The sequence below is a fragment of the Kribbella sp. NPDC002412 genome, assembly GCF_053592935.1.
On record NZ_JBSFBL010000028.1, the window covers coordinates 1 to 55,487 of the forward strand.

The following is a 55,487-nucleotide window of genomic DNA, read 5'->3' on the forward strand; positions in this document are numbered from 1 at the left end:
TCGAGGCCGCGTTCAACGGCATCTCGGTCCCGGCCGGCGCTGCCGCCTGCGGCGGCACCGGCAACCTGCTGGCCCGGAACCTGCACATCCCGCTCGACCTGGACGACGCGCTGGAGCGGATCCTGGAAGGCCGGGACCGGCGGATCGACCTGGTCAAGGTGCACGGTGACGAGCTGGACACCGACCGTTTCGCGGTGATGGCCGGCCTCGGGCTGGACGCGGCGATCATCTCCGACGCGCCGCCGCACCTGAAGCGGCAGATCGGCTGGACGGCGTACCTGGTGTCGGCGGCGAAGAACATCAACCACCCGTCGGTCCGGGTCCGGATCGAGCTCGACGAGGACCTGGTGCTGGAGCGCCGGGTGCGGACCGTCGTGGTCGGCAACGTCGGCATGCTGCAGGCGAACATCCCGCTGCTGCCGGACGCGCGGCCGGACGACGGGCTGCTCGACGTGGTGGTGATCGCGCCGCGGCGGGTGACCCAGTGGCCGATCGTCGTCTGGCGGCTGATGACCCGGACGAACCGGACCGACATGTACCTGGAGCGGTTCACTGGGCGGAAGGTGGAGATCACCGCGGCGGTCGACGTCCAGCGGCAGCTCGACGGCGACCCGATCGGGCCCGGGCGCTCACTGACCGCCGAGATCGAGGCCGGCGCGCTGGTCACGCGGGTGCCGAAGCGCCGGTGACGCGGGGGCCTGGGCGGCTCAGCCTTCGACGGTCGGGCCGGCTTCCTTGCGGAGGGTCTCGATCGCCTCGTCCTCTTCGGGGGACAGCTTCGCCTCGCTGGTGAACGCCTTGACCTCCTTGGCGTACGTGCGGGCGTCCGTGCGGCTGTTGATGGACGTCAGCACGACCCCGTCGCCGTTGTCGTCCAGCAGCGCCATCGACCACGACAGCTTGCCGCCGGTGTCACCGAAAGCGTCGTACCGGACCACTGCCAGGTGCTGCAGCGTCTCGCGCAGCTCCCCGCGGGTCACCTCGATGTCCTTGCCCAGCTTCCGGAGCTCGGACCGGACCGTGCCCGGCTTGGCTTCGGGCTGCTGGGGTTGCTGCTCGGGTTCGGGGGTTGGGGTCGCGGGCAGCTTGGCCGTTTTGGCTGCCGCGGCCTGAGCCCGCAACGCCTGAATGGCGAACACCAGGGCGAGGACCGCCACGAACAAAGCGGCGATCCCGAACGCACCGGCCAACGACGAAGACACGCAGGAAGCCTAAAGCATTCCTCGTCATACTTGAGTATTCAGGCGATTGCGGAGAGTGGTCACAGGGTGATGCTGGGTGGACCACACGACGAGGTGGTGTCAGCAGCAACGTAGATTCACGACGTGACACATTTGCCTGATCCAGGTCCACAGCCGGGCGTCCACGACCTCGGATACGCGCGGCTCGACACCGACCGGCTGGAGCGCACCGGCGATGCCGAGGTGGTCTACGGCGCCGGCAAGACACCCGTCCAGGTGGTGGAACTGCTGCGCACGCTGCACGCCACCCATCCGACGCACGCCGTACTGGCCACCCGCCTGACCGTGGAGGCGCAGGAGGCCGTTGCCGCCGCTCTGCCGACCGCCGTGATCGATCCGGTCGGCCGTACGGCGGTGCTTGGTGAGCCGCCCGTCCTGCGCGGGACGGTCGCCGTGGTGGCGGCCGGGACGTCGGACGCGCCGGTCGCCGCGGAGGCCGCGACTACCGCTCGGGTCTTCGGGGCCGAGGTGGACGTGATCAACGACGTGGGCGTGGCGGGGCTGCACCGGGTGATGGGGGTCCGGGAGCGGCTGGACGCCGCGGACTGCTTGATCGTGGTCGCGGGCATGGAGGGTGCGCTGCCGAGCGTCATCGGCGGACTCGTCGGTGTGCCGCTGGTCGCCGTACCGACGTCGGTCGGGTACGGCGCTTCGTTCGGCGGGGTCGCGGCGTTGCTCGGAATGCTCAACTCGTGCGCGCCCGGTGTGACCGTGGTGAACATCGACAACGGCTTCGGGGCCGGCGTCTTCGCGGCCCGCGTGGCGCGACGCTCGGCGCCGCGCGAGACCAAGGAGAACCCGTGAGGATCGCCTGGATCGACTGCGCCGCCGGCGCCTCCGGCGACATGCTCCTAGGCGCCCTCCTGGACGCCGGCGCCGACGTGACCTTCGTGAACACGGCCGTCGCCGCCGTAGACCCGTCGCTGTCGGTCACCGTCGAGCCAACCGCCCGCCACCAGATCGCCGCCACCAAGGCCACGGTCAGAGTCGAGGGCACACCACACCCGGAAACCATCACGCAAGCCGGGCATGGTCACGGGCACGGGCATGAGTCTGCGGACCATGAATCTGCTGGGCATGGGCATGGACATGGGCACGGGCATGGGCCGACTCGGGCCTGGGCGGATGTGCGGGAGTTGCTTGAGGGGGCTGAGCTGCCTGAGGCGGTTCGGACCAGGGCGTTGGACACCTTTGCTCGGTTGGCTCGAGCTGAGGGGGCGGCGCACGGGGTTGAGCCGGACGCGGTGCACTTTCATGAAGTGGGTGCGCTGGACGCGATCGCGGACATCGTGGGGGTTGCGGCGGCCTCGGTGTCGCTCGGGTTGGAGCGGGTGGTGGTGTCGACGATCGCGCTCGGTGGCGGGCGGCAGGTGCGCGGACAGCACGGCGGCATCCCGGTGCCCGGTCCCGCCGTACTGCATCTGCTGTCCGAGGCCGGCGCACCGGTCGTCGGCGGCACCGCGCCGTACGAGATGACCACGCCGACCGGGGCCGCGCTGCTCACCACGCTGGCCGACGAGTTCGGGATGATCCCGCCGATGCGGATCACCCGGACCGGCGTCGGCGCCGGTGGCCGCGACCCGGTCGAGGTGCCGAACGTCGTCCGCGTCGTCATCGGCGAGACCACCGACCGCCCGGCCACCGAGCTCGTCTACGAGACCAACGTCGACGATCTCGACCCGCGCCTGTGGCCGCAGACGCTCGCTCGCCTGCTCGAGGCCGGCGCGGCCGACGCCTGGCTGACCCCGATCCTGATGAAGAAGGGCCGCCCGGCCCACACCCTCTCGGTCCTGGTCGGCAGCACGAACGCCGACGCGGTCCGCCGGGTGATCCTCACCGAGACCACGGCGATCGGCCTGCGCGAGTTCCCGATCAGCAAGCACGCCGCCGACCGCGAGTTCACCACGGTCGAGGTCGACGGCCAGCCGATCAGCGTGAAGATCGCCCGGTACGACGGCCAGGTCGTCAACGTGCAGCCCGAGTACGACGACGTGGTGGCAGCCGCGGCGGAGCTCAAGCAACCGGTCAAGGCCGTCCTCGCCCGAGCCGTCGCCGCCGCGGAACCGCTCTGGCGCTGAGCCCGCGCTATCCCCGACCGGTGTAGGGAGGAGCGAAGAACACCAGTAGCGCCAGGTCCTCGGTGATGTCGGTGAACCGATGCTCCTCCCCGGCCGGGACGAACAGCACGTCGCCCGGCTCGACCGGCGTGTTCTTCCCGGGCGTCACCAACGTCGCCCGGCCGGTCGTGACGACGTAGATCTCGTCCTCGCGATGTGGCAGCTGGTCGTCCACACCACCGGCCGGAATCGAGTAGGTCCCCACGGTCATCGACTCGTTCCGCAGGTGTTCCACGTAGTCGTTCGGCTCGCTGCGCACGAAGGCGCCGGCCCCCACCAGTTTCTGCATCCGGTGAGACTAGTGCGCTTCGGCCTTCTCCGGCACGGCTTTCTGCCTGCGGCGCGGCCAGTCGTACGGCCACCACTGGGCGCCGCCGCGACGGGCCCAGACGATGAGGGCGATCAGCACCGCCAACTCGATCGCCGGGCAGATCGTGTCGCGCAGGCGGGCGCTGAACCACTCCAGCGAGTCGGACAGGCTGGCCGCCACCTGGCGCGCGTTCGGATCTCGGCCGGGGACGTAGGCGATCGCGAGCATGGTGGTGCGGACGACCATCAGCGCGTCCACCTTCGACGCCGCGACCGCTGCCAGCGCGACCCAGGCGATCAGGTCGTACCAGGGCAGCGAGTACATCGCGGTCAGGATCCAGGCGATCGCGTAGATCGCGGTGTACCGGATCGCGGCCGGGGTCGGGTCGTCCGGGTGCGTCTGCGGCACCAGCGACTTCGGGAACACCTGGGACAGCAGGATCGCGACCACGATCAGACCGGCCCACGCGAGGATCGCCAGAACGGTCCGCACCAACCCGTTCGGCAGGAACAACGTGAAGAAGCTCAGCAGCACCTTGTGCGGCGTGCCGGTCGAGATGAACGACGTCTGCGACCGGGCCTGCTGGAACGCCTGCAGACCGACGACCGCGTACAGGCCGCCCATCGCCAGCGCACCGCCGCCGCAGAAGATCGCGGCCTTCCGCCGGTCGTGGTGCAGCGCCCAGAGCATGGCTACGCCGACCAGGCCGATCGAGAGCTTGGTGCAGCCCGCGATGCCGATCAGGATGCCCGCCCAGAACACGTGCCGCCGGAACAGCCACAGCGCGATCACCGCGAACATCACGGCGATCGCGTCGTTGTGCGCACCGGCCAGGACCGTCCACAGGATCAACGGGTTGGCCAACCCGAGCATCGCCACCCGCCGACGGTTCGGCAGGTTGTTCCCCACCAGCTTCAGCAGCACCAGCCCGGTGACGATCAGGCTGATCGCGACGGACAGCTGCAGCATCCAGACCGTCAGCTGCGCCGAGTCGCCGCCGATCAGCGACGAGAGCCACTGCACCCAGGTCGCGATCGGGCCGTAGACGCTCTTCGCGCCTTGCCACGGCCGCTCGGTCGCCGAGATCACCGAGTCGTAGCCGAGCCGGATCGTGTCCGCCGGGGACATCGTGTACGGGTCCCCGCCGAGCGACATGATCCGGCCGTACGCCGCGTAGATCAGCACGTCGCCGGACGCCATCGGCGGGACCAGCGTGATGGCCAGCGTCGTACCGATGCCTAGGGCAACCAAGCGGTCGATCCGCGGCGCCCAGCCGTGCTTGAGCGCCTTGGTCGCGAGGTAGACGCCGTACCCACCGAGCACGATGGCGACGTAGATCATCATCGTGACGAGCCAGTCGTTCGGCTTGGAGTCGAACCAGTACGACGGCAGCCACGAGTGCCGGTTGGTCAGCGTCAGCACGACCACCGACGGTCCGAGGAGGCCGACGGCCACGATGAGCGCCGTACAGGCCAGGTAGAGGGCGACCGCGCGGCGACCGTACCGATCGGCCAGTCGGGGGTCGGCGCTGACGTCAGTGGTGCCGGTGCTCATCGGGCAGGCTTCCGCGGGATCAGACTGCGCAGCGACGGACCTCCGGTCTCCGGCAGGGCGCTGCGCGCGGCGAGGGCACGGCGGACGTGCAGGAACTGCCGGCCGCGGTGCAGCTGGCCGCGCAGGTCCGTGCCGGTCGCGCGGTGCCTGACGTCGATCGGCACCTCGAGGATCCGGAAGCCCTTGCGGCCGAGGTCGATGCTCAGCGCGGTCTCCACACCGAAGCCCGCGGCGAGCGGTACGGCGGCGTCGAAGGCGACCCGGGTCAGGCAGCGCTGACCGGACAGCGGCTGCTCCGGCGCCCAGCCGGTCGCCTCCTCGATCCCGGCCCGCGCGAGCTTGACGACGAACCCGTGACCACCGGCCTTGGAACCGTCCGCCCGCAGCTGCGCCGGCAGGGTGCCGATCGTCATGTCCGCCTTGCCGGTCTGCACCGGCTCGATCAGCGGCGCGGCCGCGGTGGCGGAGTCGGTCAGGTCGGCGTCGAGGAACAGCAGGTGCCGCGCTCGCGCGCCGTCCCGCTCCGCGACCGCCGCCGCTCCGGTCTCCATCGCCGCCGCCTTCCCCCGGTTCCGCTCGTGCCGGACCACCACCGCGCCGGCGCGCTCAGCGGCCTCCGCCGTACCGTCCGCGGAGCCGTCGTCGACGACCACGACCAGGTCCACCCCGATGATCTTGTGCACCGCGTCCACCGTGGCCGCGATCCGCTCCGCTTCGTCCTTCGCCGGGATCACACAGGCGACGGCTCGCTCGAAGGGCTCGGAAGGCAGGTCATGACCGGACACAGCACCGCAGCCTAGTTCCTCCGCAGCCGATCGACCTCGTCAGTTCCGGGCGACTGTGGATATCTCGTTCTTTCGTACGACCTGTGGAAAACCCGGGAGCCCCAGCGCCGATCAGGGCATCTTCTCTGCCGAGAGTCCGCAGCCGGGCCGGCCGGAGTTTGGCCATCCGAGCATATTGTCGGACAATCAGACAGATTGGAGCGGCATCCGGCGCGGAGGACGCGGCTGCCGTAGCGTGGTTGGGACGACCGGAGAAGGGACAGGCGGATGACCGAGACCCAGGAAGTCGGCAAGGCGTACGGCGTCGACAGTGAGGTCGGGCCGCTGCGGACAGTGATGCTGCACCGGCCGGGCAACGAGCTCCGCCGGCTCACCCCGCGGAACAACGACAAGCTGCTCTTCGACGGCATCCCCTGGGTCGGCCGGGCGCAGGATGAGCACGACGCGTTCGCCCAGGCGCTGCGTGACCGCGACGTCGAGGTGCTGTACCTCGGCGAGCTGCTCACGGAGGCGCTGAGCGACCCTGAGGCGCGCTCGCTCGCGGTCACCGGCACGACCGAGGACCTCCGGCTCGGCGACACCCTGCGCGACTACCTCCGCAGGGCCTTGAGCGACCTCGATCCGGCGCAACTGGCCGAGGCGCTGATGGCCGGCGTCCGGAACGACGAGGTGCGCGCAGGCGGTCTGGTGACGTCGCTGCTGGAGCACGAGGACTTCCTCATCGACCCGCTGCCCAACCTGCTGTTCACCCGGGACTCGAGTGTGTGGATCCGGGACTCGGTCGCGGTCACCTCGCTCGCGATGCCGGCCCGGGTCCGCGAGACCCAGCTGACCGAGCTGATCTACCGCTTCCATCCACGGTTCGCGGGCGCGGACAAGGTCTACGACCACCACCTCGAGCACGTCGAGGGCGGGGACGTCCTGGCGCTCGGTCCGGGCGTGCTGGCCGTTGGCGTTGGCGAGCGAACCACACCGGCGGGGGTGGAGCGGTTGGCGCGGCGGGTGTTCGAGAAGGGGCTGGCGCACACGGTGCTCGCCGTACCGATTGCTCAGCAGCGCGCGACCATGCATCTCGACACCGTCTGCACGATGGTCGACGTCGACGCCGTGCTGATGTATCCCAACATGGCGGAGGCGATGCGCGCGCACGCGGTCACCTCGGACGGGGATGAGTTGCACGTCGCGGAGCCCGAGCCGTTCCTGGTCGCGGCGGCCAAGGCGCTCGGCATCGACACGCTCCGGCGGATCGACACCGGTCTAGACCCCGTCACTGCCGAACGCGAGCAGTGGGACGACGGGAACAACACGCTCGCGCTCGCGCCGCGGGTGTGTATCGCGTACGAGCGGACGGTCGAGACGAACGCGCGGCTGGAGGAGTCTGGGATCGATGTCATCCGCATCTCCGGCTCGGAGCTGGGCTCCGGTCGGGGTGGTCCGCGGTGCATGTCGTGCCCGGTTCTGCGTGCCCCACTCGCGGCGGTCTGAGGGTGGCCGGACGGTAACTGGACTGACCCGGTAAGCCCAACGACACGCGGAGTGAAATCGGGGCTTGTGGCGGAAGACCAATCTGAGTACTCTTCATGCCTAGGCCCAGGCCCTGTTGCTCCCCCGTCAGCAGGACTTGGGCCGTCCACGTTTCTCCACCCCGGTAGCAGGCGCCCCCGCCTCCCGTCCCCACAGGCCCGCCATCGGCCTAGACCACAACCGTTGCCCACCGCCCCTAAAGGCCCACGACACAAACCAGCACCCCGATCGCGCACTACGCGACCGGGGTGCTGTTTTGCTTCCTTGCTCCGTCGCCGGCCCGGCAGGTGTCCGCCGCCGGGCCATCTCCCGGTACGCCCGGGCAACTCCCGGTACGCCCGGGCAGCTGCCGGCGCCGTGCGGGGGTTAGCGGATGGTTAGTTGGCGGCTGGAGAGGCCGGCTCGGGCGGCTCGTTGTTCGGTGGTCAGTGGGGTGTCGGTGGCCAGGGCCTTCTCGAGGGCTGCGGCGAAGTCGGCGGCGGGCTTCTCGACGTCGGCGGCTTCGGTGTCGGCGGGGAGCTCCCAGACCGGGGCGAGTACGCCGAGGGCGCGGAAGGAGCCGATCAGGCGGCTGCCCTCGGTCAGGGCGGACGCGCCGGCGGCGTGCAGGCGGGCGAGGGCGTCGAGCAGGGTGTCCTCGCTGTGCGGCATCACCCAGCGGAGGTAGCGGCGGTCGCCGATCTGCGTCCAGTACGCCGCCTCCACCGACTCGAGACGGACGGTCGGGGCCGCGGCGGCGTTCGCCCGCTCCAGGCCGGCCGCGACCTCGCCGGTCGGGTCCTCGACGTTCTCGCCGACCCAGAAGTCGAAGCCCTCGTGCACCTTCACCTCGATCGGCTTCGAGGTGTCGATCAGGTCCTGCAACCGCGGGCCGTCCTTCAGCAGGTCGCCCAGTTGGATCGGGTTGCCCGGCACGGTCGTCAGCGCCGCGGTGATCGCGTGCCCGAGGTCGCGGCTCGGGTCGCCGGACGACGCGTGCGTCTGCAGGCCGATCCAGATCGAGTCGTCGTCGCGCACCAGGCCCGGCATCGCCATCGGCAGCAGGGTGACCAGGTTGACCACCTTGCCCGCATGCTCGCCGGTCAGCACGACCTCCGCCGTACCGGCCGGGACGATCTCCCGGAAAGCGATCAGGTCACACTCGGCCGGCAGGCCCTCGAACGGCCGCACCACGAACGTGTCCGCCGCCTGCGCCCGCTCCCGGCCGTGGCACTGCTTGAACCGCTTCCCCGACCCGCACGGGCAGGGCTCCCGCGGCCCGACATCGACCAGGTCGGCCGGATCCAGCGTGACGGTCGTGGTGTTCTTCGCGCGCTGCCGCGACTTCTTTCCCATACCCCGCAGTCTTGCAGCCCCGCACCCCCGACAGCCAACCCGCCGACCTGCGCCTGCCGACGCACCGGAGCGGCAGCAGGTCGAGGACCAGAGTCACGCCGTAGGGAAGCGGGGTCAGCTCGGGATGACGGCGTGCACGGTGCGGTGGCTCGTGGTGGTGCGGACGCCCCAGCTGGAGGTGAGGACGTCGACGATCGCCAGGCCGCGGCCGCCGATCGACTCCGGGTGGGCGTCGCTGATCCGCTGCGGCTCGGTGTCACCGCAGCCGTCGGTCACCTCGACGTGGATACCGGCCTTGTCGATCCACCAGGCGGCACGGACCTCACCGGCCGGCAGCGGCGGTGCGTAGCGGATCGCGTTCGAGAGGAGTTCGGACAGGACGAGTTGCGCGTCGTCACGCGCGGTTTCGGCGACCCGGAGGCGCTTGAGGTAGGCGGCCAGACGGCGACGGGCATCCGCTACCGCGGACACTTCATGCGGCAGTACGACGTCCATGACGCTCACGTCGGCAGGCAAGGTCGCAGAGGACAAGCAGGGTCTCCTCATCATCGGAACAGCCATATGCACATCTGCCCACGTTCCAGCCCGGGAAAACACCAACGGGTATTCCGTTACAAACCGCCGCGGAAGATCACACGTTTAGCCAAGAAACCGAGACGAAATCGACGGAATTGAACGTTGCAATAACACCCCGCATTCATCCCGCTACCCAGGCGCACCACCCCACTTCTCACCCCGAGTGACCCACCCCACAGGCCATGCATGACACCGCGACCGCAAAACAAGCAGCGAGTGTCACATACCGCAACCGGAGGCAAGGCGCCCTTCCTCGCGAAAAGCCTGTCGGAACGGTCTCGTAACGTGACAGGCTGTGCGCCGGATGTAGACCGCAGGAGGAGTGCCCCCTTTCTGTTCCGAGGAGCGTCGAGTGCCACGTCGAGTGCCGCGTCGAGTTCCGGCCCGGCCGGTGAACGGTGGTGACGCCCGGCGGACCGCGTGGTTCGGGGTGCTGACCAGCAAGGCGTGGTTCTACGGCGTGCTCGGCGTCGCCGCCACGCTGGCGTTCGTCGTCTTCCTGATCGCCGGCTACGGCCTGTTCAGCAGTACGTCGGTCAACCTCGACAGATCGGGTCCGGCGTCGGAGTGGGCGGGCGCGCTCTTCACCGCGTTGAGCACGCTGGTGCTCGCCTACCAGCTCCGCATCATCGGCCTGGCGGCCGAGCGCCGGCGGGCGCAGAACCTCGACCTCGTGCAACCGGTCGGGCGGCTGTCCGCCTGGGCCCGTAACTCCTCCCAGCCGGGCTGGCTCCTGACAGTAGCCGTGCGCAACGAAAGTGAGGTGCACCTGCTGGAACCCGTCGTACGACTTGCCTGGAAGGGCCGGGCGTTGGACCGAAGCTGGTTGATCGGCGCACCCGATGAGCAGGAAGATGTCAGCAACGGCGATGCGGACCTGCGCGTCCAAGTCAGCAGTGTCAAGATCAGCAGCGTGGACCAGCCGGTTCTGTTGATTCATGTGCCTGAGGAAGCGTGCGCGGAGATGGACGAGATCCCAGCGGGACTCACGGTCACTCTCCAGTGGGCGGAGCTCAGCCAGCCGGTCAGCGTTCCGCTGACATCAGCCCGATCGGGGTCGAGGAGCAGATGAGGTTGAGCCGTGGGGACGTGACCCTCGTCCTGCTCGCCGGTGGCTACAACAAGCGGTTGCGGCGCGACGAGCATTCGCTGCCCAAGAGCCTGGTGCCGCTGTCCGACGTCCCACCAGTGATGATCATGCTCGCCGACCAGTTCCTCGACCACGGCGCCAAGGTGCTGGTGATCTGTGACGCGCCGGCAGCCGCGGCGTTCCGGCTGCTGTATCCCCGGTTCGACAAGTCGGTGCGGGTGGTCGAGGACGAGTTCGCCGGGACGGGCCAGGCGCTGCGGATGGCGGTCGAGGCCGCCCGTACGCGTTGGGTGCTGTGCGCGAACGCCGACACCATCGTGCCGGTCGACCTGAGCTCCTGGTACCAGTCGGTCGACCTCGTCGCGCCCGTTCACCAGTTGCTGGTGCCCAGCAGCGTGCAGAACTCGGGTCTGATCGGTGTCGACGCACACTCCGGCGACGTCACGCACTGGGGCGAGACGATCGGCCGGGCTCCGGCGAGCTCGCTGCGGCATGCCTCGTCGACCGGCGTGTACCTTCTGCACCGGAACAGCTGGCTCAGCTGGCCGTACAGCAGCGGGGAGAGCCTGGAGCGGGAGATCCTGCCGCAAGCCGTCGAGCAACGACTCCTGCACGGAACGATCGCCGACAGCCCGTGGCCGGTCTTCGACTACGGAACGATCGACCGGTTGCGGGAGCTCCAGTCCGACGACTGGCTGCGCCACAGCCTGCTGGCAGCTGCCTGCCTGACTCCGAAAGGACCTCGGTGCACTCCGCCCAGCATCATCTCCGGACCCAGGGCTACTACCGACGACCGGCCGCGGTTGGCCGTGAGCGGTGCCGCGACCTGACGCAGGCCTTGGCGACTGCCGCCGGTCCCGTCGCGGCCGACGAGTCCGTCAGGCTGGAGGATCCGGCCGGCGAGGTGATCGCCGCCGTACTCGAGGAGGACGGCCTGCGCGGTCTCGTGACGGAACTCCTGGGGCCGAGCTGGGTCCTGGTGACCAACCGGCACAACCATGCCGTGATCGACCACGGCGGAGGGTCGCGAGGCACGCGCATGCATCGCGACCTTCTGCACTGGAGCCGCAGCCCGATCACGCTGCTCCTGATGCTCGACTGCGCGCCCGATGATCCGCGGGCGTGGCCGTCTCTGATTCCGGGATCGCATCTGTGGCCGACGTCCGGACCGAGCAACGGCGGCGGTTACTGGCTGGACGAGGCGCCGGAGAGCGAGCTCGCCGGCCAGGCCGTCAAGGTTCCGATGAGTCCGGGCGACGTGCTGGTGATGGACGGGATGACCTTCCACTCCGCCGGGGTCGGGTCGCCCGACCGGGCCCGGGTGATGGTGACGTTGTGCCTTCGCACGCCCGACGAGCTGACCGGTCAGGAAGGTCCGAACGAGCAGCTGGTCGCCGGTTCGGTCCGGTACGAAGGCCAGCCGCGGTGGAGGCGCAATGGTTGAGGCATGGTGGAAGTTCCAGGGCGACGAGGACGACACGCCGCCGATCGTCGAGCTGCGGGACGCGCAGTGGGACTTCTACGAGGACAGCGTGGTGCCGCGGCTGTTCCGCCTGCTCGACCACGAGCTGAGTGAGACCGTCGGCAGCCAGCTCAAGCAGCGGCTGCGCTACAGCGCGCGATTCCGTCCCTCGCAGCTGCTCTACGCCTTCAGCCAGGACTGGGACATCCCGACGGAGTCGGTGGTCTGGGCATCCGCCAGCCTCGAGCTGCTGTACCTGGGCCGGGTGATCCTCGACGACGTCGCGGACCAGCACGACCAGCGCTGGGGTCTTCCTTCGGTACGGCGGGTGTTCGACGACGCGTCCGCCGTACAGATCGCCAACCTGTTGCAGCACACCGCGGTCCTGTGTGCGACCAACATCGACTCGCCGGCCACCGTCCGCCCCGAGATTCCCGCCGCCGGGGTGATCGCCGAGTACGGGCGGCAGATCAACGCCGCGATGCTGGAAGAACTGCAGTGGGTCAAGCAGACGATCCCGGAGTCGACGTACCGGTCGATCGCGCTGCGCAAGGGGTCGTCGGGGCAGCTGACCACCGACCTGCTCCGGTTGATCGCCCCGGCCGAGTACGGCGATCAGCTCCACCAGCTCCGGGTGGCGATCCAGAGCCTCGACTACGCGGCCATGATCACGAACGACGTGACCGAGGCGAACCTGCGCCGGGGACTGGAGGAGGTCCGGTTCCTCAGCGGTGAGGTGCGCGGCGAGATGTCCGAGATCCAGCTGAACCGGCCGACCATCTTCAGCGTCCTGCTCGCCACCGACGAGTTCCTGCTGCGCAACCCCGACGTCGGCCGCACGCTGCCCGACTTCACCACGATGGGTCTGCCGGAGATCTTCACCTACCTCGAGGAGACCGGGGCGATCCGCGACGCCGAGCGGCAGATCGCCGAGCTCGAGCAGGACGCGATGCGGGCCATTCCGGAGAACACCAAGGTGTACACGCTGCTGGCCCGGGCACGCGCCACCAACCTCACCGACGAGCCACCACAGGTCGAGCCGCAGTCGTAGTCAGGGGCGGCGGCGGTTCCGGAGGAAGCTGCAAAGACGGAAGGGGTGGGGTTGGGCAGGTCGAGCCGCAGTAGTCAGGGGCGGCGGCGTTTGGGTGGGAAGGTGTAGGAGGGGAGCGGCGGGGTGGGGGGTTCGGCGAGGGTTCTGAGGGCGGCTTCGGGGCGGTCGGTGATGATGGCGTCGACGCCGATGTCCCGGCAGTGGCGGACATCGGCGTCGTCGTTGACGGTCCAGACGTGGACCTGGTGGCCGTGCTTCTGGGCGCGGTCGACGTACTCCGGGTGCGCGCTGACGATCTCCAGGCTCGGGCCGGCGTAGGAGACGCCTGTGGGCAGCGAGCCGTCGCGGAAGCGGAGGGGCACGCGGTCCATCAGCAGCACGGTGCGCAGGCCGGGCGCCATCGTGCGCAGGCGGCGCAGCGACAGCCAGGAGAAGCTCATCACCCGGGCCGGCGACTCGGTGCCGACCTTGGGGTGCGCCCAGCCGTACCGGTCGAGGGCCTCGATCAGGCGGCGCTCGACCAGGCCGGCGTACCGGGTCGGGTGCTTGGTCTCGATCGCCAGCTCGAGCGGGCGGCCGGCGTCGCGGACCGTGGACAGCAGCTCGTCGAGCGTGAGCACCTTCCGCATGTCCGGACTCGGCAGCTCGGCCTCGTCGTCGAGATCGGCCCACGGGTTCTTCCAGGAACCCCAGTCGAAGGCCTCGAGCTCCTCCAGGCTCATCGTGGACAGCACGCCACGGCCGTTGGAGGTGCGCTCGATCCGGCGGTCGTGAACGCAGACCAGGTGACCGTCGGAGGTTAGCCGGACGTCACACTCGAGCCCGTCCGCCCCCGCCTCGACCGCCCGGCGGTACGCCGCCAGCGTGTGCTCCGGACTGGTGTCACTCGCGCCGCGATGGGCCACCACACGTGGGCCCACGCTGGACATGGTCTGCCCCATGTGACCAACTCTGTCACGGGCCCAAGTCACCAGGTCACGCAGGCACGCCGATGGTGGAAAACGATTGCTGACTGCTGCTTGACGCGCTGGCGAGGATGGGCGCATGGAGATGCGGGCGGTGGTGCTGGACGGACCGGGCGAGCCGGAGGACCTGCGGGTACGGCGGGTCCCGGTGCCCGAGCCTGGACCCGGCTGGGTGCGGATCAAGGTGGAGGCGTTCGGGCTGAACCGGTCGGAGTACCACCTCCGCGCCGGCCTGGCGACCAACGCCCGCTTCCCGGTCATCCCCGGCATCGAGGCGACCGGCACTGTCGACGCGGCGCCGGGCGGCGAGTTCGAACCCGGTCAGCAGGTGGTCGCGATGATGGGCGGGATGGGCCGCGAGTACGACGGCGGGTACGCCGAGTACACCGTCGTACCGGCGTCGTCGGTGATCCCGGTCGACACCGACCTGGACTGGGCCACGCTCGGCGCACTCCCCGAGATGCTGCAGACTGCCCACGGCTCGCTGCACACCGGCCTCGCGATCGAGCCCGGTCAGACCCTGCTCATCCGCGGCGGAACGTCGTCCGTCGGGGTGGCAGCGGCTGCCATCGCGAAGGACCGCGGGCTGACGGTGTTCTCGACGACCCGCAATCCGCAGCGCACCGAAGTGCTCCGCGAGCTCGGCGTCGACCACCCGATCGTTGACGACGGCAACGTGGCCGCGCAGGTCCGGGAGATCGTGCCGGAGGGCGTCAACGCGGCTCTGGAGCTGATCGGCACCAACGTCCTGCCGGACACGCTCAAGGCGACCGCGGTCCACGGCACCGTGTGCTTCACCGGCATGCTCAGTGACAACTGGACGGTCCCGGACTTCTACCCGATCGGCTACCTGCCCAACGGCGTCCGGTTGACGGCGTACGGCGGGGAGAGCAGCGACCTGCCCGCGGAGGCGTTCCAGCGGTACGTCGACCTGGTGGCCAACGGCAAGCTTCCGATCCGGATCGACCGGGTGTTCACGATGGAGGAGATCGGCGTGGCGCACCGCGTCATGCAGGACGGTGCCGCGGTCGGGAAGCTGGTGGTCCGGGTCGGCCCTGCCACCTGACAGGGCCGACCCGGCGCATCAGGCGGTTGCCTCCTGCAACGAGGCGGTGCCGCGCCCGGCGGGGCGGGGGAGACCGTAGTGCTCCCGCAACGTCGTCCCGGTGTACTCGGTCCGGAACAGCCCGCGCTGCTGCAGGATCGGGACGACCTCGTCCACGAAGGCGGTCAGGCCGGACGGCAGTACGGCGGGCATGATGTTGAACCCGTCGGCCGCGTCCGCCTCGAACCAGTCCTGGATCGCGTCCGCGACCTGTTCCGGCGTACCGCTGAAGGTTCGGTGCCCGCGGCCACCCCCCAGCCGGCCGATCAGCTCGCGCACGGTCAGCTTCTCCCGCCGCGCCAGCGTGACGATCAGCGTGTAGCGGCTCTTCGCGCCCTCGATCTCGTCCTCGTCCGGCAGGTCGGCCGGCAGCTGCTGGTCGAACGGGAGGTCTTCCGGCTTGACCCGCAACGTGCGGGCCAGCTGCAGCCGCGCGTACTCGGGCCGGATCAGCTCGTCCAGCTCACGTTCGAGGCGCAACGCCTCCTCGACCGTCCCGCCGATCACCGGCACGATCCCCGGCAGGATCTTGATCGTGTCCGGGTCGCGCCCGAGCGCGGCCGTCCGCGCCTTCAGGTCGCGGTAGAAGTCCTGCGCGTCCTCCAGCGTCTGCTGGGCGGTGAAGACCGCCTCGGCGTACCGGGCGGCCAGCCCCTTCCCGTCCTCCGAGGAGCCGGCCTGGACGATCAGCGGATGGCCCTGCGGCGACCGCGGCAGGTTGAGCGGCCCGCGGACCTGGAAGTGCCGGCCGACGTGGTCGATCGGCACCACGCGGTCGTTCAGCGCCCAGACACCGGCCTTCTTGTCGGCGATCGGAGCGTCGTCCTGCCACGAGTCCCACAGCTTGTAGGCGACCTCGAGGAACTCCGCGGCCCGGTCGTACCGCTCGGCGTGCGCCGGCTGGTCGGCCAGGTTGAAGTTCTTCGCCGCCTCCGGACCCGCGGTGGTGACCACGTTCCAGCCCGCGCGCCCGCCGCTCACGTGGTCCACGCTCGCGAACCGCCGGGCCAGGTTGAACGGCTCGTTGTACGTCGTCGACGCGGTGGCGATCAGCCCGATCCGCGAGGTGACGGCGGCGATCGCGGTGAGCAGCACGGTCGGCTCCAGCGAGCCGGCCGGACGCCGGCCGACGTCCCCGAACAGCACCGGGGAGTCGGCGAAGAAGATCGAGTCGAGCTTCCCGCGCTCGGCGATCCGCGCCAGCTGCTGGTAGTGCGCCACCGACGTGTTCGCGAACGGGTTGCTCTCCGGCAGCCGCCAGGACGCCTCGTGGTGCCCGGTGCTCATCAGGAACGCGTTCAGGTGCAAGTGCTTGCTCACAACGAAACCCCCAATGCATCCAGCAGCCGGCTGCGCACTGCGGAGAACCCCGGATCGGCGGGACTCCGCGGTGCGGTCAGCTCGATCCGCTCCTCCGCGACCAACTTTCCTTCGTCGAGCACGATCACCCGGTCGGCCAGCACGATCGCCTCGTCGACGTCGTGCGTGACCAGCAGTACGGCGGGCTGGTGCGCAGCGCACAGCTTCCGCAGCAGGACGTGCATCTTCAACCGGGTCAGCGCGTCGAGCGCCCCGAACGGCTCGTCCGCGAGCAGCAGCTCCGGCTCACGCACCAGCGACCGCGCCAACGCGACCCGCTGCTGCTCACCGCCGGACAACTCGTTCGGCCACGCCTTCTCTCGTCCGGCCAGCCCGACCTCCGCCAGGCTCTCCCGGCCTCGGTCGTCAGCGGCGCCCAGTCCGAGTACGACGTTGTCCAGCACCCGTGCCCACGGCAACAACCGCGAGTCCTGGAAGACGACGGACACGTTCGCCGGCACGACGAGCTCACCGGACCCGTCGACACCCGAGTCCAGCCCGGCCAGCGCCCGCAGCAGCGTGCTCTTGCCGGAACCGCTCTTCCCGAGCAGCGCCACGAACTCGCCGGGCGCGATGTCCAGATCGACACCGTCCAGGACGGCGCGGTCGTCGTACCGCCGTACCAGGTCGCGGACCTGGACGGCGGCGGTCAGGAGTCCAGCGTGCGGCGCCATGACAGGGCCTTCCTTTGGATCAGGCGGACGGCGCCGTCGGACAGCAGGCCCAGGATGCCGTACAGGACCAGGCCGACGATGATGATGTCGGTCTGCCCGTACGTGCGGGCCAGCTCCATCATGTAGCCGATACCGCTGGTGGAGTTGATCTGCTCGACGACGACCAGCGACAGCCAGGCGCCGGTGACCGCGAACCGCAGGCCGAGCAGGAACCCGGGCAGCGCGCCCGGCAGGACCACCCGGCGGATGAAGTTCCACTGCGACAGCCCCACGGTCTGGGCGAGCTCGACGTACCGGGCGTCGATGGTGCGCAGGCCGTTGTGGGTGTGGATGTAGATCGGCACGAAGACGCCGAGCAGGATGGTGACGATCTTCATCGACTCGCCGATGCCGAGCCACAGGATCAGCAGCGGCAGCAGGGCCAGCGACGGGATCGCCCGCTTGATCTGGATCGGCCCGTCCAGGACCGCCTCGCCGATCCGGGACAGGCCGGAGATCAGCGCGAGTACGACGCCCAGCACGATGCCGAGACCGAGTCCGATGACGGCCCGCTGGGTGGAGGTCCACAGGTTCGACTGCAGGCGGCCGTCGGCGATCAGGTCGCCGGCGGTGGTGACCACGGTCCAGGGCGCCGACAGGACCCGGGGATCCAGCGCGCCGGTGGCCGAGCCGATGCTCCAGATCACCAGCAGCAGGATCGGCCCGAGGACGGCGCCGCCCTTGATCTGCTTCCCCGGTCCGAGCCGGCGACGGCGCACGACAGGAGCCCCGGTCACCTCCTTCGTGCGCAGGCCCGGCAGTGTGGTGGCGCTCATTTGGCGGCTCCCTTGATCGCGTCGGCGGCGACGGTCTGGAAGCGCAGGTCGTAGAGGTCCTTCGCCTGGACCACCGGCTTGCCGGTCTCCTTGGCGAGCAACTCGATCGTCTCCTGCTGACGCTGGATCGCGTCACTCCAGTCGGCGCTGATGTCCGGGTGACCGGCGTTCTCGACCAGCCACTGGCCGTCGGCCTCGGTCAGGCCCTGGTCCTTCACGTAGTACCCCGCGATCCACTCCTTGGGGTGCTTGTCGATCCACTCCTGGGCGACACCCCAGGCAGCGACGTACGCGCGGATCGCGGCAGCCTTGCCCGAGTCCTCGAGCGACTCGGTGGCCACGTACAGGTGACCGGCGTCGTCGCGCAGGCCGTGCTGGATCGTGGTCGCGCCGTCCTTGCCGTACTTGGTCAGGTACCGCTTGATCTGCACACCGCCGATCGGCGCGACCTCGACCTGCTTGCCGGCCAGCGCCTGCGAGTACACGTCACCGGTGCTCGGCAGCTCGACCAGCTTGACGTCCTCCTTGGTCAGCCCGGCCTTCTTCAGCACCTTGAGAACCAGGGCGCCCTGCGCCTGGCCCGGGCTGTAGGCGATCTTCTTGCCACGCAGGTCGGCCAGGGTCTTCACCGTCGTCCCCGGGGCGATGCCGAGCTGGTAGATCGGGTGGTTCAGCGCGTCCTGGCGGAACTTGGAGGCGACGATCTTGACGTGCAGGCCGGTCCAGGTGGCGTGGATCGGCGGGATCTCCGCGACCGAGCCGACGTCGAGCGCCTTGGCCCGGAACGCCTCGGTGGTCTGCGGGCCGCCGCTGAGGTTGGCGAACTGGACGAACTTCGACACCTTGTCGAGCTGGCCGGACAGCTCCAGCGCCTTCTGGGTGGTGGGATCGCCCACGACGATCTTCACGCCGTCCGGGACGGTGCTCGGCAGCGCGGCGTCGAGAGCGAGCTTGGCGCCGCCGCCACCCCCGGCCTGGGCGTCACCACCGCAGCCGGCGACCAGGGCGACGGTGGCGGCTGCGGCGGCGAGTACGGCGAATGTGCGGGACCTAGACATGATGGATGACTGCTTTCGGGTGCGGGGTGGCGGTGGCGTAGCGGCCGTCGTGGTACAGCAACGGCTCGTGCTCACGCCGTTCGGAGTGAGTGGTCAGGCGGGCGACGACCAGGTAGTGGTCGCCGACCGCGAACCGGTGCTCGACCTGGGCGCGCAGGAAGCTCGGCGCCTCGTCCAGCACCGGCTCACCGGTGCGCAGCCGGGACCAGCGGGTCGGCTCGGCGAACCGGTCGATGCCGCTGGTGGCGAACCGGCCGGCGATGGACTGCTGGTCGGCGGACAGGAAGTTGATCACCAGGCTGCCGACCTTGCTGACCGTCGGCCAGCTGGACGCGCTGGTGGCGATGGCGAACGAGACGAGCGGCGGCAGCAGGCTGACCGAGACCAGTGAGGTGGCGGTGAACCCGGCCGGACCGTGGCCGGCGTCCGCCGTGATCACCACGACACCGGCGGCGTGGCGACGGAAGACGGACCGGTAGACGTCGGCGTCGACGGTCCGCTCCTCCAGGCGGTCGGGAACTACGGCCAGGGCAGGACGGTTCAAGGCAGGTACAGACATGTCTCTCCCTCGGAACGGGGCAGGGACGACCGGCTTTCGGGCAGCAGCGACCAGCACAGCCGGGCGGGGTGGGAGGCGGTTCAGACGCCTCGTACGGCGGGAGAACCGCCGGAACAACGGGTCAGGGGGTCACCGACAGGTGGCGCTCGCCGTCCGCAGAAGATCGATGACGCGACGGCGGGTGAGCAAGGTCGTCGTCATGTCAGCAATCTTCGCACTAAAGTCTACTGAGTAACTGCACAATCTCGGGATCCGGACCAACCACCCTCACATCAGCGTCCGGGCATGCGTTCTACTGACGTGATGGCTCCGGAGAAGGTCTCGCTGCCGCCGTTCCAGGCGCTCGTCGACGCGCACTGGCAGGACGTGGCACGGCTGGCGCGTGCGCTGGCCGGGCCGGTCGACGGCGACGACGTGGCCCAGCGCGCCTGGGAGAAGGCCTTCGCCGCCTACCCCGGACTCACCTCGGCGAAGAACCTCCGCAGCTGGCTGCTGACCATCACGGCCCGCTGCGCGACCGACGTACACCGGGCTCGAAGACCACAGAGCCCGCTCGACGAAGCCCCGCCGATCGCGGTCGCCGGCCCCGACGCCGCGGACTGGCCGGACTCCGACCTCTGGCACGCCGTCAACCAGCTACCCGAACGCCAGCGCTTCGCCGTCACGCTCAAGTACGTCGGCGACCTCGACCACCACGGCGTGGCCGCCGCCCTGGACACCACGCCTGCCGCGTCGCGGCGACTCGTCAGCGACGCGCTCGCGACCTTGCGCACCAAACTCGGAGTGAATGATGACTGACCTCGAGAGCCGGCTGGCCCGGCTCACCGCACCTGACCTCAAACCACCGGTCTTCCCGACCGCGGATGTCGCCTACACCCTGCACGACACCCCGATCGGAACCCTGCTGCTCGCGGTCGCCGACGGCCGTGTCGTGGCCAGCTCCTTCGGCGACGAGGAGACCATGACCAACCGCCTCGCCAAGGCCGTGTCCCCGCGCGTACTACGGCAGCCTCGGGCGCTGGACGACGTACGGCGGCAATTGGACGAGTACCTGTCCGGTCGGCGGCACGCGTTCGAGCTGGACGTGGACCTCGCGCTGGCGACGCCGTTCCAGCGACTCGTTCTGGCCGACCTGCCGGCGCACACCAGCTACGGGCGTACGACGACGTACGGCGCGGTCGCCGGAGACATCGACCGGCCGAGCGCGGCCCGCGCGGTCGGCACGGCGTTGGGCGCGAACCCGGTCTGCGTCGTGCTGCCGTGCCACCGGGTGATCGGCGCGAACGGAGCCCTCACCGGGTACGCCGGCGGACTGGACGCGAAACGATTCTTGCTGAATCTCGAAGCAAAAAACTGACTTTTCACGCGCCGGCCAGAAAGCATTTACACTCGAAGAACAAAGGAGCAGATCCCCAGTGTGGAGTGGGGATCTGCTTCTTGTTTTCCCTTGCCTGGAAGGGATCCGGGCCCGGTGCTCAAATTCCTGACGCGTCAGTCATTACCCGGCTGGTGGATCTCCAGGATGAGCCGGCGACGGCCGCCCCAGTCCCGCTTGTAAACCTTGTAGTCCTCGATTCCGGCGGCCGCGCACAAGCGCCCGTAGCTGGCCTCGTCGTGGATGAAGTGCACGCTGCTGGCGCCGAAGTGCTCGGTGGTGACGATCCGGTGCTCCGGTCCCTGGCGCATGCCGTTGGCGATCTCGGCCGCCGTCGCCGGCCCCCACACCGGGCCCTCGATGATGGCCACCCCGCCCGGCTTCAGCACCCGCGAGATCTCGCAGATCGTGGACACCTGCTCGTCCTCGGCGAACAGCTCGTGGAACGCGGTCCACAGGCAGATCACCGCGTCGAACGCGTCCCACTTGTACGGCAGGTCGGTCATCGAGCCGATCGCCCAGTCGATCCGCAGCTCCTCCTCGGCCGCCTTCGCCTTACCGGCCTCGATCAGGTTCGGTGAGATGTCCAGCGCCCGCACCACCTTCCCGGCCCGGCGCAGCGGCAGCGCGATCCGGCCGTACCCGCAGCACAGGTCGAGCACCGACTCACGGCCCTGGAGCAGTTCCTCGACGGCCTTCACGATCGCCGCGTCCCGCTCGGGCGTGGTACGCGCGGCCAGTCCGTCGGCCCCCAGTTCCGCGTACTCGGCCCGGCTGCGCAGTGCGGAGTTCAGCATTGCGCAAGTATCCCGGTTACTCCGGGTCAGTTGTCCAGCGGTCGGCGCCCGATCCGGCCGAGCAGCACCGCGGCCAGCATCGACACGACGATCGAGGTGTACGTCGCCCCCAGCCAGGTCGGCACCGGCTGGTGGTCGAACAGCCACTGCTGCACGTCGGTCCAGAACGGCGACCAGCCCTTCACCGTGCCGGGGTTGACGAGCTGGTAGGCGACGAAGCCGATCAGCCAGGCGACCGCGGGCTGCCAGCGGAAGCGCGCCGTACCGGAGACGTCCCAGTTCATCTTGCTGACCACGAAGAAGTCCGCGATCGCGACCGCGAACAGCGGGATGAAGACCGAGCCGATCAGGTAGAGGAATTGCGTGTAGTTGCCCAGGTCAACCATCAGGGCGAGCCCGGTCGCGAGCACGCCGATCGCGACCGAGATCCACCGCCGGTCGATGTGGCCGACCAGGTTGTGCGCGGCCATCGTGGTCGAGTAGACGTTCGCGTAGGCCTCGTCGACCTCGTCCACCAGCAGCACGAACAGCGCGATCGCACCGGCCGGCAGCGTGACGAGCGCGGTGATCACGTCGGTGCTGTTGGTCCCCAGCGTCGCGACGGCGAACACACCGAGGGAGTAGTACACGATCGCCGCGATCCCGTAGCCCAGCGACGATCCGGCGAAGGCTGCCTTGTTCGTGCGGGAGTGCCGGGTGTAGTCGGCGGCCAGCGGCGCGAACGACACGACCCCGGCGGCGGCCACGTCGACGGCCGGCCAGAAGCCGAAGACGCCGTCCTGCGGGAGATCCTGCACCGGCTTGCTGAGCACCTGCACGAACAGGTACACCGACGCGATCAGCACCAGCCAGACCATGAACTTGCGCAGCACTCTCACGCTGCCGAGCGGCCGGACCGCCATCACCGTCGCGATCACTCCGGCCAGTACGACGAACAACCAGCGCCAGCGTTCACTCGTCACCGCCACCGCCGCCTGCGAGATGACGATGATCTCCATCGTCGCCCAGCCGACGTTCTGCGCGATGTTCAGCACGGTCGGCGCGATCGAACCGCGCCGGCCGAACAGGCCGCGCAGGCACGCCATCGCCGGCGCCCCGGTGTGCGAACCGAACACGGCCGCACCGCCGAGCACCAGCGCACCGATGCCGCAGCCGATCACGACCGCGAGCAGGCCCTGGGCCAACGAGCCCGTGTACGCCGCGACCAGCGCACCGGTCACCGGGCCGAACAGCGAGATGCCGAGGTTCCCCCAGAGGGTGAACTGGTCGAAGAAGCCGAGCGTGCGCGGCGCGTCCGTGGTGAGGACGAGCGGCGCCTCGGTCTGCTTGGCAGGACGAACAGCAGTACTGGTCATGGTGACCCGCTCCCTACGCCGGCATTACCCGGTCAGGTTCAGGCGGTCGGCGACCCGGCGTCGCCCTCTCAGCCCGCGCGTCGTGCGAGCTCCCGCATCGGTTTTGCTACCGCGTCAACGATAGCGCTTCATGGCTGACCCGGCGCATTCGCTGCCCGCTGGATGAGAGCGGCCAGCTCCGGGCCGTTGGTCAGCACCGGCATATGGGAGCCGGTCGGCAAGGTCCGGGCTTCACCGTGGGTGAGCGCGGCGAGCCGCTCGACCCACTCGGCCGGGCACAGCTGGTCATGCCGGCAGCGCACGAGCACCACCGGCGCCCGCACCCGGGTGATGACTGCGGGCAGGTCGTGGCGCCGGGCCGCTTCTGCCGCCCGGGCGATCGAGCGGAAGGTCGTCTGCGCGTACTGCGGAGCAAGGACTGGAATCAGCCGGGGGGATTCTGGGATCGTCGAGCCGAGCCAGCGGGTCACGAGGCCCAGCCAGCTCACCGTGCCCGCATCTCCGGTCGGCCCGATCAGGACCAGGGCGTGGACGAGTTCCGGATGGGCGACTGCGGTCTCGACGACGATCTGCGCACCGGCCGAGTGCCCGACGAGCACCGACCGTTCCCGGATCTTGTCGGCGACCGCCGTACCCAGGGCTTGTGGTCGCAGGTCGTCGCCGGGCCCGGCGGGTTCGCCGTACCCGGGCAGCGTGACGATCCGGTACGGCGTGGTGAGGTGCTCGATTGTGGGTGCGTACGACTTGGCCCCGAGGCCGAGGCCCGGGACCAGGACGATCGGGATGCTCACTCCCAGGGCGGACGAGCCGGCGCGGCCTGGACGACCGGGCTGGACACGTCCGGCTTCAGCTCGCGGTAGCCGAGAAGGAAGCCGGCGGCAAGGATCAGCAGGCCGATCCCGCCCCAGCCGTACGCCGTGGGCAGCCGGTCCAGCGAGTCGTCGATGGCGCCCATGCCGGTCGACAGCACCATCCCCGCCCAGATCAGGAGCGGCACCAGCGACACCCCGACCAGGAGCAGGCCGCCCAGCTCGGGCGGCTCGATGTCGCGGCCGACCTTGCGGCGGGCAAGCACGTCCCGCGTCCACATGACGATCGCGGCCGCGCCGACCAGAAGCAGCAGCAACTGGCCGATCGTGTCGATGACGTCCGTGCGGAGCGGGTGGTTCAGCGGGGAGCCGGGAGCCTGGGAGATCTCGCGCAGGGCGACCCGCTGGACCGAGAGGACGAGCAGGCCGTAGACGGCGGCGATGATCGTGGCCAGCAGCACGACCCGTGCCGCGCGCGGATCACGCGGTGCGACCGGGAGCTCACGGCCGTACTGCGGCAGCTCGTGCTGCTGTGGATGCGCCGCGGTGCCGTAGGGGCTGCCGGGGCGGTAGTTCGGCGGTTGCGTGTACGCGCCGGGCGGTGCCTGTGGCGGCGGGGCGCCGTACTGACCGGGTGGGGAGCCGTAGGGCTGCGGCTGGGCGTAGTGGTCCGGCTGCTGCTGGCCGGGAGGCGGGGCGCCGTAGCTGCTGCCGCCGTACGGCGTCGGCGGGGCGTAGTGGTGCTCCTCGGCCGGCTGCTCCGGTTGCTCACCGCGGCCGTACGTCGGGAAATCCTGTGACGACATCGCTGCTGCCTCCCCTCGGACCCAGCCTCTCACGAACGAGGGTTTCGCTCAGGTCACCCGAGGTTTGCTCAGGTGGCCTTGATCGTCGGCCAGGCGTTCGGCAGACAGCCGGCGAGGCCCTTGGTCTGCTGCATCATCACCGGCGCCGGCGTCTTCGCCTTGCCGCAGGTGGAGTGACCGTGGCCGAGCGCGTGGCCGACCTCGTGGTTGACCAGGTAGTTGCGGTAGAGCGCGACGTTCCCGGAGTACGCCGGGATCGCGTACATCCAGCGCTTCGCGTTCAGCACGACCCGGTCCTCGACCCGGCAGGACACCTCACCGCCGGTGTCGAGCGGCAGGCACAGCTTGTCGGTCAGCGTCGGTGTCGCCAGGATGATCCGCAGGTCGGCGTCCACCTTGTCGGTCCGCTCGAAGTTCACCGGGTGGATCGCCTGCCACCCGCGCGCATCGGTCAGCGTCTTGTGGATGATCTGCGCGACCGCGGCGCCGTTGACCGACAGCCCTTGCTCGATCTCCACCCGGTAGGTCAGCTTGTCGCGGACCCCGCTCGCCTTGTCGAACCCCGGCACGACGGCCAGCTTGCCGCTGGACACCGAGTAGTTCGGCTTCGACCCCTTGGGCGGCCGCGTCAACGTCGGCGCCGGACGCTGCGGCGTCGTGAACTTCTGCGTCGGCGTCGCCACCGGAGTAGGCGTCACCACACTCACCGGCATCTCGGTCGCCGAGGCAGCCACTCCCGCCGCCACCTCAGCCGCCAGACTGCGCTGATTCGTCGCGTCCGGATGCGCCACGACCACAGTCCCCAGCACCGCCAGAGCAGTCACCGAAAACCACTGCGCCTTGTACGACTTCTTCCGGCTGTGCCGCCCGGCCCGCCGCGTCCGCACAGGCGCATCCGCACGCCGTCCGGTCCGCGGTCTCGTCATGACGATTCACCCTACCCACCCTCTCCACTCTCCCGAAACCCCAGCTCCGTGCCATCAGCCACAAACGATCCGAAGGGAGCGGGCCGGCGGTCGGTTCTGGCCGGCGAAAGCGGCGTCCCAGCCGGGGCGTGTCAGCTGTCGCGCTCCGAGGCGAGGGCGATGATGACGCCTTGCGGTCCGCGCAGGTAGCAGAAGAACAGCGAGGGCTGGTACTCCTCGATGGTGCCGACCAGCTCGCCGCCGTGCGCCTTCAGCCGGTCGACGGTGTCGTGGACGTCGTCGACCACGAACATCAGGTTCCGGAGGCCGAGCGTGTTCGGCGGCGCGGACGGCTCGAGGGTCGACGCGAGCGGCGTGCGGTACGTCGTCAGCTCGAGCTGCCCGTGTCCGTCGGGCGTCCGGAGGAACGAGATGTCCGCCACCACCCCCGGAAGTCCGGACACACCCTCCACCCAGTCTCCGGACACCGTGGTCTCACCGACGAGCTCCATACCGAGCTCGAGGTAGAACGCCTTCGCCGCCGCGAGGTCCTCCACCACGACACCGATGTGGTCCATCCGCTTGATCGCCATCCCGAGATCCTCCTCCGCTAGTGGTTCCTTTGCCCGAAGGACGAGGCCGCCGCGGCGTTCTCTACATCCCTCATTCAGGAAGTTCGGCGTGCACGCGGGGTTCAGGCGGTTCGGGTTCGGAGGAATTTGCCGAAGTGGGGGACGGTGAAGGCTACGGTGCCGCGTTCGGCGGAGAAGACGAGGCCTTTCTTGATGAGGCCGTCGCGGGCGGGGGAGAGGGACTGGGGCTTGCGGTTGAGGGTGCTGGCGACTTCGGCGGTGGGGACGGAGCCGTCGCCGACGCCGATGCCGAGCTCGGCCATGGCGCGCATGTACTCGCGTTCGGCGGGCGTCGCGCGTTCGTAGCGGGAGCCGAAGAAGCCGACGGTGAGCTCGGCGGAGGCTTCGGGGGCGGCGACGGCGACGTCCTTGATGGTGATCGGGGAGGTCGGGGCGTGGTCCCAGGTGGCGTGCGCGAAGGCCTGGACGAAGTACGGGTAGCCGTCGGTCTGGGCGTACAGCTCGTCGAGCGCCTCCTCGTCGTACCGGACGCCCTCGCTCTCGGCCGGGATCATCAGCGCGCGGTCGCACGCCTCGCGCGCCAGCCGGTCGACGCGGATATAGCGGAAGAGCCGCTCCGAGTACGACTTGCTGGCCGACAGTACGGCGGGCAGATGCGGCAGGCCCGCCCCGACGACGACCAGCGGCGCGCTCTGCTGCGAGATCTCGTGACAAGCGGCGCACAACGCGGACAGGTCGTCGGCAGAGATGTCCTGCATCTCGTCGATGAACAGCCCGACCCCGACGGACAGGTCGCCGGCCAGGTCGGCCGCGTCGGAGAACAGCTCGATCAGGTCCATCTCCAGGTCGCCCGAGTCGGCCCGCCCCTTCGCCGCGGCCACCTCGACCGGCGGGTGCCACCGGATCCCTTTCCGGTCCTGAGCCCCGGTCCGCAGCGCGAAGGCCTTCAGTACGGCGCTGAACTCGTCGACCCGCTCGTCGTCGCGGTGCCGGTGCCCGAGCTCGCGCATCGCGGTGTGGATCGCCTGCGCGATCGGCAGCCGGATGCTCTGGTCCGGCCGGGCCTCGATCTTCCCGGTGCCCCAGGCCCGCTTGATCGCCTGGCTCCGCAAGGTGTTCAGCAGCACCGTCTTACCCACACCCCGGAGCCCGCTGAGCACCAGGCTCCGCTCCGGCCTGCCTGCCGCGACCCGCTCGAGGACCACCTCGAACTGCCGCACCTCGGTGTCGCGTCCGGCCAGCTCAGGCGGCCGCTGACCGGCGCCGGGCGCATAGGGATTCCGGATCGGATCCATGCATTTCACTGTATGACCGCGTCTAGCGTTTTCCTTAGATTTCGGTAGCGAGCGGGAGAGCGTGTCGTGTCAGCGTTGTCTACAGCTTTCTAGTGTCAGGACTAGATTCCGCTAGACGCGCCTAGGCCCGCCAAGACCACTAGGGTGCGGCCATGGTTGGGGAGTGGGCCCGGCAGGCGGCGGGCCTGTACGAGCGGGTGCATCAGCAGTACGTCGGGGGTGCCCGGAAGCTGGAGTCGCTGATCAACGAGCTGATCGGCGAGGAGGAGGGCATCAACTACCTGACGGCCACGGCCCGGGCGAAGGACCCGGAGTCGTTCCTGGCGAAGGCGTCGAAACCGCACCCGGACGACCCGGCGCGGCCGAAGTACGACGACCCGCTGAACCAGATCACCGACCTGGTCGCGGCCCGGGTGATCACCTTCCTGGTCGAGGCGGTGGACCGGGTCTGCGAGGTGATCGAGGCCGAGTTCGAGATCGTCGAGCACACCGACATGGGCGCGCACACCCGGGCGCAGGGCGTGTTCGGGTACGCGAGCAAGCACTACCTGGTCCGGCTGAACCCGCACCGCCGGGAGCTGCCGGAGTACGCCGTACTGAAGAACCTGACGATGGAGATCCAGGTGCGTACGGCGGTCCAGCACGCGTGGGCCGAGTTCGAGCACGACATCCGGTACAAGCTGGACATCCCGCCGGACCGCAAGCCGGAGTTCGACCGGCGGTTCCTGCTGGCGGCGGCGCTGATGGAGCTGGCGGACAACGAGTTCACCGAGATCGACCGGCTGTACCGCGAGCTGGCGGCGACCCAGCCGGACAAGACGCCGCGCGACCTGACCACCGCGACGCTGACGACGTACCTGACCCGGCGCTACCCGGACGCGCCGCACGCGAAGACCAACCACTACGCCTGGATCCTCAGCGTGCTCGCGCGGCTCGGCGTGACCACCGAGGAGCAACTGACCGACCTGCTCGCCGGTATCGACAGCTCCGCCGTGCAGGCCGCGATGACCCACCGCTTCCCGGCCGGAACGGTACGGCGGCTCGACGACGACCTCCTGGCCGCGAAAGGCACGGCGTACGTCGACCTGTTCCCCGACGAGGAGCGCCGCCAGAAGATCCTCCGCGGTCGCCTGAAGGCCCTCGCCCGCGCCGGCATCACCGAGCCCTGACGAGGTCCTCAGCGACGGAAGCAGCGGTACGGCGTGCCCACCCGCCGGTCGTGATCAGGCCGAGCACGAGGACGAGCAGCCCGCAGCCGGCGATGATGTACCAGCACAACTGGGCAGCGTCGACGAACCCGCTCTCCAGCGGACCCACCAGCCGCGCGGTCAGCACGGTCCCGACGATCGCGACGCCCAGCGAGACGCCGACCTGGCGACTGGTCGACGCGATCGCGGCCGCGACACCGGCCTGGGATCGCGGCATCCCGGACACCGCGGCGTTCGTGATCGGCGCGTTCAGCATCCCGAACCCGAGCCCGAAGACGAGATAGCCGCCCAGCAACATCAGCGTCGGCGTATCGACGGTGAGCCGTGACAACAGCAGCCCGGATGCGCCGAGCATGCTCCCGGCAACCACGAGCGGCAGCCGCGGCCCGCGATGCCCGACCAGCCAGCCGGACAGCGGAGCGAACACCACCGTCATCGCCGCCATCGGCAACGTCAGCAACCCGGCGTGCAACGCCGAGAAGCCGCGCACCGACTGCAGGTACAAGGAGTTCAGGAACAGGAACCCGGACAGCGCCGAGAACCCCGCGACCGCGATCAGCGTCGCCCCCGAGAACGGCGCGCTCCGGAAGAATCGCGGCTCCAGCAACGGCTCCTCCCGCCGCCGCTCGTAGGCCACCAGACACACGAGAGACACGAGCGCGAGCGCGAAGCACCCGATGATCAGCGGCGACGTCCACCCGGCCCGCTGCCCCTCGATGATCCCGTACGTCACTCCGCCGAGCAGCAGCACGACCAGCACCTGCCCGACCGGATCGATCCGCCGCGGCACCGCGGCCCGCGACTCCGGCACGAACAGAACGGTCAGCAGTACGGCGACCGACGCCACCGGCACGTTGATCCAGAAGATCGACGGCCAGCCCGCCGCGTCGACCAGCGCGCCGCCGGCAACGGGCCCGACCGCCATCGAAAGCCCGACCACGCCACCCCAGACCCCGATCGCCTGCGCACGCTCGCGCGGATCGGTGAACGTGTTGGTGATGATCGACATCGCGACCGGGTTGAGCATGGAACCGCCGACCGCCTGCAGCATCCGGAACGCGATCAGCAGGTCGACGGTCGGCGCGAACGCGCACAGCAGCGACCCGATCCCGAACAGCACGAGCCCGGCCTGGAACGTCCGCCGGCGACCGATCCGGTCCGCGGTCGAGCCGGAGACCATCAGCAGGCTCGCGAGCACCAGCGTGTACGCGTCGATGGTCCACTGCAGCTTGGAGACGTCCGCGTCCAGATCGGCCCGGATCGCCGGCAGCGCGAGGTTCACGATGGTGGAGTCCAGCCCGACGATGAAGAGGCTGAAGCAGCAGATGCCGAGGATCAGCAGCCGTCGCCTGCGCGTCAGTTCCTCCACCCGGCTCCCTCTCATCGGCGTACTTGAAGACTGTACTACCGGCTCGAAAACCCTTTGACGGACTGTCGGCGGGCCCGCCTAGGCTTGATCCATTCGCCTGGTCAGGTGCCTTCTTCAACCCTCCTATGCCTTCTTGTGAGACGTCATGTCGCTGCGCCTCATTCCGTTCGCCGACCCGGGTGTGCCGGACACCCGGTCCGGCCTCCGACTCATTCTCTGGCTGGAGCACCAGCAGCTGCGCGGTCAAGCGATCGCGCTGTTCTGGGGTCTCCTCTACTTCGGCGGCATCGCCGCCGCTCCGGTCGCCGTCGGCCTGGCCGTCCAGGCCGTGATCGACCTGTCCTGGCCCAAGCTGTTCCTGGCGGGCGGCCTGCTGCTCGCCTTCGGCGCCGCCAAAGCCGGCGCCGACTCGTACTTCCACCGCGCCGTGGTGACCAACTGGATCAGTACGGCGTCGCGCCTGCAGCAACTGCTGTTCCGCAAGGCCGCGGAGCTCGGGTCGCTGCTGACCCGGCGGATCGCCGCCGGCGAGGTGGTCGCCGTGAGCAGCGGCGACGTGGAGAAGATCGGCTGGTTCGTCGAGGTGCTCGGCCGGTTCGCGGCCGCGCTGCTGACCTGTTTCGCCGTGGTCATCGGGCTGCTCCTCTACGAACCGCAGCTCGGTCTGGTGGTGGCCGTCGCCGTACCGGTGCTGGCGTTCTCGATCGTGCCGTTGATGGGTCCCGCGGAGCGTCGCGCGGACGCGCAGCGGGCCAAGGGCGGCCGGGCCACCGAGCTGGCCGCCGACACCGTCGCCGGGCTGCGCGTGCTGCGTGGCATCGGTGGCGAGCAGCTGTTCCTGGACCGCTACCGCTCGGCCTCGCAGGAGTACCGGGCCAGCGCAGTCCGCAGTGCCCGGATGTGGTCGCTGATCGCGGCTCTCCAGGTGCTGATGTTCGGGCTGTTCCTGGTCATCATCGTATGGATGGGTGTCCGGCTGGTGCTGTCGGGCCGGATCTCGGTCGGCGAGCTTGTCACGACGTACGGGTTCATCACCTTCATGCTGGTGCCGCTGCACACGTTCGAGGAGACGGCGAGCGCGTTCATCTTCTCCAAGGTGTCGGCGCGCCGGGCCGCGCGAGTGCTGTCGCTGCAGCGGACCGACGAGACCAAGGGCACCGCCGCGGCCCAGTTGCCGGAAGGCGACCTGCTCGACCCGGTCTCCGGGCTGCACGTGCCGGCTGGGAGCTTCACTGCGGTCGTCTGCGGTGACCCGGACGCAGGTGGTCGTCTGGCCGACCGGCTGGGTGGACACAGCCCGGCTGCCGAGGACGACGAGGCTTCGGTGCTGCTCGACGGTGTCGCGCTGGACGACATTCCGCTGGAGTCCGCGCGAAGCGTCGTGCTGGTGCAGGACAAGGACCCGGTGCTGCTGTCCGGGACCGTGCGCGAGCTGTTCGACGTGCCGGCGAGTGGGGCGGTGTCTCCAGAGACAGCGCTCGACGCAGCGCAGTGCGCGGACATTCTCGACGTACTGCGGCAGACGCTGCCGGCCGGTGAGACGGACGCGATGCAGGCCGTGCTGACCGAGCGCGGGCGGTCCCTGTCCGGTGGTCAGCGGCAGCGTGTGGCCTTGGCCCGTTCGCTGTACGTCGACCCGCAGGTGCTGGTGCTGGACGAGCCGACCAGTGCGGTCGACGCGCACACCGAGGCGCGGATCGCAGACGGTCTCCGGCTGCTGCGAGCCGCCCGGACCACTGTGGTGTTCACCTCCAGCCCGCTGATGCTGGACCGCGCGGAGCGGGTCGTGTTCGTGCCGGACGGCCGGGTCGATGCCGTCGGCACCCACCACGAGCTGGTGCACACCAACCCGCGCTACCGCGCGGTGGTCACCCGTGAAGAAGAGCCAACTCTCGAGGAGACGGCGTGAAGCGCCCCGAGTACGACCCGGCAGCGCCGCAGGAGGCGGCGCGACTGCCGGTAGCGGGTAGCGCCACCGTGCGCGCCTACCTGAAGACACTGTTCCGCCGGCATCGCCGCGCGTTCGCCTGGCTGACCCTGGTGAACGCGACGGCGGCGCTGAGCGGCATGGTCGGGCCCTGGCTGCTCGGCAACGTGGTCGAGAAGCTGTCCCGCGGCGAGCGCGACGTCGACCTGCCGTACGTCGTGATCGGCTTCGTCATCGCGCTCGCGGTGCAGACGGTGTTCGTCCGGCTGACCAGGCTGCGCGGCGCCGTACTGGGTGAGGAGATGCTTGCGGACCTGCGCGAGGACTTCCTGATCCGGGCGGTCGGCCTGCCGCCAGGCGTACTGGAGCGCGCCGGGACGGGTGACCTGCTGTCCCGGATCACCACCGACATCGACCGGCTCTCGCACGCGATGCGGGACGCCGTGCCGCAGCTGACCATCGCGATCATCTGGGCGTCGTTGCTGATCGGCGCGTTGATCGTCACCGCGCCGGAGCTGGCGGTGGCGGTCGTGATCGCGGCGCCGATCCTGATCATCGGCGGCCGCTGGTACTTCCGCCGGGCGCCTGCGGCGTACCGGTCGGAGGCTGCCGGGTACGCCGCGGTGGCCTCGGCGCTGGCCGAGACCGTCGACGCCGGCCGGACCGTGGAGTCGCACCGGCTGGGCCGTCGCCGGATCGCGCTGGGCGACACCCGGATCGGCCAGTGGGTGGCGTGGGAGCGGTACACGCTCTACCTGCGGATGGTCCTGTTCCCGGTGATCAACATGACCCACACGGTCGCGCTGGCGGCGGTGCTGGTGATCGGTGGCGGCTTCGCCATCCAGGGCTGGCTGACCGTCGGCGCGCTCACCACGGGCGCGCTGTACATCCAGATGCTGGTCGAGCCGGTCAACATGATGATCCGCTGGTACGACGAGCTCCAGGTCGCGCAGGTGTCACTGGCGCGACTGGTCGGAGTGCGTGAGGTCGAGGCGGCCGAGTCCGGTGAGCAGGACGAGCCGGAAGGCCGGACCGTCCTCGCGGACGACGTGCGGTTCGGCTACCTGGAGGGCCGGGACGTGCTGCACGGTGTCACGCTGACTGTGCAGCCGGGGGCCCGGGTTGCGCTCGTGGGCCCTTCTGGCGCAGGGAAATCGACGCTCGGCCGGTTGCTGGCCGGCATCTACTCGCCGCGGGTCGGTGACATCACCTTGGGTGGCGCCGCCCTAGACAAGATGTCGGCAGAGCAGGTCCGGAGCCACGTTGCCCTGGTCAACCAGGAGCACCACGTGTTCGTGGGCAGCGTCCGGGACAACCTGCGGCTGGCGCGGTCGGACGCGTCGGACGCCGACCTGTGGGCGGCGTTGCGCTCGGTCGACGCCGATGGCTGGGTCGCCGGCTTCGACAACGGGCTCGACACCGAGGTGGGCTCCGGCGGGATCTCGCTGACGCCCGCACAGGCCCAGCAGGTCGCGCTCGCCCGGCTGGTGCTCGCGGACCCGCACACGCTGGTCCTGGACGAGGCGACCTCGTTGATGGACCCGCGGGCCGCTCGTCACCTGGAGCGGTCGCTGGCCAGCGTGCTGGAGGGCCGGACCGTGGTGGCGATCGCCCACCGCCTGCACACCGCGCACGACGCGGACGTGATCGCGGTGGTCGAGGACGGCAAGATCGTCGAGCTGGGCGGCCACGACGAGCTGGTCGGCGCCCAGGGGCCCTACGCCGCACTCTGGCACTCCTGGCACGGCGACCGCTGACACACGGTGGGGCAGACCACGAGGGTCTGCCCCACCAACTCGTGTGAGGATTGAAGGTGTGCTGCTGACGACTTTGCTCGCGCTGCCCACCGCTCTGGCTCTCGACGTGAACGACGAGGGCGGCCTGCTGGTTCTCTACGACGAGACCGGCACCCGTGAGGTCAACGAGGTGACACCCGACGGCACCTGGCGGGCGCTCACCGACCTGGGCGAAACCTGCCGGAACGCACGCTTCGTCCCCGGCAGCCGCCAAGTGGTCGTCCAGCACGACACCGGCGGCGACGAACGCGGCCAGCTGTCGCTCGTCGACCTGGACGACCGGACCCTGACGCCCCTCGTCCACGACCCGGCGTTCAAGCACAACCTGGTCCAGGCGACCGGCGGCCGCGTGCTGTTCACCACCAACCGCCGCAACGGCGTCGACTTCGACCTCGTCTCCCATGACCTCGCGACCGGTGCGGAGTCTGTGCTGTACGACGGTGGCGGCTGGGCGATGGCGGTCGACGCGTCCCCGGACGGCAAGTGGGTCGTGCTGTCCCTGGCCAGCGCACCGGCCAACTCGGTGCAACTGCTGCTCGTCGACACGACGACCCGAGCAGTCAGCGAGCTGACGGCGCCCGACGCTCACAACGACCAAAAGGTGGTGTCCTGGCTGCCCGGCTCGTCCGGCTTCGTCGTGGCGAGCGACGCCGACCGAGACCGGATGGCGCTCCGGCAGTACGACGTCGCCGACCGGACCTGGTCGGACCTGCTGGTCGACGACGAGCACGACCTAGCCGGCTGGGTGTGTCCCGACGGCGAGCATCTACTCGTCGCGACGATCGACGACGGCCTGGTCCCGCTGGCGCTGCACAAGCTGGAGGACGGCGCGCTGGTCGCACCACTCGACCTGCCCCCACTCGGCTGTGGCGCGCGGGCGGTCATGCTGCCGGACCCGGTCTGGTCTCCCGACGGCACGTACGCCCTGATCACCTACCACTCGCCGATCGAACCGCCCACGGTCTACCGCTACACCCTGGCGACCGGTGAGGTCGTCGCGATGCGGCCACCGGCGACGCCTGAGGTCCCCGCCGAGCTGACGCACCCCGAGAGTCACCGCGTGCCGTCGTTCGACGGCGAGCACGTCCCAGTCTTCGTCTACCGGCCGACCGGTCCCGACCTCGGCTCGACGGTCATCCACATCCACGGCGGTCCCGAGGGTGCAGCCATGCGCGGCTGGGTCCCGGTGGTCTCCGGACTCGCCGCGGCCGGCCACACCGTCGTCGTACCCAATGTCCGGGGGTCGGCGGCGTACGGGAAGCGCTGGTACTCGCTGGACGATCGCGAGCTGCGGCTGGACTCGGTGAAGGATTTGGCCGCGATCCACGCCTGGCTGCCGTCGATCGGCTGTGATCCGTCCCGGGCAGCGCTGTGGGGTGGCTCGTACGGCGGCTACATGGTGCTGGCGGGGTTGGCGTTCCAGCCGTCGTTGTGGGCGGCCGGTGTGGACATCGTGGGGATTGCGTCGCTGGTGACCTTCTTGGAGAACACGTCGGACTACCGGCGAGCGACGCGGGAGCGCGAGTACGGCTACCTTGCGACCGACCGGGAGTTCCTGGAGGCGGCGAGCCCGTTGAGCCGGGTCGACGACCTGCGGGCACCGCTGCTCGTCATCCACGGCGCCAACGACCCGCGCGTGCCGCTCTCAGAGGCCGAGCAGATCACCGCTGCGCTGACGGCTCGCGGTGTACCGTGCCAGCTCCTCGTCTACCCCGACGAGGGCCACGGCCTGGCCAAGCTGACGAACAAGATCGACGGCTACACGCAAGCCCTGGCGTTCCTCCGCGAGCACCTCAGCTGAGTCGCTCGAGCGTCCCCGCGGTCGCGTCCAGCCGCACCGGCAGTCCCAGCGGTACGGCGAGGTTCAAGTCCTCGTGCCCGATCGCAGCACCCTCTACCATCGGCAGACCGAGCGGCTCGAGCCGATCGTGGACCACTGCACTGACCAGTCCGGAGTCGTCGGCACCACTGAAGTCGCCGACGACCACACCGGTGACCTCAGCGAACCAGTCGGCCCGCAGCAGCTGGGTCAGCAGCCGGTCCACCCGGTACGCGTCCTCGCTGACGTCCTCCATGACCACGACCCCGGTCGGTGGCGCGTAGGTCGGCGTACCGACACTGGCCGCGAGCAGCGCCAGGTTGCCGCCACGCAGCGGACCCTCCGCGACGCCACCGACCACAGTCCGCGCGCCCGCGGGTGCGAGCAGGTCCGTGACGCTCTCCGGCTCGAACAGCAGGTCGTGCAGCCGCTGCCGACCCACCTCCGACCCGAGCTGCTCAACCGCCGCAGCCATCGGTCCGTGGATGGTGACCAGCCCGCGTGCGTTGAGCGGCTCGTGCAGCGCAGTGATGTCACTGAACCCGATGAACCACTTCGGTAATGCGGCCAGCTCGTCGAAGTCGACGTACTCGAGCATGCGCTGCACGCCGTACCCGCCGCGGGCGCAGAACACCGCCGCGAAGCTGGAGTCCAGCCAGGCGTTCCGCAGGTCCTCGGCCCGTGCCTTGTCGTCCGCAGCGAGGTAGCTCAGCTTCTCGTGCCCCGCCAGCACCGACGGCAGCACCTCGACCTCGAGCCCCCACGCCTTCAGGTGTTCGACCCCCACCTCCAGCCGCTCTGCCCGCACCGGCCCCGACGGCGCAACCACCGCCACCCGATCCCCAGCCGACAACCGCCCCGGCACCCTCGCGTCAATCACGCCGTGACGCTACCAATCCACCGTGATCGTGGCGCTCTTGGTGGTGCCGTTGACCGTGACGCCCAGCTCAGCTGTGCCCGGGCGTAGGCCGGTTAGCTCGCCCGTTGCCGGGTCGTACGACGCTACCGCCCAGAACGGGGCGGTCCGGGCCGGGCCGATGTGCAGGGAGCGCGAACCCCACCAGTCGGCCGAGACCGGGAACGCCACCGGCACCCGCCGGCTCTCCTGTACGACGGTCGCACCCGCAGCAGCCGTCTCACCACGACGCAACGACGTAGGCGCGGTCAGCTCGAGCGAGTCGACGTGCGGCCGGAACTCGACCTTGAGCCAGGACCGCTCCGGCGCCGACCACTTGCGCTCACCGGCGGCCGCCGTACGCGCGTTGGGGTCGACACCGACCATCGCCCAGCCGGTGAACCCGCCGTCGTCCGGCGCGGACGACGGGCCCTTGCCGGAGTTGCCGGTCAGCGGCAGCAGGACGCCGTCGGTGCGCGAGGCCGCGAAGGTTCCCGCGTGGGCCGCCATGTACGCGGCGCCCTTGCCGGTCGACGCCCGGAAGCCGGCCAGCCAGTCGACGATCATCCGGGCTTCCTTCCGGTCGCCCAGCTGCGAGTTGGCGGTCGGCGACGGGTCGTCGATCGGGTGGTGCGCCATCACCACCACGTTGCGGATCGACGTGTTGGCGGCCGCGTCGTCCAGCTGCGCGCGGAGGTCGAGGATCTGCGCGAACCCGCCGGCCCGCAGCGAGCCGAGCGACGAGTCGCGCAGGATGAACCGCGTCCCCTTGTGGTCGAACGTGCTGGTCGGCGGCCCGAACACCTTGGACCACTCGGACAGGTCCCCCGGCCCGTAGCTCTCGTGGTTGCCCGGCACGTAGTGCACCGGCACCTTGCCGGCGACCTCCTCGTCGATGATCTGCTTGGCCAGCGCGATGTCGTTCGCGAACCCGCGGTCGACGAAGTCGCCGTTGATCACCAGGAAGTCCGGGTGCTGCGCGAGCGCCTCGCGGATCGTCCGCCGGGCCTGCTTGACGAAGTCGGAGTTCGGGTCGTCGGCGGTGAACTGCGCGTCCGACATCACCGCGAACCGCCAGCGGCCGTCGGTCGCCACCGTTCCGTCGGTCACCACCAGCGGGTCGGCTACCTTCGCCGGCGGGTCCATGTCGACCGGCGGCGCTCCGCGCAGGGTCAGGTCGTCCACGATGATCCGGCCCGAGTACTGCCGGGTCGGCACGGTCTCGACGACGTAGATCCGCCAGAACCGCAGCGGCATCGCCAGCCCCGGCGGGATGTCCGCCTCGACGTACTTCCACCCGGTCCAGTCCACCGACGCCGCGATGTTCAGCGTCTGCGGCGATCCACCCGCCGCGGTGTAGGCGTTCGCCCGCAACCAGGCGCCCTTGCCGTCGCCGTACACCCACGCGCCGAGCTTCTGCGGCTGCCCGGGCAGCGTCAGCTGCGGCGTCACCGAGAGGTACGCCGCCCGCGTCGCCGTCGTGCCCGTGAGCGAGTAGTCGAGCGCGATCGCCTGCCCGCCGTCGTGGCCCTCGGCTGCCGACCGCGACGCCGTCGCCGCACCGGCCGGTACGGCGTTCGCCGCCCAGCGGGACAGGTCGTCGACCTCGTCGATCACCGTGCTGCTGAGGCCGGACGTGACACTGAGCTGCGTGGTCAGGTTGCCGGTCTTCGCGGTGATCACCGTCGACACCGCGTCGTCGCTGAGCGCGTTCACCTCGAACCCATTGCCCTTGGCAACCACCTTGACGAGGGTCTCGTCGTACGACAGCTCGAGGTCGCGCGGCTCGATCCAGGTGCCGAAGCCGTCGGCGTCGTACCCGTCGATCTCGAAGAAGCCCTTGGCGGTGGAGTCGGACAGTGACACCTGCCGGGTCGACGGGGCCAGGCGGGTCGGTGCGCCGAGGACGGTCAGCTGGATCCGGCCGTGCGCTGTGCCGCGGGCCGCGGTGACGATCGCGTCGCCGGCCTTCCGCCCGGTCACCACGCCCTGCTGGTCGACGCGCACATGGCCCCCGGCGAACCAGTACGGCGTACCCGTTGCCGGAGCGTAGGTCTCGTCATGACCGGTCGCCGTGAGGACACGGCTGAGGCCGGTCAGCACCCGCGAGCTGCGCGAGACGTCCGTGTCCGGGTCCTCGGCCGCTGTGCCCTGGGCCTCCACGCGGTAGCCGGTCAGCCTGCCGGAGCCCTTGACCGGCAGCAGGCCGAGGCCGTTCGGGATCACCCGCTCGCCGCCGTCGGACGGGTCGTTCACCACCTGCGGCGCCGCCTCGCCGGGCGAGCGGGCCAGCATGGTCGAAGAGCCACCGCCGTCCAGGTTCAGCGCGTCGTCGGCGCCGAGGCCGATCATCAGCTGACCCATCTCCTTCAGCGACAGACCGCGGGAACCGGTCGCGCGGCCGTCGACGGTGAGCAGCAGCATTCGGCTGCCATCCGCATCGAAGCCGATCGCGGTCCGCGGCGCCAGATCGGCGTCCGGGACGCCGGCCGGAACCTGGCCGTCCTTCGCGAGCTGGTAGTTACCGCTGATGCCGACGGCGACGTCGGCCGCGTCCGGGCGTAGGCCGTACTGCACGTCGACCTTGTCGCCGACCTCGAAGGCGGCGAGCGCGGTCGCACCGGCCTCGCGGCCGATCAGCGCCTGCTCGTTCGCGGCCAGTGGAGTGGTGCCCGGAGTGGCGGCCGACGAGACGACCGCGCCGTCGCGAAGGATCACCTCGCGAACGGTCGGCAGGCCGTCGACGGTCCTGGTGCGGGCCGCGTCGCCCCACTCCGGTGTGTAGAGGCCGATCCCGCCGGAGTTGACGGTCGGCGAGTTCAGGTTGGTCAGCTCGAGCTTGGTGGCGTCGTCGTCGGTCGCGCTGCCCTGCAGGAACAGCTCCGCGATCCGGCCGAGGCCGTCCTTGCCGATCACCGCGGTGTCGTTGTGCCCGGCCGCCGGCGCGTTGACCAGCCGGCCGCTCTCGACGCCGACCCCCAGCGGCGCGGTGGTGTCGTTGATGTCGAAGAAGTCGCCGTTGACCCCGGCGATCGCACCCTTCCGCGCCAGCTGCCGGCTGAGCGGCGTGCCGCCGGACACCTTGCCGGTGTTGACGTAGTCGACCGTCACCCCGTGCTTGTCCAGGTCGGCCGCGAGGATGTCACCGCGGAGCCAGCCCTTCGGGTCGAGGCGCTCGAACGACGTGTAGTTCACGCCCGGCGCGACCGGGCTGTCCGCGCGCGTCGTGAGCACACCGTCGCCGGCGATCGCGGCGTCGGGGATGCCACCGGGAGCGGGGCTCGCGGCGGCCGGCGCGACGACGGCGCCGGCCAGCAGGCCGCCCACGCCGATCGCCGCGGTCAAGGGACGGAAGAGCGACACAGGAGCCTCCCCAACGTGGACGGACGCGGCCATCCGACGTGGTGCGCTCTACCGCCACATGAGGCACAGGTGTACGCCGGTCAACCGACCGGTGACAAAGTAACGTCTCCGGAGGCTTTCCGGAAGGTTTTCTCCTCGGCAGGAATCGGTCAGCCGACGGCGACCGGGCGGCCGGAGGTCTGCCAGGCGTGCATCCCGCCGTCCAGGTTGATCGCCTCGCGACCGAGCTGGTTCAGGAACTGGGTCGCCATCCCGGACCGGCCGCCGACCGCGCACACGCACAGCACCTTCTGGTCCAGCGGTACCTCGCCGACGCGCTCCTGCAGCTCACCGAGCGGGATGTGCTTCGCCCCCTCGATGTGCCCGCGGTCCCACTCGTCCGGCTCACGCACATCCAAAACGAACGCCTCGGCCAGCAGGGCGTCGTCCAACTCGGCCACCACGACCGAGGGAATCTCCTGGTTCTGGAACATGCCCTCGATCATCTCAGGCCACTGGTCAAGACCGGCCGCCAGGACTCTTCCGCGTTCAGGGGAGCGGGCGGCCGCCGGTGGCGCCGATGCGTTCGCCGGTGATGTAGGTCGAGTCGTCCGAGGCGAGGAAGACGTAGGCGGGTGCCATCTCGGCCGGTTGTCCCGGCCGGCCGAGCGGAGTGTCCGCGCCGAACTCGTCCACCTTCTCGGGCGGCAGCGTCGCCGGGATCAACGGCGTCCACACCGGACCCGGTGCGACCGCGTTCACCCGGATGCCCTTCGGCGCCAGCTCCTGCGCGAGTCCCTTGGTGAAGTTCAGGATCGCCGCCTTGCTGGTCGCGTAGTCGAGCAGCTGCGGCGACGGCTGGTACGCCTGGATCGAGGTCGTGTTGATGATCGCCGACCCGGGTTTCATCACCGGTACGGCGGCCTTGCACAGCCAGAACATCGCGTACACGTTGGTCTTCATCACCTGGTCGAACTGCTCGGTGCTGATCCCGGCAATCCCCTCCTGCGACATCTGGTACGCCGCGTTGTTCACCAGGATGTCCAGGCCACCGAGGTCGGACACGCACTGGTTGACCAGCTTGCGGCAGTGGTTCTCCTCCTGGATGTCGCCAGGAACTGCAACGGCCTTGCAGCCCGCCTCCTCGACCAGCCGGCAGGTCTCGCGGGCGTCCTTCTCCTCGCTCTCGAGGTACGACACCAGTACGTCGGCGCCCTCCCGGGCGAACGCCAGCGCGACAGCCCGGCCGATCCCGGAGTCGCCGCCGGTGATCAGCGCCCGCTTCCCGTTGAGTTTGCCGCTGCCCTTGTACGTGTCTTCGCCGTAGTCGGGGTGCCGTTCCATGTCCGCGCTGCGGCCAGGGTGCTCGAGTTGCTCCGGACCCTGGGCCTCCGCGCCCGCGTACCGCTCGGTGGGGTCTGCCATGGTCCCGCAGTACCCACGGGGAAACTACTTGAGCAGCTTGGAGAGGCGGCGGTCGGCGAGGGGTTTGCCGCCGGTCTGGCAGGTGGCGCAGTACTGCAGGGAGGAGTCGTGGAAGCTGACCTCGCGGACGATGTCGCCGCAGACCGGGCACTTCTGGCCCTTGCGGCCGTGCACGCGCAGGCCGGACTTCTTCTCCGACTTCAGGTCCTGGACGGCGAGGCCGGCCGAGCGGTTCACCGCGTCCTGGAGGGTCTCGAGCATCGCGTCGTACAGCAACTTCAGCTCGTCCTCGGTCAGGTTCGACGCGGGTTTGAACGGGCTCATCTTCGCCACGTGCAGGATCTCGTCGGAGTAGGCGTTGCCGATCCCGGCGATCACCGACTGGTTCCGGAGCACGCCCTTCAGCTGCACCCGGCCCTCGCGTTTCAGGATCGCGCCGAAGTCGTCGAGTGACAGCGTGAACGGATCCGGCCCGAGCCGGGCGATCCCGGGCACCTCGGCCGGGTCGCGAACGACGTACACCGCGAGCTTCTTCTGGGTGCCGGCCTCGGTCAGGTCGAAGCCCGAGCCGTCGTCGAACACCGTCCGCAACGCGATCGGGCCCTTGCCCGGCCGCACCAGCGCGGTGGACTGCTCGTCCTTCCACCGCAGCCAGCCCGCGCGGGCCAGGTGGATGACCAGATGCACGCCCTGGGCCTCGATGTCGAGGAACTTGCCGTGCCGCTGGACGTCGTCGATCAGCAGCCCGACCAGGCTCGAGATCGGCGGGTCGTAGGTCTTCAGCGCGCTGATCGCGGTGATGTCGGCGCGCACGAACGCCCGCCCGACGGCGCGCTCGCGCAGGAACGCCGCCAGCGACTCGACCTCCGGCAACTCAGGCACCGTCCCAGTGTGCCTTACGGCGGGGACAGTTTGCCGGGTTCAGGGTGGGAACAGGGGATCGGTGGGGTGAACCCGCAAGAGTTTGTTGGCCAGGGACGGTAGCGTCTGAGGGCAAGAGAGTAGGGAGGCCCTGATGGGGTTTGTGAAGACGTTGGTCAAGGGTGCGGTCGTCGCCAAGCTGGCGCAGATCGCGCAGCGCGAGCTCAGCAAGCCTGAGAACCAGCGCAAGCTCAAGGATGCGCTCCACAAGGTGCAGCAGCGCCGCGGCGGCGCCCACTAAGCAGCGCTCTGGACTTCGGCCCGGCTGCTTGTGCACAGCCGGGCCTGAAGCGTGCGCTCAGGCGGGCTTGTGCGCCTGCAGCGTGTACGTCGCCGGCAGCCGGTGCGGGTTGTCGGTCAGCCGCCACTCGCCGGACGCGTCCTCGGTCATCAGCCCAGGCAGGGCGTTCCAGGGCGCGCTGTCGTGCTCGGCGAGCGAGTCGAAGACCAGGCCGGCCTGCTGAAGCGCGGTGATGATCTCGGACAGGCCGTGGTTCCACTCGTGCGTGACGTTGTGCGAGAACTCCACGTCGGTCTCGACGTACGTCCCGCCCTCGTCCCACACGATCGGCTCGGCGGTCTCGAAGTACGGGTATCGCAGGACTGGGCTCGTGTCGCCGGGCTCGGCGTCGAGCGCCCACAGCATCGGGTGACCCTCGCGGATGAACAGCCGGCCACCTGGCTTCAGCAGTCCCGCGACGGTCTCCGCCCACCGGGTGATGCTCGGCAGCCAGCCCAGCGCGCCGATCCCGGTGAACACCAGGTCGTACGACGATGCGCCGAGCACGTCGACCGCGTCGTACACGTCGGCGACGTGGAAGTCCGCCTCCAGCCCGAGCCGGTCGGCCAGCGACTGCGCGTGCTCGATCGCGGGCGCGGAGAAGTCCAGCCCGCTCATCCGGGCGCCGAGCCGCGCGAGAGACACGGTGTCGGTGCCGATGTGGCACTGCAGGTGCACCCCGCGCAACCCGGAGATGTCACCGAGCCGCGGTAGGTCGAACCGGACCACTTCACTGAGGTGCTGCGGATCCTCCTCGAACCGCGCCACGTTGTACCCCGGCGACGCGGCATGCGCCGGCACCCGCTCGTCCCAGTTGGCCCGATTCACATCCCGGTAGTCGCTCACAGCCGCGACCCTGCCACACGCCGCGCGGCCGCGTCACAGCAATTAGTGGAGAAAAGTCCACCCCTACGGGAGGTTCAGACCGACTGTGTGAGGTACGGCGCACTGGTGTGCTGGACGGCATGAGCCAGGTTCTGAGCCGGACCCGCATCCAGGACGTCGATGCGCTGCGTGGATTCGCCCTGCTGGGCATCTTGGTCGTGAACATCACCTTCGCCGCGTCGGGCTATCCGATCCACCTGGCAGAGGATCCGGCGTACCAGTCGTGGCTCGACCAGGCGGTGCACTGGGTGTCGTCGACGTTCGTGGACATGAAGTTCTACCTGCTGTTCTCGTTCCTGTTCGGGTACAGCTTCCAGTTGCAGGTGGAGGCGGCTCAGCGGGCCGGCGCTGCCTTCAAGCCGCGGATGCTGCGCCGGCTGGGTGGTCTCTTCGCGATCGGCGCGCTGCACGCGATCTTCCTGATCACCGGTGACATCCTCAGCGTCTACGCGCTGATCGGCCTGATCCTGCTGGCGATGCGACGGGTGACGGACCGGACGGCGCTGATCGTGGTGGGCGCGATCTACGCCTATCTCTTCATCTCGCTGGGTTCGACCGCGCTCTTCCTGGACACTTCGGCGTTCCTCGACCCGGCCGGCGCGGTCACCGCGGCGCAGCAGACGACCGCGAACCTCGGCGGCTCGTTCGGCGACATCATCGGCGAGCACGTCGCGGCGCTACCGACGTACGGCGTGTCGCTGCTCACCGTGCAGGGACCGACGACGCTGGCCGCCTTCCTGCTCGGCCTGGTCGCCGGCCGCCGTCGGATGCTCGCGAACCTCAACGGCCAAGAGGCTGTACTGCGGCTGATCCAGCTGGTCGGATTCGTCGTCGGCATCACCGGCGGCATGATCTACGCGGCGGGTGGCAACGGCGACACCGGTTCGGTCTTGGCCAGCGTGCTCACCGCACCGTTCCTCACTGCGGCGTACGTCGCGACGCTGCTGCGGATCATGCACTCGGACAAGGGGCGGGACGTGCGACGGGTGCTCGCACCGGCCGGGCAGATGGCGTTGTCGAACTACCTGGGCCAGTCGGTCGCGACGATGCTGATCTTCACCGGCATCGGGTTCGGTCTGGTCGGCCAGGTGTCTCCGCTGGAGACGATGGGGATCGCCGTCGCGATCTTCGCCGTACAGGTCGTGCTGAGCCACGTCTGGATGAGCCGCTACGGCTACGGGCCGGTGGAAGGTGTGCTGCGGGCCGTCACCAACGCGACCGCTCCCACCTGGCAGCGCAAAACCGCCGGGTGAGGTCCCGGCGGTCTGCGGAGGTGTCAGGCCGCGTGGTGGCCGTGGTGGGTGAGGACGCGGGCCCGGCGGATGCTGTGCACGGTGCCTGCGGTCGTCGCGGGCTTGTGGTTGAGGGGCTCGGCCGCATCGCCAAGGGCGAGCAGGTCGAGCTTGGTCCGGGCCTGATCACGGTCGTCAGTCACCCAGGAGCCGTTCGGACCGGTGGTCAGACCGGTCGAGTGCCGCCTGTTGCTGATCTCCAGAGCCGCGATCACGGCCAGCGCGAATACTGCGAGAAGAATGATTCCGGTCATGGCATAGATTGTGCTACCTACTAGATACTGCCACCACTGGCACTATTGACATAGTTCCACAAATTCCTGCCATACTGGCCGCATGCTCCACAAGATCGCTGTCGTCCTCATGGAGGACGTCGCCATGTTCGAGTTCGGCGTGGTGTCGGAGGTATTCGGGATCGACCGGACCGACGACGGTGTGCCCGCGTTCGACTTCAAGGTGTGCTCGACCCGGCCGGGCGAGCCGCTGCGCAGTAGCAGCCACTCCGCGGTGATCGCGCCGTACGGGCTGGAGGAGCTCGAGGACGCCGACCTGGTCGCGCTCCCGGCGACGACCTGGCGGGAGGAGTACGACGAGCGGATCCTGGAAGCGCTGCGGCGGGCCGAGGCGCGCGGCGCGATCCTGCTGACGGTGTGCTCGGGCGCCTTCGTGCTCGGCAAGGCCGGGCTGCTGGACGGCCGGCCGTGCACCACCCACTGGCGCTACGAGAAGCTCTTCCAGGAGACGTTCCCGCTGGCCAAGCTGGACGCCGACGTCCTGTTCGTCGACGACGGCAACATCATCACCAGCGCCGGCACCGCGGCCGGGATCGACGCCTGCCTGCACCTGGTCCGGCGTGAGCTCGGCAGCGCGGTCGCCACCCGGATCGCGCGCCGGATGGTCGTCCCGCCGCAGCGCGACGGCGGTCAGCGGCAGTACGTCGAGGTACCGGTGCCGGAGTCGTCCGGCGAGAGCCTGCAGCCGGTGCTCGACTGGATGGTCGAGAACCTGACGATCGAGCACACCGTGCCGGCGCTGGCCCGGCGGGCGCAGATGTCGGAGCGGACGTTCGCGCGGCGGTTCGTCGCGGAGACCGGGACGACACCGCTGAAGTGGGTCACCACCCAGCGCGTGCTGCGGGCGCGCACGCTGCTCGAGCAGACCCGGATGGGCATCGAGCAGATCGCCTCCGAGTCAGGATTCGGGACGGCCGCCCTGCTGCGGCACCACTTCCGCAGGGTGGTCGGCGTGCCACCCCAGGACTACCGCCGCACCTTCCGGACCGCCAGCTGACGGTCGACAAGCACCTGGCGCTCAATGAGGGCGCGCACCGCACCCTGACTGCGTCCGACTACGCTGCGCTGACCGGGCGGTCGCGCTGGGTGAAGTCGCTCCGACCCGCTCCGGGCGGCGTGACACCGCCCACAGAATTTGCGGCACCCCCACCCGGTCCTCCTAGGATCCTTCGAGTGTCACAGGGGGGTAACGGCCGAACAGATCGGCGAGCCGAGAGAAGTTGGAGCGACTGTGGCAACGCCGGACCTGTCCAGGGCCAGCACCTCCCGACGTCTGAGCTGGGACGTCGTCCGTGTCATCGCCGTCCTCGCAGTGGTCTTCTGCCACACGACGTACCAAGGCCCGGTGTTGCACCCCGAGTTCGGTGCGCCGCTGGGCAAGTACCCGTTTCAGGTCGGCGCCAGCGTCCTGCTGGTGATCAGCGCGTACTTCGTCTGCGTGACGATCCGGAAGGGTCCGACGGCGCGGTGGTTGTGGCGCCGGGTCTGCCGGGTGCTCCCGCCGTACCTGGCCGCCGTGCTGGTCACGTACACGGCCTTGATCCTGTTCGGGCCTGACAACTGGACCCTGCCGACCCCGCACGACCTGTGGGGCAACCTGACGCTGGCCGCGTCGTTCGACCCGTCGGTGCACCTCATCGACGGCTCCTACTGGACGCTGCCCCTGCAGCTGATGGCCTTCGCCGCCGCCGCGCTGCTCTGGCCGCGCGGCATGGGTTCGGCCGGGCGAATCACCGGACTGCTGTGGGTGATGATCCTGGCGCCGGTGGTCCTGGATTGGAACGACCGGATCCTGCACAGCCCGTTCTGGGTGCAGCAGGCCTGGAACGGCCTCGGACTGCACCGGCTGCAACTGTTCGCGATCGGCATCGCGATCTGGCTCTGGGCCCAGCGCCGGATCAACGTGGTGCACCTGGGCGCGCTCCTCGTCGCGACCGTCTTCGCTCAGCATGCCCACACCGCCGACCTGCCGTCCTCGCTGGGCATCGGCGTCCTGCTGGTGTTCGTGGCGCTGGCCGCGCGCGGTCCGGACTGGCGGGTGTTCGCGCCGATCCAGCGGCCGATCCGGTTCCTGGCGCGGATCTCGTTCGCGATCTACCTGCTCAACCAGGAGCTCGGCTACCTGATCGCCTACCACCTGATGGCGGTCGGCGCGGGCCGGCTGGCGCAGATCGCCGGCGCGGTGACCGGCGTGATCGCGCTGGCTTGGCTGCTGACGACGTACGTCGAGCAACCCGTCTACCGCGCGCTGGCCAACACCCCGATCCGGCCGCCGCTGCGCCGGCTGGGGTTCCGCGCTCTGGTCTGGCTGACTACTTGACGGCGGATACCCGGAGCGTGATACTCGATTTCGAGTAATCGAGATCGAGGGGGCATCATGGCGCGACGCAAGGTCGGCAACCCGCTCGCGTTCGCGATCCTGGGCAGCCTGGCCGAGCGCCCGATGCACCCGTACGAGATCTCGACGCTCCTGCGCGCCCGCGGCAAGGACCAGAGCATCAAGCTCAACTACGGCTCGCTCTACTCCGTCGTCACGGCCCTGGAGAAGAACGGCTTCGTCGAGGCCCTGGAGACGATCCGCGAGGGCAACCGGCCGGAGCGCACCGTCTACCAGATCACCGACGCCGGCCAGGAGGAGTTCCGGGACTGGCTGACCGAGCTGCTCGGGACGCCGAGTCGCGAGTTCCACCCGCTGGAGGCCGGCCTCGCGTACCTGCCCGGCCTGCCGCCCGACCGGGTGGCAGAGCTGCTGGAGCAGCGGCTGCGGGCGATCGACGCGGAGATCGAGCAGGTCGGTGCCGCGCACGAACAGATGGCGGCGATGGAGTTCCCGCGGATCTTCTGGGTCGAGTCGGAGTTCCGGCTGGCCCTGCTCGAGGCCGAGTCGGCGTACGTCCACGAGCTCGCCGAGGCGATCCGGAGCGACACCCTGGACGGGTCGGCGTTCTGGCGCCAGGCCTGGAAGAACTTCGAAGAGGAGGGCATCAGCCCGGTCGACCAACTGAAAGACCCCGTCAAGTACTTCGGCGCCGAGTTCGCCTGGATGCAGGCGATGCCGCCGGAAGCCAGGTAGCCAAGCAGGACGGCCCCCGACCGAGGTGCGGCAACACCACAGGTCGAGGGCCGCAGTTCCTCGAGCCGGTCCGAAGACTGGTCCCAAGGCGCATCCATCAGGATAGCCAGCGGCGGACCGGCTCCCGTCACCCCAAGGGAGTCACATGCATGCCCTCGACGCGATCGACCTGGTCAAGACGTACCCGGCCGGCCGCAAGAAACCACCGCTCCGCGCGCTCGACGGTCTCACCTTCAGCGTTCCGGAAGGCGTCGTACTGGGCCTGCTCGGGCCCAACGGCGCCGGCAAGTCCACCACGGTCAAGATCCTCACCACGCTCTCCCGCGCCGACTCCGGCACGGCCCGAGTCGTCGGGTACGACGTCGACACCGAGCAGGACGCCGTCCGGCGGGCGATCGGCTACGTGCCGCAGAAGTCCAGCTCCGACCCACAGGCCACCGGGGTCGAGAACCTCGTGCTGGGCGGCCGGATCTACGGCCTGACCCGGGCAGAAGCAGTACGGCGAGCAGCGGAACTGCTGGAGCGGTTCGGCCTGACCGACGCGGGCGGTCGCCAGGTCAAGACGTACTCCGGCGGCATGCAGCGCAAGCTCGACGTCGCACTCGGCCTGGTTCATCGGCCGCAGGTGTTGTTCCTCGACGAGCCGACGACCGGTCTCGATCCGGAGGCGCGGGCGGAGCTGTGGGACGAGGTCGGGCGGCTGTCCGGTCAGGAAGGCCTGACCGTGCTGCTCACCACGCACTACCTCGAAGAGGCGGACCGGCTGGCCGACCAGCTCGCCATCGTCGACCACGGCAAGATCGTTGCCTCGGGCACCCCGGAGGCGTTGAAGGCCGAACTGCGGGGCGACTCGGTCAACGTCGAGCTGCTGGCGCCGGACAACTCGCTGAGCGTGCGGGCGCTGCTCAGCGAGTTGCCGGGAGTTGGCGAGATTGTTGTCGAGGGCAGCACGTTGCGGCTTCGAGTCGACCACGGGGCGACTGCTGTTCCCGCCGTACTGGGAACCCTTGAGGACAAGGCGATTCCGGTCACGGCCGTGACGGTGTCGCGGCCGTCGCTGGACGACGTCTACCTGCGGTACACCGGGCGGTCGTACCGCGCTGAAGGCGAGGCGGCGTGATGAGCACCGTCGAGTTTCTCGGGCACACTCGGTTCATCACGGGTCGCTGGCTGCGGGCGCAGTACCGGCAACCGGCGCTGATCGCGTTCACGTTGATCCAGCCGGCGATCTGGTTGCTGCTGTTCGGGCAGTTGTTCAAGGGCGTCGTCGAGATTCCCGGCTTCGGCGACTCGTCGTACATCGCCTTCCTCACGCCGGGGATCGTGATGATGACCGCGCTGATGAACAGCGGCTGGAACGGTACGACGTTCATCGCGGACATGGAACGCGGCGTGATGGACCGGCTGCTCGCGTCGCCGGTCAGCCGCGGCGGGCTGATGGCCGGGCAACTCGTCAGCAACGCGACCACGGTGTTCATCCAGACCGTGCTCGTGTTCGCGATCGGTCTGGCAGCCGGTGCCCGGTACGACGGCAGCGCCGCGGGCTACGCGGTCACGGTCGGCGCCGCGATCCTGGTCGGCACCGCCTTCGGCTCGCTGTCCAACGCCGTCGCGTTGCTGACCCGCCAGCAGGAGGCGCTGATCGGCATCTCCCAGTTCGTCTCGCTGCCCCTGACGTTCATGTCCTCGATCATGATCGACCCCGACGTCGCTCCCCACTGGGTCAACGTCGCCGCCCGCTACAACCCGGTCGACTGGGCCGCGGTGGCCGCCCGCGAAGCCCTGTCAGCTGATCCCGACTGGTCCTCGGTAGCCCGCCACAGCGCCTATCTGCTCGCCTTCACCCTCGTAGTCGCCTGGCTCTCCACCCGAGCCTTCCGCACCTACCAGCGCTCGGTCTGAGGCCTTGCGTCAGCTCTTCAGGGCTTCGGTGTACCAGGGCTTGATGATGTTGTCGATGATGGTGAGGCGTTCGTCGAACGGGATGAAGGCGGACTTCATCGCGTTGATGGCGAACCAGCGGAAGTCGGCCAGGTCGTAGTCGAAGGCTTCGGCGAGCAGGGTCAGCTCGCGGCTCATCGACGTACCGCTCATCAGGCGGTTGTCGGTGTTGACGGTGACCCGGAAGCGAAGCTTGGCGAGCAGGCCGATCGGATGGTCGGCCATGGACTCGGCCGCGCCGGTCTGCAGGTTGGAGCTCGGGCACATCTCCAGCGGGATCCGCCGGTCCCGGACGTACGCCGCGAGCCGCCCGAGCTCGGCCTTGCCGCCGGCCGCGTCGTACTCGATGTCGTCGATGATCCGGACGCCGTGACCGAGCCGGTCCGCGCCGCACCACTGGATCGCCTGCCAGATCGACGGCAGCCCGAACGCCTCGCCGGCGTGGATGGTGAAGTGCGCGTTCTCCCGCTGCAGGTACTCGAATGCGTCCAGGTGCCGGGTGGGCGGGTACCCCGCCTCCGCGCCGGCGATGTCGAACCCGACCACCCCGGCGTCGCGGTACGCCACCGCCAGCTCCGCGATCTCCATCGACCGCGCCTTGTGCCGCATCGCGGTCAGCAACTGCCGCGCGACGATCGGCCGCTCCGCGGTCGCCATCCCGTGCTCGAACCCCTCGCGTACGGCGTCCACCACCTGCTCGAGCGTCAGCCCACGGGTCAGGTGCTGCTCGGGCGCGTACCGAACCTCCGCGTACACCACCCCGTCCGCCGCCAGATCCTGCACACACTCGCTGGCCACCCGCTTGATCGCCTCGGCGTTCTGCATCACCGCGACCGTGTGGTCGAACGTCTCCAGGTACCGCTCCAGCGATCCCGAGTCCGCCGACTCGACGAACCACGCTCCCAGCTCCTCGGCGTCGTTCCGCGGCACCTGGTGCCCGATCTCCCGAGCCAGCTCCAGCACCGTCCCCGGCCGCAGCCCGCCGTCCAGATGGTCGTGCAACAGAACCTTCGGCGCCGCGTTCAACTGCTCGGGGGTGATCATGGCGCCATCCTGCCAGCCGCCCCGGATCCGGCAAATGTTCAAGAATTCCACCGGCGCCGCGTGTCATGGTGAGGAAATGGTGAGCCGGCTGCGTGATCGCCCCGAATGGCAGTTCTTCGCCGTTCTGCCCCGGGCCGATCCGGTGCTGGCCACGATCTGGTGGGTCCTGCTGCTGGCGCGCGGCGCCCTGCCCGCGCTGTTCGCGATCTCGATGGGCCGGCTGATCGGCGCGGTCCAGCACGGGTCCGACCTGACCGGGCCACTGAGCCTGATGGGGATCACGTTCGTCCTGCTGCAGGTGCTCACCCCTGTGCACCAGGCGGTCAGCGCCAACCTCGGCAGCCGCGTGGCCGCCTGGCTCAACGACGTACTCGCCAAGGCCTGTGTGGAACCGCCGGGGATCGGACACCTCGAGGATCCGGAGCTCAGCGAGGACCTGACCGTCGCCCGCGAGTTCGACCGCGGCCAGACCGGTCCGCCGATGTACCTGAACGTCGACTTCGTCGCGGGCAGCCTGGTCGAGCTCTTCGGCGGTATCGCGTCCGCGGTGGTGCTGTTCGGATTCAGTTGGTGGCCGCCGCTCGTACTCGTCGCCGCCTGGGCCGCGACGCACTGGCTGCTCCGGGAGAGCGGTGTCTGGAAGGACCGGAACACCGCCGAGGTCCGGTCGGCGCAGCGGCACGCGGACTACGCCTACCAACTGGCGGTCGAGCCGGAAGCCGCGAAGGAGCTGCGGCTGTTCGGTCTGGGCGGCTGGGCCGTGCAGCGGTTCACGGATCGCCGGCGGCGGCTGTTCGAGCTGCAGCACGCCGCCACGCGGCTGCGCGAGCGCCCGATGGTCTGGAGCCTGCTGATCGTGGCCGTGGCCAACGGGCTGGTCTTCTGGGCGCTCGGAGCGGCGGCGGTCGACGGCCGGCTGGAGCTCGATCGGCTGGTGACGTTCGCCCAGGTCTCGGTCGGGGTCAGCATGATCGCGTTCGGTGGTCTGAACTGGGCGCTCGACGGTGCGTCGGCACCCGTGGCCGCCGTACGCCGGCTCCGGCCCGCGATGCAGCCCGCCGGCGCGTTGACGTCCGGCCGGCGGCTGCCGCGGCCGCGCGGAGCTGTCGCGATCGAGATCCGGGACCTGAGGTTCCGGTATCCACAGGCCGCCGAGCCGGTGTTCGACGGACTCGACCTGACCGTTCCGGCCGGCTCGTCGTTGGCCGTCGTCGGGCAGAACGGCGCCGGCAAGACAACGCTGGCCAAGCTGCTCTGCCGGTTGTACGACGCCGACGCCGGATCGATCCGGATCGACGGGACCGACCTGCACGACCTCGACGTGGACGCGTGGCGGACCCGGGTCGCGGCGGTCTTCCAGGACTTCCTCCGGCTCGAGCTCCCGTTGCGGGACAACGTGGCTCCGGCCGGTGCGCCGGACGCGGACATCCTCGCCGCGCTCGCGGACGCCGGCGCCGGTGATCTGGCCGGGCTCGACACCCGCTTGGCGACCGGGTACGGCGACGGCACCGACCTGTCCGGTGGTCAGTGGCAACGGGTCGCGCTGGCGCGGGCGTTGTGCGCCGTACGGCAGGGCGCGGGGCTGGTGCTTCTCGACGAGCCGACGGCGCAGCTCGACGTTCGCGGTGAGGCGGCGATCTTCGACCGGATCCTGACCGCGACCCGGGACGTCACCACGGTCCTGATCTCGCACCGCTTCTCCACCGTGCGGCACGCCGACCGGATCTGTGTGCTCGAGCACGGCCGGGTCGTCGAGCTCGGCAGCCACGACGAACTGATGGCACTCGGCGGGCGGTACCGGACGATGTTCGACCTGCAGGCCGAGCGGTTCACCGCGGAGGTCGACGAGGAAGGAGTCAGCTATGACACGCTCTGAGGTCGACGACCTGCCCAGGGCGCTGCCGGCGATGTGGCGGCTGTGCAAGCTCGGCTACCAGCATGAGCCGGGGCTGCTGGTCTTCTCCTTCGCGATGACTCTGCTGGCCGCGCTGCCCGACGCGCTGCTCGCGTTGTGGCTCAAGGTCCTTGTGGACGGCGTTCTGGAAGGCGACCGGCGTGCCGTACTGCTGGCTGCGGGTGGCTTGGCGCTGTCCGTCACGGCGACCTGGTTCCTGCGGACGGTGTCGACCCGGATCACCCGGCGGTTCCGGGACCGCGTGACGATCATGCTCGAGGCTCACGTCGCCCGGTTGCAGGCGTCGGTCGCCACCATCGAGCACCAGGAACGACGCGACTTCCTGGACCGGCTGTCCGTGCTGCGCAAGCAGGTGTTCGTGCTCGACCACATGTACATGTCGCTGTTCTCCACCTGCGGCTGGCTGCTGCGGCTCGGCGTGACCGTGGCCCTGCTGATGTCGATCGATCCGGCCCTGGTCCTGCTGCTGGTATTCGCCCTGCCGACCGTCGTCAGCTCGAGCTGGCGACCGGGCGTCGAGCGTGCTGTCGAGGAGCAGTACGCCGCCCACAGCCGGCTGGCCGACCACCTGTTCAAGACCGCCACCACCGCGGCTCCGGGCAAGGAGGTCCGCGTCGTCGGCATCGGCCAGGACCTCGTGGTGAACCGCCGCCGCGAGTGGGAGCAGTGGTACGGCGCCATCGCGAGCGCCCGGTGGACGAGTGCGGCGTGGCATGCGGCTGCGTGGGCGATCTTCGGTGCGGCGTACGTCGGCGCCGTACTGTTCGTCGTCTCCGGACCGAACGGCTCGGTCGGCAACGTACTGCTGATCCTGGCCGCGGGTGCGCGGCTGTCGGCGTACATCGGAGCGACGGTCGGCGAGATCGGCTTCCTGCGAGGGGTTTGGCTGGACGGATCCCGGCGGCTGGTCTGGCTGGAGAACTACGCGGCCTCGTTCGACGACTCCGCGGACCTGCCGGCGCCGGAGCGACTCACCGACGGCATCCGGCTCGAGCATGTCTCGTTCACGTACGCCGGGGCGTCGCGGCCCGCGCTGGAGGATGTCGAGCTGCACCTGCCGGCCGGGCGGGTGATCGCGGTCGTCGGCGAGAACGGCGCCGGCAAGTCGACGCTGGTGAAGCTGATCTGCAAGCTCTACGAGCCGACCGCTGGGCGGATCCTGGTCGACGGGCAGCCGCTGGACCGGATACCGGCCGAGGCGTGGCGGCTCGCGACCGCCGGTGCGTTCCAGGACTTCTTCCGGTTCGAGTTCCGGGCCGGCCACAGCGTCGGGCTCGGGGACCTGCCCCGACTGGACGACGAGCCTGCCGTCACCGCCGCGGTCGGCCGGGCCGGCGCGGAGGACGTCGTCGAGCGGCTCGAGGCCGGGCTCGACACCCAGCTCGGCGCCACCTGGCCGAGCGGGGCGGAGATCAGCTTCGGTCAGTGGCAGAAGCTGGCGCTGGCCCGTGGCTTCATGCGGAACCGGCCGTTGCTGCTGGTCCTCGACGAGCCGACCGCCGCACTGGACGCCGAGACCGAGCACGCCCTGTTCGAGCGGTACGCGGCGGCGGCCAGGGACAGCACCGACGGGCGGATCACGATCCTGGTCTCACACCGGTTCTCGACGGTCCGGATGGCCGACCTGATCGTGGTCCTGGACGGCTCCCGGGTGGTGGAGACCGGGACGCACGACCAGCTGATGGCAGGCGACGGACACTACGCCGAGCTCTACCGGATCCAGGCCGCCGCGTATCACTGAGCGTGGATCTTGAAGACCGGCACGCCCGGGGCGATGTGGCGGAGCACCTCGTCGGGCGAGTTCTTGTCGACGTCACCGCTGAAGAAGGTGCCGACCTCCCAGGCCCACTTCTTCAGGTAGAGGCGCAGCATCGGTGTCTTGTCGGCGTCGGCGACCTCCTCGGCGCGGAAGGTCTGGATCTTGCGGCCGAGCTGCAGCCGGCCCTCCGGGTTCACCCGCAGGTTGCGCACCCACTGGGTGTGACCGCGCGGGGCGACCAGGTACTGCTGACCGTCGACGACGAGCAGGTTGACCGGCGTGCTCCGCCAGTCGCCGGTCTTCCGGCCGCGAACCGAGAGCACCCGGCTGCCCATCAGGCTCAGGCCGAGCTTGGTCAGGCGGGCGACGATCCGGTTGAAGACCCGCATGCTGCCCTCGGCGGCGGTGATCACGCGCTTGTTGTCGTAGGTCTGGTTGTACTGCGGCATCGTCGTACCCCTCCTGGCTTGCGAGAGCGGTGCTCTCTGTTGTGATCAGTGAACACGGAAGCGGTGCTCACTGTCAAGAGCAGTGCTCTCGGTTTTGTGGCACACTGCTGTCATGAACGCCGGACGCACCGCACGCGAGAGGGCCAGGGCCGAGCTGACCGAGGAGATCAAGACGATCGCCCGCCGCCAGCTCGCGACCGACGGCGCCGCGGACCTGTCGCTGCGCGCCATCTCGCGCGAGCTGGGCATGGTGTCGTCGGCGATCTACCGCTACTTCCCGAGCCGGGACGACCTGCTGACCGCGCTGATCATCGACGCGTACGACGCCCTCGGAGAGGC

Annotated in this window: 54 protein-coding genes and 1 riboswitch (1 of these 55 running past the window's edge); of the genes, 25 read left to right on the forward strand and 29 right to left on the reverse strand. The window is 69.8% G+C overall.

The window, feature by feature from the left end:
- Nucleotides 1-689, forward strand: a 689-nt coding sequence (locus ACWCOV_RS22365; RefSeq protein WP_449831218.1) for a diacylglycerol/lipid kinase family protein, incomplete at its 5' end; no start/stop codon positions are given.
- Nucleotides 690-707: 18 nt separating this feature from the next.
- Here ACWCOV_RS22365 and ACWCOV_RS22370 read toward each other — a convergent pair.
- The gene (locus ACWCOV_RS22370) at nt 708-1,202 is read right to left on the reverse strand and encodes a DUF4446 family protein (RefSeq protein ID WP_449831219.1); all 495 of its coding nucleotides are present in this window, start codon (nt 1,200-1,202) and stop codon (nt 708-710) included.
- Between the two features lie 123 nt (nt 1,203-1,325).
- Between ACWCOV_RS22370 and larB the strand changes: the two genes are divergently transcribed.
- Both larB and larC read left to right on the forward strand, forming a co-directional pair.
- Complete coding sequence (gene larB, locus ACWCOV_RS22375) at nt 1,326-2,045, forward strand: nickel pincer cofactor biosynthesis protein LarB (protein ID WP_449831220.1); 720 nt, start codon at nt 1,326-1,328, stop codon at nt 2,043-2,045.
- Complete coding sequence (gene larC, locus ACWCOV_RS22380) at nt 2,042-3,319, forward strand: nickel pincer cofactor biosynthesis protein LarC (RefSeq protein WP_449831221.1); 1,278 nt, start codon at nt 2,042-2,044, stop codon at nt 3,317-3,319. Before larB ends, larC begins: the two co-directional genes overlap by 4 nt.
- 7 nt (nt 3,320-3,326) lie before the next feature.
- Here larC and ACWCOV_RS22385 read toward each other — a convergent pair whose 3' ends face one another.
- Genes ACWCOV_RS22385 through ACWCOV_RS22395 form a run of 3 tightly spaced genes read right to left on the reverse strand, consistent with a single transcriptional unit; the run spans nt 3,327 to nt 6,007 of the window.
- Complete coding sequence (locus tag ACWCOV_RS22385; protein ID WP_449831222.1) at nt 3,327-3,647, reverse strand: cupin domain-containing protein; 321 nt, start codon at nt 3,645-3,647, stop codon at nt 3,327-3,329.
- 9 nt (nt 3,648-3,656) lie between these two features.
- Complete coding sequence (locus tag ACWCOV_RS22390; protein WP_449831223.1) at nt 3,657-5,222, reverse strand: DUF2029 domain-containing protein; 1,566 nt, start codon at nt 5,220-5,222, stop codon at nt 3,657-3,659.
- Nucleotides 5,219-6,007 carry a glycosyltransferase family 2 protein gene (locus ACWCOV_RS22395; RefSeq protein WP_449831224.1) on the reverse strand — a complete coding sequence of 263 codons (789 nt, stop codon included), beginning with the start codon at nt 6,005-6,007 and terminating at the stop codon, nt 5,219-5,221. The genes ACWCOV_RS22390 and ACWCOV_RS22395 overlap by 4 nt, the downstream gene beginning before the upstream one ends.
- Nucleotides 6,008-6,274: 267 nt before the next feature.
- On the opposite strand from ACWCOV_RS22395, the gene ACWCOV_RS22400 reads away from it, so the two are divergent.
- Nucleotides 6,275-7,492 (forward strand): arginine deiminase, encoded by a 1,218-nt coding sequence (locus ACWCOV_RS22400; protein WP_449831225.1) that lies wholly within the window; start codon nt 6,275-6,277, stop codon nt 7,490-7,492.
- 405 nt (nt 7,493-7,897) lie between these two features.
- On the opposite strand, the gene ACWCOV_RS22405 is transcribed toward ACWCOV_RS22400, so the two are convergent.
- Nucleotides 7,898-8,866, reverse strand: a complete 969-nt coding sequence (locus ACWCOV_RS22405) for a DUF5926 family protein (RefSeq protein ID WP_449831226.1) — start codon at nt 8,864-8,866, stop codon at nt 7,898-7,900.
- Between the two features lie 114 nt (nt 8,867-8,980).
- A complete protein-coding gene (locus ACWCOV_RS22410) occupies nt 8,981-9,397 on the reverse strand; it encodes an ATP-binding protein (protein ID WP_449831227.1) in 417 nt (138 codons plus the stop codon).
- Nucleotides 9,398-9,794: 397 nt separating this feature from the next.
- On the opposite strand from ACWCOV_RS22410, the gene ACWCOV_RS22415 reads away from it, so the two are divergent.
- From ACWCOV_RS22415 to ACWCOV_RS22430, 4 genes are read left to right on the forward strand one after another with little or no spacing between them, the layout of a single operon-like run.
- Nucleotides 9,795-10,514: a hypothetical protein gene (locus ACWCOV_RS22415; protein WP_449831228.1), complete on the forward strand. Its 720-nt coding sequence runs from the start codon at nt 9,795-9,797 to the stop codon at nt 10,512-10,514.
- Complete coding sequence (locus ACWCOV_RS22420; protein WP_449831229.1) at nt 10,511-11,362, forward strand: nucleotidyltransferase family protein; 852 nt, start codon at nt 10,511-10,513, stop codon at nt 11,360-11,362. The genes ACWCOV_RS22415 and ACWCOV_RS22420 overlap by 4 nt, the downstream gene beginning before the upstream one ends.
- A gap of 8 nt (nt 11,363-11,370) precedes the next feature.
- A complete protein-coding gene (locus tag ACWCOV_RS22425; RefSeq protein WP_449831230.1) occupies nt 11,371-11,976 on the forward strand; it encodes a phytanoyl-CoA dioxygenase family protein in 606 nt (201 codons plus the stop codon).
- Nucleotides 11,969-13,045: a polyprenyl synthetase family protein gene (locus ACWCOV_RS22430; protein ID WP_449831231.1), complete on the forward strand. Its 1,077-nt coding sequence runs from the start codon at nt 11,969-11,971 to the stop codon at nt 13,043-13,045. The genes ACWCOV_RS22425 and ACWCOV_RS22430 overlap by 8 nt, the downstream gene beginning before the upstream one ends.
- Nucleotides 13,046-13,119: 74 nt before the next feature.
- Here the strand turns inward: ACWCOV_RS22430 and ACWCOV_RS22435 are convergent, their stop codons facing one another.
- Entirely contained in the window at nt 13,120-13,986 is an 867-nt protein-coding gene (locus tag ACWCOV_RS22435; RefSeq protein WP_449831232.1) for a glycerophosphodiester phosphodiesterase, read from the reverse strand.
- 103 nt (nt 13,987-14,089) lie between these two features.
- Between ACWCOV_RS22435 and ACWCOV_RS22440 the strand changes: the two genes are divergently transcribed.
- Entirely contained in the window at nt 14,090-15,076 is a 987-nt protein-coding gene (locus ACWCOV_RS22440) for a zinc-binding alcohol dehydrogenase family protein (RefSeq protein ID WP_449831233.1), read from the forward strand.
- Between the two features lie 18 nt (nt 15,077-15,094).
- On the opposite strand, the gene ACWCOV_RS22445 is transcribed toward ACWCOV_RS22440, so the two are convergent.
- The 5 genes from ACWCOV_RS22445 to ACWCOV_RS22465 are packed head-to-tail and all read right to left on the reverse strand — an operon-like array spanning nt 15,095 to nt 19,580.
- On the reverse strand, nt 15,095-16,435 hold the full coding sequence (locus ACWCOV_RS22445) for an LLM class flavin-dependent oxidoreductase (protein WP_449831234.1): 1,341 nt from the start codon (nt 16,433-16,435) through the stop codon (nt 15,095-15,097).
- A complete protein-coding gene (locus ACWCOV_RS22450) occupies nt 16,432-17,148 on the reverse strand; it encodes an ABC transporter ATP-binding protein (RefSeq protein WP_449831235.1) in 717 nt (238 codons plus the stop codon). The genes ACWCOV_RS22445 and ACWCOV_RS22450 overlap by 4 nt, the downstream gene beginning before the upstream one ends.
- Nucleotides 17,124-17,963 carry an ABC transporter permease gene (locus tag ACWCOV_RS22455; protein WP_449831236.1) on the reverse strand — a complete coding sequence of 280 codons (840 nt, stop codon included), beginning with the start codon at nt 17,961-17,963 and terminating at the stop codon, nt 17,124-17,126. Before ACWCOV_RS22455 ends, ACWCOV_RS22450 begins: the two co-directional genes overlap by 25 nt.
- Nucleotides 17,960-19,021 carry an ABC transporter substrate-binding protein gene (locus tag ACWCOV_RS22460; RefSeq protein ID WP_449831237.1) on the reverse strand — a complete coding sequence of 354 codons (1,062 nt, stop codon included), beginning with the start codon at nt 19,019-19,021 and terminating at the stop codon, nt 17,960-17,962. The genes ACWCOV_RS22455 and ACWCOV_RS22460 overlap by 4 nt, the downstream gene beginning before the upstream one ends.
- Complete coding sequence (locus ACWCOV_RS22465; protein WP_449831238.1) at nt 19,014-19,580, reverse strand: flavin reductase family protein; 567 nt, start codon at nt 19,578-19,580, stop codon at nt 19,014-19,016. The genes ACWCOV_RS22460 and ACWCOV_RS22465 overlap by 8 nt, the downstream gene beginning before the upstream one ends.
- A 285-nt stretch (nt 19,581-19,865) precedes the next feature.
- On the opposite strand from ACWCOV_RS22465, the gene ACWCOV_RS22470 reads away from it, so the two are divergent.
- Both ACWCOV_RS22470 and ACWCOV_RS22475 read left to right on the forward strand, forming a co-directional pair.
- The gene (locus tag ACWCOV_RS22470; protein ID WP_449831239.1) at nt 19,866-20,378 is read left to right on the forward strand and encodes an RNA polymerase sigma factor; all 513 of its coding nucleotides are present in this window, start codon (nt 19,866-19,868) and stop codon (nt 20,376-20,378) included.
- Complete coding sequence (locus ACWCOV_RS22475; protein ID WP_449831240.1) at nt 20,371-20,937, forward strand: methylated-DNA--[protein]-cysteine S-methyltransferase; 567 nt, start codon at nt 20,371-20,373, stop codon at nt 20,935-20,937. The genes ACWCOV_RS22470 and ACWCOV_RS22475 overlap by 8 nt, the downstream gene beginning before the upstream one ends.
- Nucleotides 20,938-21,071: 134 nt before the next feature.
- On the opposite strand, the gene ACWCOV_RS22480 is transcribed toward ACWCOV_RS22475, so the two are convergent.
- From ACWCOV_RS22480 to ACWCOV_RS22510, 7 genes are all read right to left on the reverse strand, one after another.
- Nucleotides 21,072-21,752 carry a class I SAM-dependent methyltransferase gene (locus tag ACWCOV_RS22480; RefSeq protein WP_449831241.1) on the reverse strand — a complete coding sequence of 227 codons (681 nt, stop codon included), beginning with the start codon at nt 21,750-21,752 and terminating at the stop codon, nt 21,072-21,074.
- 26 nt (nt 21,753-21,778) lie between these two features.
- Nucleotides 21,779-23,107 (reverse strand): purine-cytosine permease family protein, encoded by a 1,329-nt coding sequence (locus ACWCOV_RS22485; protein ID WP_449831242.1) that lies wholly within the window; start codon nt 23,105-23,107, stop codon nt 21,779-21,781.
- Nucleotides 23,101-23,213: riboswitch (TPP riboswitch) on the reverse strand. (Overlaps the previous gene by 7 nt.)
- 22 nt (nt 23,214-23,235) lie before the next feature.
- Entirely contained in the window at nt 23,236-23,898 is a 663-nt protein-coding gene (locus ACWCOV_RS22490; RefSeq protein ID WP_449831243.1) for an alpha/beta fold hydrolase, read from the reverse strand.
- The gene (locus ACWCOV_RS22495) at nt 23,895-24,722 is read right to left on the reverse strand and encodes a hypothetical protein (protein WP_449831244.1); all 828 of its coding nucleotides are present in this window, start codon (nt 24,720-24,722) and stop codon (nt 23,895-23,897) included. The genes ACWCOV_RS22490 and ACWCOV_RS22495 overlap by 4 nt, the downstream gene beginning before the upstream one ends.
- A 68-nt stretch (nt 24,723-24,790) precedes the next feature.
- Nucleotides 24,791-25,648 carry a DUF3152 domain-containing protein gene (locus ACWCOV_RS22500; RefSeq protein WP_449831245.1) on the reverse strand — a complete coding sequence of 286 codons (858 nt, stop codon included), beginning with the start codon at nt 25,646-25,648 and terminating at the stop codon, nt 24,791-24,793.
- A gap of 131 nt (nt 25,649-25,779) precedes the next feature.
- Complete coding sequence (locus ACWCOV_RS22505; protein ID WP_449831246.1) at nt 25,780-26,220, reverse strand: VOC family protein; 441 nt, start codon at nt 26,218-26,220, stop codon at nt 25,780-25,782.
- Nucleotides 26,221-26,321: 101 nt separating this feature from the next.
- Entirely contained in the window at nt 26,322-27,515 is a 1,194-nt protein-coding gene (locus tag ACWCOV_RS22510) for an ATP-binding protein (RefSeq protein WP_449831247.1), read from the reverse strand.
- A 152-nt stretch (nt 27,516-27,667) separates the two neighbouring features.
- On the opposite strand from ACWCOV_RS22510, the gene ACWCOV_RS22515 reads away from it, so the two are divergent.
- Nucleotides 27,668-28,684: a GTP pyrophosphokinase gene (locus ACWCOV_RS22515; protein ID WP_449831248.1), complete on the forward strand. Its 1,017-nt coding sequence runs from the start codon at nt 27,668-27,670 to the stop codon at nt 28,682-28,684.
- Here the strand turns inward: ACWCOV_RS22515 and ACWCOV_RS22520 are convergent.
- Nucleotides 28,671-30,092 carry an MFS transporter gene (locus ACWCOV_RS22520; protein ID WP_449831249.1) on the reverse strand — a complete coding sequence of 474 codons (1,422 nt, stop codon included), beginning with the start codon at nt 30,090-30,092 and terminating at the stop codon, nt 28,671-28,673. The two genes, ACWCOV_RS22515 and ACWCOV_RS22520, sit on opposite strands and share 14 nt — an antisense overlap.
- 145 nt (nt 30,093-30,237) lie before the next feature.
- Between ACWCOV_RS22520 and ACWCOV_RS22525 the strand changes: the two genes are divergently transcribed.
- The 3 genes from ACWCOV_RS22525 to ACWCOV_RS22535 are packed head-to-tail and all read left to right on the forward strand — an operon-like array spanning nt 30,238 to nt 35,616.
- Complete coding sequence (locus ACWCOV_RS22525) at nt 30,238-32,001, forward strand: ABC transporter transmembrane domain-containing protein (protein ID WP_449831250.1); 1,764 nt, start codon at nt 30,238-30,240, stop codon at nt 31,999-32,001.
- Entirely contained in the window at nt 31,998-33,776 is a 1,779-nt protein-coding gene (locus ACWCOV_RS22530) for an ABC transporter ATP-binding protein (protein ID WP_449831251.1), read from the forward strand. The genes ACWCOV_RS22525 and ACWCOV_RS22530 overlap by 4 nt, the downstream gene beginning before the upstream one ends.
- A 58-nt stretch (nt 33,777-33,834) precedes the next feature.
- Complete coding sequence (locus tag ACWCOV_RS22535) at nt 33,835-35,616, forward strand: alpha/beta fold hydrolase (protein ID WP_449831252.1); 1,782 nt, start codon at nt 33,835-33,837, stop codon at nt 35,614-35,616.
- On the opposite strand, the gene ACWCOV_RS22540 is transcribed toward ACWCOV_RS22535, so the two are convergent.
- The 5 genes from ACWCOV_RS22540 to ACWCOV_RS22560 form a co-directional block, all read right to left on the reverse strand.
- The gene (locus tag ACWCOV_RS22540; protein ID WP_449831253.1) at nt 35,609-36,514 is read right to left on the reverse strand and encodes a S66 peptidase family protein; all 906 of its coding nucleotides are present in this window, start codon (nt 36,512-36,514) and stop codon (nt 35,609-35,611) included. The two genes, ACWCOV_RS22535 and ACWCOV_RS22540, sit on opposite strands and share 8 nt — an antisense overlap.
- 9 nt (nt 36,515-36,523) lie before the next feature.
- Complete coding sequence (locus tag ACWCOV_RS22545) at nt 36,524-39,892, reverse strand: phosphodiester glycosidase family protein (RefSeq protein ID WP_449831254.1); 3,369 nt, start codon at nt 39,890-39,892, stop codon at nt 36,524-36,526.
- Between the two features lie 149 nt (nt 39,893-40,041).
- Nucleotides 40,042-40,365 carry a rhodanese-like domain-containing protein gene (locus ACWCOV_RS22550; protein WP_449831255.1) on the reverse strand — a complete coding sequence of 108 codons (324 nt, stop codon included), beginning with the start codon at nt 40,363-40,365 and terminating at the stop codon, nt 40,042-40,044.
- A 55-nt stretch (nt 40,366-40,420) separates the two neighbouring features.
- Nucleotides 40,421-41,296: an SDR family oxidoreductase gene (locus ACWCOV_RS22555; protein ID WP_449831256.1), complete on the reverse strand. Its 876-nt coding sequence runs from the start codon at nt 41,294-41,296 to the stop codon at nt 40,421-40,423.
- Nucleotides 41,297-41,320: 24 nt separating this feature from the next.
- Entirely contained in the window at nt 41,321-42,178 is an 858-nt protein-coding gene (locus ACWCOV_RS22560) for a DNA-formamidopyrimidine glycosylase family protein (protein ID WP_449831257.1), read from the reverse strand.
- 133 nt (nt 42,179-42,311) lie between these two features.
- On the opposite strand from ACWCOV_RS22560, the gene ACWCOV_RS22565 reads away from it, so the two are divergent.
- On the forward strand, nt 42,312-42,458 hold the full coding sequence (locus ACWCOV_RS22565; RefSeq protein ID WP_449831258.1) for a hypothetical protein: 147 nt from the start codon (nt 42,312-42,314) through the stop codon (nt 42,456-42,458).
- Nucleotides 42,459-42,515: 57 nt separating this feature from the next.
- On the opposite strand, the gene ACWCOV_RS22570 is transcribed toward ACWCOV_RS22565, so the two are convergent.
- Nucleotides 42,516-43,343: a class I SAM-dependent methyltransferase gene (locus tag ACWCOV_RS22570; RefSeq protein ID WP_449831259.1), complete on the reverse strand. Its 828-nt coding sequence runs from the start codon at nt 43,341-43,343 to the stop codon at nt 42,516-42,518.
- Nucleotides 43,344-43,462: 119 nt separating this feature from the next.
- Here ACWCOV_RS22570 and ACWCOV_RS22575 point away from each other — a divergent pair, with 119 nt between their 5' ends.
- Entirely contained in the window at nt 43,463-44,635 is a 1,173-nt protein-coding gene (locus tag ACWCOV_RS22575) for a DUF418 domain-containing protein (RefSeq protein ID WP_449831260.1), read from the forward strand.
- A 23-nt stretch (nt 44,636-44,658) separates the two neighbouring features.
- Here ACWCOV_RS22575 and ACWCOV_RS22580 read toward each other — a convergent pair whose 3' ends face one another.
- On the reverse strand, nt 44,659-44,928 hold the full coding sequence (locus ACWCOV_RS22580; RefSeq protein ID WP_449831261.1) for a hypothetical protein: 270 nt from the start codon (nt 44,926-44,928) through the stop codon (nt 44,659-44,661).
- A gap of 82 nt (nt 44,929-45,010) precedes the next feature.
- Between ACWCOV_RS22580 and ACWCOV_RS22585 the strand changes: the two genes are divergently transcribed.
- The 5 genes from ACWCOV_RS22585 (at nt 45,011) to ACWCOV_RS22605 (ending at nt 49,942) form a co-directional block, all read left to right on the forward strand.
- Nucleotides 45,011-45,964: a GlxA family transcriptional regulator gene (locus ACWCOV_RS22585; RefSeq protein WP_449831262.1), complete on the forward strand. Its 954-nt coding sequence runs from the start codon at nt 45,011-45,013 to the stop codon at nt 45,962-45,964.
- Nucleotides 45,965-46,198: 234 nt separating this feature from the next.
- Nucleotides 46,199-47,287 (forward strand): acyltransferase family protein, encoded by a 1,089-nt coding sequence (locus ACWCOV_RS22590; RefSeq protein ID WP_449831263.1) that lies wholly within the window; start codon nt 46,199-46,201, stop codon nt 47,285-47,287.
- A 57-nt stretch (nt 47,288-47,344) separates the two neighbouring features.
- Nucleotides 47,345-48,040: a PadR family transcriptional regulator gene (locus ACWCOV_RS22595; protein WP_449831264.1), complete on the forward strand. Its 696-nt coding sequence runs from the start codon at nt 47,345-47,347 to the stop codon at nt 48,038-48,040.
- Between the two features lie 145 nt (nt 48,041-48,185).
- Nucleotides 48,186-49,160: an ATP-binding cassette domain-containing protein gene (locus ACWCOV_RS22600; RefSeq protein WP_449831265.1), complete on the forward strand. Its 975-nt coding sequence runs from the start codon at nt 48,186-48,188 to the stop codon at nt 49,158-49,160.
- The gene (locus ACWCOV_RS22605; RefSeq protein ID WP_449831266.1) at nt 49,160-49,942 is read left to right on the forward strand and encodes an ABC transporter permease; all 783 of its coding nucleotides are present in this window, start codon (nt 49,160-49,162) and stop codon (nt 49,940-49,942) included. Before ACWCOV_RS22600 ends, ACWCOV_RS22605 begins: the two co-directional genes overlap by 1 nt.
- A gap of 9 nt (nt 49,943-49,951) precedes the next feature.
- Here ACWCOV_RS22605 and ACWCOV_RS22610 read toward each other — a convergent pair whose 3' ends face one another.
- Nucleotides 49,952-51,025: an adenosine deaminase gene (locus ACWCOV_RS22610; RefSeq protein ID WP_449831267.1), complete on the reverse strand. Its 1,074-nt coding sequence runs from the start codon at nt 51,023-51,025 to the stop codon at nt 49,952-49,954.
- Between the two features lie 34 nt (nt 51,026-51,059).
- On the opposite strand from ACWCOV_RS22610, the gene ACWCOV_RS22615 reads away from it, so the two are divergent.
- Nucleotides 51,060-52,901, forward strand: coding sequence for an ABC transporter ATP-binding protein (locus tag ACWCOV_RS22615; protein ID WP_449831268.1), 1,842 nt, complete (start codon nt 51,060-51,062; stop codon nt 52,899-52,901).
- Nucleotides 52,888-54,681, forward strand: a complete 1,794-nt coding sequence (locus ACWCOV_RS22620; protein ID WP_449831269.1) for an ABC transporter ATP-binding protein — start codon at nt 52,888-52,890, stop codon at nt 54,679-54,681. The genes ACWCOV_RS22615 and ACWCOV_RS22620 overlap by 14 nt, the downstream gene beginning before the upstream one ends.
- Here ACWCOV_RS22620 and ACWCOV_RS22625 read toward each other — a convergent pair.
- Nucleotides 54,675-55,148, reverse strand: coding sequence for a nitroreductase family deazaflavin-dependent oxidoreductase (locus tag ACWCOV_RS22625; RefSeq protein ID WP_449831270.1), 474 nt, complete (start codon nt 55,146-55,148; stop codon nt 54,675-54,677). The genes ACWCOV_RS22620 and ACWCOV_RS22625 overlap by 7 nt on opposite strands.
- A 112-nt stretch (nt 55,149-55,260) precedes the next feature.
- On the opposite strand from ACWCOV_RS22625, the gene ACWCOV_RS22630 reads away from it, so the two are divergent.
- Nucleotides 55,261-55,487, forward strand: partial view of a TetR/AcrR family transcriptional regulator gene (locus ACWCOV_RS22630; RefSeq protein ID WP_449831271.1) — the beginning only. It continues 466 nt past the right edge of the window; the window shows 227 of its 693 coding nt (coding positions 1-227); the start codon lies at nt 55,261-55,263; its stop codon lies beyond the right edge, outside the window.

What these genes read in the sequence shown, in the direction of transcription:
- ACWCOV_RS22505 (WP_449831246.1), bottom strand. Translation starts at nt 26,220, where the DNA reads ATGGCGATCAAGCGGATGGACCACATCGGTGTCGTGGTGGAGGACCTC.
- ACWCOV_RS22440 (WP_449831233.1), top strand. Translation starts at nt 14,090, where the DNA reads ATGGAGATGCGGGCGGTGGTGCTGGACGGACCGGGCGAGCCGGAGGAC.
- ACWCOV_RS22455 (WP_449831236.1), bottom strand. Translation starts at nt 17,963, where the DNA reads ATGAGCGCCACCACACTGCCGGGCCTGCGCACGAAGGAGGTGACCGGG.
- ACWCOV_RS22620 (WP_449831269.1), top strand. Translation starts at nt 52,888, where the DNA reads ATGACACGCTCTGAGGTCGACGACCTGCCCAGGGCGCTGCCGGCGATG.
- ACWCOV_RS22525 (WP_449831250.1), top strand. Translation starts at nt 30,238, where the DNA reads ATGTCGCTGCGCCTCATTCCGTTCGCCGACCCGGGTGTGCCGGACACC.
- ACWCOV_RS22610 (WP_449831267.1), bottom strand. Translation starts at nt 51,025, where the DNA reads ATGATCACCCCCGAGCAGTTGAACGCGGCGCCGAAGGTTCTGTTGCAC.
- ACWCOV_RS22580 (WP_449831261.1), bottom strand. Translation starts at nt 44,928, where the DNA reads ATGACCGGAATCATTCTTCTCGCAGTATTCGCGCTGGCCGTGATCGCG.
- ACWCOV_RS22500 (WP_449831245.1), bottom strand. Translation starts at nt 25,648, where the DNA reads ATGACGAGACCGCGGACCGGACGGCGTGCGGATGCGCCTGTGCGGACG.
- ACWCOV_RS22450 (WP_449831235.1), bottom strand. Translation starts at nt 17,148, where the DNA reads ATGGCGCCGCACGCTGGACTCCTGACCGCCGCCGTCCAGGTCCGCGAC.
- ACWCOV_RS22550 (WP_449831255.1), bottom strand. Translation starts at nt 40,365, where the DNA reads ATGTTCCAGAACCAGGAGATTCCCTCGGTCGTGGTGGCCGAGTTGGAC.
- ACWCOV_RS22625 (WP_449831270.1), bottom strand. Translation starts at nt 55,148, where the DNA reads ATGCCGCAGTACAACCAGACCTACGACAACAAGCGCGTGATCACCGCC.
- ACWCOV_RS22400 (WP_449831225.1), top strand. Translation starts at nt 6,275, where the DNA reads ATGACCGAGACCCAGGAAGTCGGCAAGGCGTACGGCGTCGACAGTGAG.
- ACWCOV_RS22605 (WP_449831266.1), top strand. Translation starts at nt 49,160, where the DNA reads ATGAGCACCGTCGAGTTTCTCGGGCACACTCGGTTCATCACGGGTCGC.
- ACWCOV_RS22480 (WP_449831241.1), bottom strand. Translation starts at nt 21,752, where the DNA reads ATGCTGAACTCCGCACTGCGCAGCCGGGCCGAGTACGCGGAACTGGGG.
- ACWCOV_RS22510 (WP_449831247.1), bottom strand. Translation starts at nt 27,515, where the DNA reads ATGGATCCGATCCGGAATCCCTATGCGCCCGGCGCCGGTCAGCGGCCG.
- ACWCOV_RS22495 (WP_449831244.1), bottom strand. Translation starts at nt 24,722, where the DNA reads ATGTCGTCACAGGATTTCCCGACGTACGGCCGCGGTGAGCAACCGGAG.
- ACWCOV_RS22585 (WP_449831262.1), top strand. Translation starts at nt 45,011, where the DNA reads ATGCTCCACAAGATCGCTGTCGTCCTCATGGAGGACGTCGCCATGTTC.
- ACWCOV_RS22615 (WP_449831268.1), top strand. Translation starts at nt 51,060, where the DNA reads ATGTTCAAGAATTCCACCGGCGCCGCGTGTCATGGTGAGGAAATGGTG.
- ACWCOV_RS22565 (WP_449831258.1), top strand. Translation starts at nt 42,312, where the DNA reads ATGGGGTTTGTGAAGACGTTGGTCAAGGGTGCGGTCGTCGCCAAGCTG.
- ACWCOV_RS22575 (WP_449831260.1), top strand. Translation starts at nt 43,463, where the DNA reads ATGAGCCAGGTTCTGAGCCGGACCCGCATCCAGGACGTCGATGCGCTG.
- ACWCOV_RS22460 (WP_449831237.1), bottom strand. Translation starts at nt 19,021, where the DNA reads ATGTCTAGGTCCCGCACATTCGCCGTACTCGCCGCCGCAGCCGCCACC.
- ACWCOV_RS22405 (WP_449831226.1), bottom strand. Translation starts at nt 8,866, where the DNA reads ATGGGAAAGAAGTCGCGGCAGCGCGCGAAGAACACCACGACCGTCACG.
- ACWCOV_RS22465 (WP_449831238.1), bottom strand. Translation starts at nt 19,580, where the DNA reads ATGTCTGTACCTGCCTTGAACCGTCCTGCCCTGGCCGTAGTTCCCGAC.
- ACWCOV_RS22600 (WP_449831265.1), top strand. Translation starts at nt 48,186, where the DNA reads ATGCATGCCCTCGACGCGATCGACCTGGTCAAGACGTACCCGGCCGGC.
- ACWCOV_RS22475 (WP_449831240.1), top strand. Translation starts at nt 20,371, where the DNA reads ATGACTGACCTCGAGAGCCGGCTGGCCCGGCTCACCGCACCTGACCTC.
- ACWCOV_RS22385 (WP_449831222.1), bottom strand. Translation starts at nt 3,647, where the DNA reads ATGCAGAAACTGGTGGGGGCCGGCGCCTTCGTGCGCAGCGAGCCGAAC.
- ACWCOV_RS22420 (WP_449831229.1), top strand. Translation starts at nt 10,511, where the DNA reads ATGAGGTTGAGCCGTGGGGACGTGACCCTCGTCCTGCTCGCCGGTGGC.
- ACWCOV_RS22430 (WP_449831231.1), top strand. Translation starts at nt 11,969, where the DNA reads ATGGTTGAGGCATGGTGGAAGTTCCAGGGCGACGAGGACGACACGCCG.
- ACWCOV_RS22485 (WP_449831242.1), bottom strand. Translation starts at nt 23,107, where the DNA reads ATGACCAGTACTGCTGTTCGTCCTGCCAAGCAGACCGAGGCGCCGCTC.
- ACWCOV_RS22555 (WP_449831256.1), bottom strand. Translation starts at nt 41,296, where the DNA reads ATGGCAGACCCCACCGAGCGGTACGCGGGCGCGGAGGCCCAGGGTCCG.
- ACWCOV_RS22515 (WP_449831248.1), top strand. Translation starts at nt 27,668, where the DNA reads ATGGTTGGGGAGTGGGCCCGGCAGGCGGCGGGCCTGTACGAGCGGGTG.
- ACWCOV_RS22435 (WP_449831232.1), bottom strand. Translation starts at nt 13,986, where the DNA reads ATGGGGCAGACCATGTCCAGCGTGGGCCCACGTGTGGTGGCCCATCGC.
- ACWCOV_RS22595 (WP_449831264.1), top strand. Translation starts at nt 47,345, where the DNA reads ATGGCGCGACGCAAGGTCGGCAACCCGCTCGCGTTCGCGATCCTGGGC.
- ACWCOV_RS22390 (WP_449831223.1), bottom strand. Translation starts at nt 5,222, where the DNA reads ATGAGCACCGGCACCACTGACGTCAGCGCCGACCCCCGACTGGCCGAT.
- ACWCOV_RS22470 (WP_449831239.1), top strand. Translation starts at nt 19,866, where the DNA reads ATGCGTTCTACTGACGTGATGGCTCCGGAGAAGGTCTCGCTGCCGCCG.